The organism is Agrobacterium sp. CMT1 (assembly GCF_037203725.1).
GTDB lineage: Bacteria > Pseudomonadota > Alphaproteobacteria > Rhizobiales > Rhizobiaceae > Agrobacterium > Agrobacterium pusense.
This window is the reverse complement of record NZ_JBBCAR010000002.1, coordinates 1-57,671: the sequence shown is the minus strand read 5'-3', so window position 1 is coordinate 57,671 and position 57,671 is coordinate 1. Positions and strand designations below refer to the sequence as shown.

Genomic DNA, 57,671 nt, shown 5'->3' with positions numbered 1-57,671 from the left:
GTCATTGCTTCAACGCGCACCTAAGCAATTACAAATGCTCCCGGTTATCCGAATTCTGCTCCGCCCGGTCCCGATAAAGCGCGGCCCGCCCCAGCAGCATCAGGGAAACCGGCGTCGTCACCGTCATGAAAATGCCGATGAAGATTTCGTGGAAAGCGAAGCGGCCGCCGGAGACGGAGAAATAGATGATGGAGGCCATGACGATGCCGCCGGTCCCCCAGCTGGTGCCGAGTGTGGGCGCATGCAGGCGTTCATAGAAGCTGTTGAGCTTGGCAAAGCCGATAGTGCCGATCAGCGTCAGGGAGGCGCCGAGGAGGACGAAGAAAGCCACGGCGATGGCGGCCCAGAGCGGAAATTCTGCGGCGTTGCTCATTCTATGACCTCCCCGCGCATCAGGAATTTGGAAAGGGCGACGGTGGACACGAAGCCCAGGATGGCGATCAGCAGCGATGCCTCGAAATAGATATCGTTGCCGGTGCGCAGGCCGAAGGTCAGCAGTAGCAGCATGGCGTTGACATAGAGCGTATCCATGCCGAGCACCCGGTCCTGCGCGCGCGGGCCAATGGCGATGCGATAGACCGAAATCGTCATGGCAATGGCCAGCATCAGCTGCGCCAGCGAAAAGGACCAGAAAAGGATAATCGAACTCATTCGAATATCTCCATCAGCAGTTTTTCATATCGGTTCTTGATGAGGCTTATCCACGCGGCCTCGTCCACGTCGTCGAGGACGTGGAGCAGGAGCGTGCCCTGACTGGAATTATATTCAAGCCAGGCGCTTCCCGGCGTCGAGGTGAGGATTGTCGCCAGAACGGCCAGCGCCATGGGATCGCGTATATCGAGCGGCACGGCCAGAAAACCCGATTTGCGGTCCCTTTCGCGCCTGAACAGAATGATCTTCGCGACCGAGAGATTGGACCTGACGATATCGTAAAGCACGATAAGGATCAGCTGCACCAGCCGATGCCAGTTGCGGATGCGGGGTTTTGCCGGCCTCAGCGACGCCATCGCCCAGGAAGCGATGAGCGCCACCGCAGTTCCGAGCAGCAGATGCCCCGGCGAGAAACTGTTGATCGTCATCCAGAAGAAGATCAGGGAAACGGTCAGTAGCGGGTAGGGCAGGACACGGTTCATCATGGCTCTGCCTCCGGATTGCCGCCCGCCCGTGGCGCGGAAATGACGCCCTGGATATAGCTCGCGGGCAGATCGAGGATGCGCGCTGTTTCCTGCATGTAACGCATCACCGGCCCCGCCTGAACGGTCATGGCGAGTGTCAGGCCGAGAAGCAGCATAATGGGTGCGATTTCGATGACGAGCACGCGCGGCACGGTGCCTTCGATGGAGGCCCAGAAAGTACGGATGCCGGCACGGGTCATCGAGATCAGTGAAGCGAAGCCGGAAAAGACGATCAGGAAGACGATCCACCATGACAGGGTGGAGATGCTGTCATTGGCGCCGAGACCGGACGGATTGAGAATGGCCGATAGCATCGAGAATTTGGCAATGAAGCCGGAAAGCGGCGGCAGGCCGGCGAGCAGGATGCCGCAGGCGGCAAAGCATGCGCCCAGCACGGCCATGGTGGCAGGCATGGTCACGCCGATTTCCTCTTCCTCGTCTTCTTCCTCGCCTTCGCCATAAGCCTCCATGGTTACGGCAAGAACGTTTGCGCCCGCATCCTGCCCGCGCTCGACAAGTTCGATGAGCATGAAGAAGGCACTGATGGTGAGGGTGGAGCTGACAAGGTAATAAAGTGCGCCGGCCGCCACCGTGGGATTGCCGGTACCCATGGCTGCAAGCAGCGTTCCCGATGAAACCAGAACCGAAAAGCCGGCAAGCCGTCCCAGCGCCTGCGACGCCAGAACCCCGATGGCACCGAAGATGATGGTGGCGATGCCGCCGACCAGCAGCGCATCGTGGCCGAAACCGGCCGATTCCCCGGCCGTCTGCCCGAACAGCAGGAAGGAGAGGCGGGCAATGACATAAATGCCGACCTTGCTCATGATCGCGAATAGCCCGCCGACCGGTGCAGATGCCGCACCATAGGCGGAGGGCAGCCAGAAATTCAGCGGCCACATGCCGGCCTTGACCAGAAACGCGATGCCGAGGATGGCCGAGCCGGTTTCCAGCAGCATGCGCTGGTCGGGGGTCAGCCCCTCTATCCGGTGGGCGAGATCACCCATGTTCAGCGTGCCCGTCACGCCATAGATCAGACTGACGCCAATCAGGAAAAACAAGGCGGCAACGAGGTTGATGGCGATATAATGCAGCCCTGCCTTGACGCGTTGCTGGCCGGAGCCATGCAGCAGCAGCCCGTAAGATGCCGCCAGCATCACTTCGAAGAATACGAAAAGGTTGAAGAGGTCGCCGGTCAGGAACGCGCCGTTGACGCCCATCAGCATCATCTGGAACAGCGAATGGAAATGGGCGCCCGCCTTGTGCCATTTCGCCATCGAATAGATGAGCGAGGGAATGGCGAGCAATGCGGTCAACAGGACCATCAGGCCCGACAGGCGGTCGGCGACGAGCACGATGCCGAAGGGTGCCGGCCAGTTGCCGAGGAGATAGACGCCGCTCGAAACCACAGCAGCGATCTCGGTATTAACGGTTGAGTTCACCTCGCGGAACAGCAGAATCGCAACCACCAGCAGCAGCACCGTGGAGGTGAAGCTGATCGCGGCTTTGGCCACACGCTGGCGCTCGTCAAAAAACAGCAGCAGCGCGGCGGTAATGAGCGGCAACAGGATGGGTGCGATGACGATGTGGAAGGGGAACGACATCATTTCGACTCCCTCCCGTCCACATGGTCAGTGCCGGTGAGGCCGCGCGCTGCGAGCAGCACGACGAGGAAAAGCGCTGTCGTGGCAAAGCCGATGACGATGGCGGTCAGCACCAGCGCCTGCGGCACCGGGTCGGCAAGCGTCGAACTGTCGACGCCGTTCACCAGCACCGGGGGTGCGTTGGTCTTGATGCCGCCGACGCCGAAGATGAACAGGTTCACGGCATAGGACAAAAGCGAAAGCCCGACGATGACCTGATAGGTGCGCGGGCGCAGGATGAGCCATACGCCGGAGCCAGTCATGATGCCGATGCCGATTGAAAGAATGAGTTCCATTACACGTCCTCCGCTTTTGCGGCGTCAGGCGTGCGAACGCGGTAGTTGCGCAACGATTGGTGTGCCAGTGCTATCAGGATAAGAACGGTGGAGCCGACGACCAGCGAAAAGACGCCGAGATCGAACAGCAGGGCGGAAGCCGTCGGCATTTTGCCGATATAGGGTATCTCCGTATACTGGAAATAAGAGGTCAAGAACGGGTAGCCGAAGTACCACGAGCCGATACCCGTCGCCGCCGCCATCAAGAGGCCAAAGCCCATCCAGCGCAGCGGCAGGATACGGATGCGGTCCTCGGCCCAGCGCGCCCCGCCGGCGAGATATTGCAGAAGGAAGGCGATCGCCATGGTGATACCGGCCGCAAAACCGCCGCCCGGCATATCGTGGCCGCGCATGAAGAGGAAAATGGAAAAGGTGATGATGACGGGGAACATCCACTGCATCACGATGGATGGCACGTAGAGATAGTCGCGAACGGTATCGCCCTTGCTGCGATCCGGGCGCTCCGCATCGAAGGCGTTCTGCATCTGCTGCTGTTCCGGAAGTCCGATGCTTTCATGGGCGGGACGGAAACGGCGAAGCAGCGCGAAGACGGTGAGCGCCACGATGGCCAGAACCGCGATTTCGCCGAAGGTGTCGAAGCCACGGAAATCGACCAGGATGACGTTGACCACATTGGTGCCGCCGCCTTCGCTGTAAGCGCGTTCGAGGAAATAGGTCGCAATGGCATTCGGCACTGGCAGCGTCATCACGGCATAGGCGATGACGGACATTCCAATGCCGCTGGCGGCGGCCAGCAGGAAATCGCGGGCACGGCGAAGCTGCGCCGGCAACTCATCGCTGCTGTCCACTTTTTCGAAGCGTTTCGGCAACCACCTGAGGCCGAGCAGGATGAGAACGGTGGTGACGATTTCCACCAAAAGCTGGGTAATCGCCAGATCCGGTGCGGAAAGCCAGATGAAGGTGAGGCAGGTGACGAGCCCCGAAACGCCAAGCATGACAAGGGCTGCAAGGCGATGATATTTCGCCTGCCAGGCAGCACCCATGGCCGCAATCATACCGATCAACCACAGAATGGCGAAGATCGGATCGAAGGTTGTTACCCGCGGCAGCGACAGAGCGAATTCCGAAAGGAAGAGCGGCGAGAAACCGGCAAGAAGCGCCACGAGGATAAGAAGCCTCAGCTGCGGCTGCAGGCGCCGGGTGCCGAGCGTGCTTTCCAGCCACCGCGCCCACTTCCAGGACACGGTGACGAGAATGCGCTCGAAGATGCGCTGACCCCGCAAATGCCGGAAGATCGGCGGACCGTCATCGCAGCGCGAGAAATAACCGCCGAGCAAGACGTAGATCGTTACCCCGCCGATCAGCGCCGCGATACTCATGATCAGCGGCAGATTGAAACCGTGCCAGATCGACAGGCTGTACACGGGTGTCTGTGCGCCGAGAACGGAAAGCACGGCCGTATGCAGGAACGGGCCGATGGAAAGGCTCGGAACGATGCCGACGATCAGGCAGGCGAAGACGAGGAATTCGATCGGAAACCGCATCCAACGCGGCGGCTCGTGCGGATTGGGGTTTGGCAGATCGACTGGCTTGGGGCCAAAGAACACCGTGTGAATGAAGCGCAGCGAATAGGCGACGGCAAATGCGCCGGATAATGTTGCCACATAGGGCAGCGCCCGGTCGAGAAGCGAGTCGGCATGGGTTTCGACGGCCTCGGCAAAGAACATTTCCTTGGAGAGGAACCCGTTGAACAGAGGAACCCCGGCCATGGCCGCACTTGCCGCCATGGCGAGTGTCGCCGTTGCCGGCATATAGGTATAGAGCCCGCTCAGCCGCCGCATGTCACGTGTTCCGGTCTCATGGTCGATGATGCCGGCCGCCATGAAGAGCGAGGCCTTGAAGGTGGCATGGTTGACCATGTGAAAGATGGCCGCCACCGCAGCGAGCGGGCTGCCAAGGCTTAACAGCGTGGTGATGAGCCCGAGATGGCTGATGGTGGAATAGGCCAGCAATCCCTTCAGATCCTGCTGGAACATGGCAAAGTAGGCACCGAGCAGCAGAGTTATGACGCCGGCCGCGCCGACCAGCCAGAACCATTCCGGCGTGCCCGCAAGCACCGGCCAGAACCTTGCCAGCAGGAAAACACCCGCTTTCACCATGGTAGCCGAGTGGAGATAGGCGGAAACGGGTGTTGGTGCCGCCATGGCATTGGGCAGCCAGAAGTGAAAGGGAAACTGCGCGCTCTTTGTCAGAGCGCCGCCGAGAATAAGAATGAGCGCAGGCACATAAAGCGGATGCGCGCGAATGGCAGCGCCGGCCTCGATGATCCTGTCGAGATCGTAGCTGCCGGCCATGTGACCGAGGATCAGCAGACCCGCCAGCAAGCTGAAGCCACCAATCCCCGTCACTGTCAGCGCCATGCGAGCGCCGTCGCGGGCGCCGGCATTCTGGTGCCAGTAGCCGATCAGAAGGAATGAGAAGATGCTCGTCATTTCCCAGAAGATGGACAGCAGAATGACGTTGCCGGATAGAACGACGCCGAGCATCGAACCCATGAAGGCGAGAAGAAAGGCGAAGAAGCGCGGTATGGGGTCTTCAGTCGACATGTAGTAGCGGGCGTAAAGCACCACCAGCAGGCCGATGCCGGTAATCAGCATCGAGAAGATCCAGGCAAATCCGTCGAGCCGCAGTGTGAAGTTCAAACCGAGCTGCGGCAGCCATTCCACGTCGTATTTAAGAACGGCGCCCCCGCTGACGCTGGTATAAAGGAAAATACTGCTGACCAGACCGAAAAGGGCAACTGCCCCCGCAACGGAAGCGGGAGCTGCAGCAGCACCCTCGCGCGGCATGAACGCCGTCAGGAGTGCGCCGACGAAGGGCAATGCGACAATAAAAGGAAGAATGGTTGCAAGTGTCATATGCGGCAGCGGTTTTCTCTCTGGAATGGGAGCTTGCGGCGGATTTCCGACGACTCCAATCCCTCAGGATTCCAATGAATCCAATGATGATGACCGCCGGAATGACTAGTACATAAGATGCGGAGGCGCGCGTGGTACCACGCTGGCAAAGTCTCGGGACGCTTGTGGCGCGACGGCAACAGCAACGAGCCGCGCCTTTGCCTCAAGGTCAACACTGACGGCGGTTAAGGAAAACGCGTCGTGACCAATACCCGGGGCCGCATTGCCTGACCGGCAACCGAAATCACCGCCGTTGTCGCAATCCTTGTCGCGAAGCGAAAGGGAGCGGCCAAGATCGACGGTCTGCATGCGTTCGAGGCGGCTGGTCTTGGAAAGCGGCTTGATACCCGAAGGCGCCTGGAAGCCGATCATGAGAAGAAGGCTGGCGACCACGAGACCGATCAGCACTTGCGGATGGCGCCTTGAACTGCGGCCTTTCTCCATCCATTGCAAGTTGGCATCTCCTTGATCGAAAACGTCTCTTTAAAGCATCACCGCTGCGCGAATATCCCGTTGATTTGTTTTAGGGGAAGCCACCCGCGCTTGTCCAGCACAGAGGCCGGAAAAACCGCCCGAAGCGCTCGATTCCTTTTTGTTTTTGCTCATTTGCGGCAAAGTCGGGGCAGGGGCCGTTAAAAGACTTTACAAATTTTACCGTTTGACCCGCAACGCCGCGTTTCTTAACTTTCAAGCAAGGAATTAACCATAAAGATTGGTGGTATTTCCACGGCGGAATGGGGTCTCTCCCCTTCCAGGCATGACGCCGCACTGCCGTACCGGTGCCGATCCGGTATTTCGTTTCTTGGTTCAAGAAGGTCTGGCAAGCGTCGATGCCGCATCGTCCGCGATGGGTGTGTTCGTTCAAAAATCCCCTCAGGGTGCTGGCGTTCTGAACCTTGGCAAATTGGCCGGGTGTCACCGGCCGTCATGTTGTTGGGGACGTCGGTTGGGGCAGGACTTGCCATCAGATCAAGCGCGCAGATCGGCAGGCGGAAGCCTGGCGGGGCGGTTGCGTTTTGCCGGCCTCGATGAGACGCAATCCGACTTCCTGCGCAGCTATCGCGGCATGCTGGAGCCTTACGTCAAGGCCGGCCTGCGCGATGTGATGACCCGTTTCCAGTCCATGCCGGACTGTTCCCCGTCCTTCGACAGCGAAAACCAGCTCGAACGCCTGCACGATCTGCAATCGTCGCACTGGAGCGTTTTGACGGATGCACGTTTCGATGCGCTCTATGCCGAGCGGGTGAAGGTGCTTTCCGACAATGCCAGCCGCATGGGTCTCGATCCGCGCTGGCAAATCGCCAGCCACGCCGTCGTTCTGGAGCACCTCGTTGGTGGACTGGTGGCGGAACACGCACCCCGATCCATCCTGCCGGGTAGCCGCAAGAAGAGCCGTGAGCTCGCCGAAGCGGTAAAGAATGTCGTTCGCCTCGTGATGGTCGATACCGAGATAGCGGTCTCGCTGCGCTTTAATGAACTACGCCTGCGTCATGGCCGCGAACTTCAGGAACAACGCGACAATGACCGGGCTGAAGCGGCAAACCTCTTCGGCGTCGCGTTGAAAGCTTTTGCGGCAGGCGATTTGCACGCACGGATAGACGGTGACGTTCCAGACGCCTATCGGGATGTCGCGACAACATTCAACACGGCCCTTGAAACCATAGGCGCGTCGTTGACGGCGGCCCATAACAGCGTCGGCGAGGCGGAGGCCTTGAGCGGACGTTTTGCCGATATCGGCCGTTCCATTGCCGAGCGTTCACGCCAGCAGGCCGAAGCCCTTGCCGAAACCTCGCATGCGATTCAGGCACTGATCGGGAACGTTGCCGAAAACGGCGCTCGCATTGCGGCGACGGAAAAGGCGGTTTCGAGCGCCCGCGACGCGGCGGTCGAAAGTGGCCGTGCGATCGGCGAGGCGATCGACGCCATGTCGGACATCGAACAATCCGCCGAACAGATCGGCAGGATCATCGGTACGATTGACGAGATCGCTTTTCAGACCAACCTTCTCGCGCTCAATGCCGGCATCGAGGCGGCGCGTGCGGGTGAAAGCGGTCGTGGGTTCGCTGTCGTCGCACAGGAAGTCCGGGCGCTCGCCCAGCGGTCTGCAGATGCCGCAAGGGAGATCAAGAGCCTTGTCGGAACCACGAAGACCCAGGTCGAGGGCGGCGTCCGCATGGTCAACCGCACACAGGACGCAATCGGCGGCGTCGTCCGGCAGGTCTCGGGCATCAACGACATGATCGCTGAAGTCTCGCGGCTTACGGCCGAGCAGGCCGGTGAACTGCAATCTGTTGCCGCCGATATTGGCGGGCAGCAACGGCAGGCGGACCGCAATGCCGTCGATATCAGCGCGAGCGCCTCCGAGGCCGACACGCTTCAAACCGTCATTCTGGAACTCGGCCGCACCGTGCGCGAATTTCGTATTGCCCGCCAGGAACATTTCGCTGCCGCCATCGGTGCGGATCGGCAGCAATCATCATTTATGGCCCGTGAGGATAGCCGCACGGATTACCGCCAGGATTACCAACAATTCAGACGTCAGGGAGTCATGTAATGGCAGCCAGAAAAGCAGCTGAGGCGACGCTGAAACTGTCACCGGTGCTGGACCTCAACGAAGCATCGGCCCTGCACGGCAAGCTGATGACGTTGCGGGGAGCACCGCTGTCGGTGGATGCGTCAGAGGTGGAACGTATCGGCGCCCTTTGTGCGCAGGTCCTCATGGCCGGCGCCAAATCCTGGGAAGAGGACGGCAAACGCTTCGGCTTTGCCAGCGTGTCCGATGCATTCGACAGGACCATGAAACTGATAGGCGTCGATATCGATCATTTGCTCCTGAAGGAGATGCAAAAGTGAAGAAAAAAGTTCTTACCGTGGATGATTCCCGGACGATCAGGAACATGCTCCTGGTCACGCTCAACAATGCCGGTTTCGAAACCATTCAGGCCGAAGACGGCGTCGAGGGCCTCGAAGTGCTCGAGCAGAGCAACCCCGACGTCATCGTGACTGACATCAACATGCCCCGTCTCGACGGTTTCGGTTTCATAGAGGGTGTTCGTCGCAACGAAAAGTACCGTGCGATCCCTATCCTCGTTCTGACGACCGAAAGCGATGCAGAGAAGAAGAACCGCGCCCGCCAGGCCGGTGCGACGGGCTGGATCGTCAAGCCGTTCGACCCTGCCAAACTCATCGATGCCATTGAGCGCGTAACCGCCTGATACGGGACATTTCACGATGGATATGAACGAAATCAAGGAAATCTTTTTCCAGGAATGCGAGGAGCAGCTCGCCGAACTGGAATCGGGGCTTCTTAAATTGAATGACGGCGACCGTGATCCGGAAACCGTCAACGCCGTTTTCCGTGCCGTTCATTCTATCAAGGGCGGAGCAGGTGCCTTCGGTCTCGATGATCTCGTGGCCTTTGCGCACGTCTTTGAAACGACCCTCGACTGCGTGCGTTCCAATAAGCTGGAACCGACGCAGGATGTTCTCAAAGTCATGCTGCGCTCTGCCGACGTGCTGGCAGACCTCACCAATGCCGCAAGAGACGGTGGCAGCGTCGATGAAAGCCGCACCCGTGGCCTCGTGAAGGAACTGGAGGCGCTGGCAAACGGCGAAGCCGTTCCGGCATCCGCGCCCGCTCCCGTCGCAGTAAAGGCGCCGGAACCCGTGAAGGCCAAACCGACGGATGAGAGCGGCTTCGAGCCGATCCCCTTCTCCTTCACGGACTTTGCCGACGAAACCACGCCGCTGATGGAAGCGCCATCCTTCCAGATCACCTTCAAGCCGCATGCATCGCTTTATTCAAAGGGCAACGAGGCGGCACTTCTGCTGCGCGATCTTTCCCGCATTGGGGAGATGAGCATCAATTGCGACATGTCCGAGCTGCCTTCGCTCGACAAACTCGATCCTGAAGCATCCTATCTCTCCTGGACGGTTTCGATCACGACCGACAAGGGTGAAGAAGGTATCCGCAGCGTCTTCGAATTTGCCGAATGGGATTGCGATCTCGAAATCACGCCAGTTCTTTCGGAGGCCGCTGCCGACGAGGAAGAACTCCCGATGATCCCCGTGCCGTTCGACCTTTCGGCGCTTGATAGCGGCGCGGAAGAGCAGCCCGTTGTTGAAGTCGCCACGGCGGAAGCGTCTTATGTTGCGGCAGCTGTCGAAACGGCCGTCGCAACGACGCAGATCGCCCAGAGCGTCAATGCCGCCATCGAAAAGCGTGAAGCTGCGGCAGCACCTGCCGCAGCGCAGGCAAACGCCAATGCCGCTGCCAATGCAAGTGCCGGCCAGACCATTCGCGTCGATCTCGACCGTGTCGATCGCCTGATCAATCTCGTCGGCGAGCTCGTCATCAATCAGGCGATGCTGTCGCAGAGCGTCATCGAAAACGATGCGAGCGGTACGTCAGCCGTCAATATGGGTCTCGACGAGCTGCAGCAGCTGACGCGCGAAATCCAGGACAGCGTCATGGCGATCCGTGCGCAGCCGGTAAAACCGGTGTTCCAGCGCATGTCGCGTATCGTTCGCGAAGTCGCCGACATGATCGGTAAGCAGATCCGTCTTGTCACCGAAGGTGAGAACACCGAAGTCGACAAGACGGTCATCGACAAGCTGGCCGAACCGCTGACGCATATGATCCGCAACGCCGTTGATCATGGCATCGAAACGCCCGAAAAGCGCGAAGCCGCTGGAAAGAACCCGGAAGGCACTATCAAGCTTTCGGCCAAACACCGCTCCGGCCGCATCCTTATCGAGCTTCAGGACGACGGTGCCGGCATCAATCGCGAGCGCGTGCGCCAGAAGGCGATCGACAACGATCTCATCGCTGCCGATGCGAACCTGACGGATGAAGAGATCGACAATCTCATCTTCGCCCCCGGCTTCTCGACCGCCGACAAGATTTCCGACATTTCCGGCCGCGGTGTGGGCATGGACGTGGTCAAGCGCTCCATTCAGGCGCTCGGCGGTCGCATCAACATCTCCTCGCGCCCCGGCCAAGGCTCCACCTTCACCATGAGCCTGCCGCTGACGCTTGCCGTTCTCGACGGCATGGTGGTGACGGTTGCCGGCCAGACACTGGTGGTGCCGTTGACCGCGATCGTGGAAACCCTGCAGCCGGAAGCGAAGAACATTCACTCGTTCGGTGCGAACCAGCGGCTGATCTCCATCCGCAACTCCTTCTGCCCGCTGGTGGATGTCGGCCGCGTGCTGAATTTCCGCCCGACGCAGGCCGATCCGGTCGAAGGCGTCGCTCTTTTGGTGGAATCGGAAGGCGGCGGCCAGCGTGCCCTGATGGTCGATGCGATCCAGGGTCAGCGCCAGGTTGTCATCAAGTCGTTGGAGGCCAACTATACCCATGTTCCGGGCATTGCCGCCGCAACGATTCTCGGCGACGGGCGCGTCGCTCTCATTCTGGATGTCGATGCCATCGTCAGCGCCTCGCGCGGACAGCCCTTGAAGCAGGAAATGTCGCTCGCGGCGGCGGGTTGAAAGCGGATCATTCATGGCAGCACTTAATTTCAACGACCAGCGCCAGTCTCCGGATGACGTTCTTGCCAGCGGTGAATACCCGCTGACGAGACGTGACCTCTCGGAAATCGCGGCGATGATCTATGCCGATGCGGGCATCTATCTCAACGACACCAAGGCGTCGCTGGTTTACTCCCGCCTGTCGAAACACATCCGCAATCTCGGCCTTTCGGGCTTTCGTGAATATTGCGTTCTGGTGTCATCTCCAGATGGCGCGCAGGCGCGGCGCGAAATGCTGTCGCACCTGACCACGAATTTCACCCGCTTCTTCCGCGAAAACCATCATTTCGAACATTTGCGTGATGAGGTACTTCCTGGCCTCGTTGCAAGGGCTAAGAGCGGCGGGCGTGTTCGCATCTGGTCCGCCGCTTGCTCCGACGGACAGGAGCCCTATTCCATAGCGCTCACCGTGCTCGCCATGTTTCCGAATGCAGCCGATTACGACTTCAAAATCCTGGCAACGGATATCGACCCGAAAATATTGGCGCAGGCCCGTGCCGGGGTCTATGACGATAATGCGCTCGAAACCGTGTCTCCCGCCATGCGCAAGCAATGGTTCACGGAAGTGGATGCTGGCGGCCGCCGCAAGTTCCAGATCGACGACAAGGTCAAGCGCCTCATCACCTTCAATGAATTGAACCTGATGACGCAATGGCCCTTCAAGGGCAATTTCGACGTCATCTTCTGCCGCAACGTCGTCATCTATTTCGACGAGCCGACGCAGATGCGCATCTGGTCGCGTTTTGCAGGCCTGCTGCCGGAAGGTGGTCATCTTTATATCGGTCATTCCGAACGTGTCTCCGGTGACGCCAAGAACCTGTTCGATAATACGGGTATCACCACCTATCGCTACATCGGTCACGCTTCGGGGAGGAAGGCATGAGCGCACTCGCACGGGTACTCGTCGTCGATGATAGTCCGACCATGCGCGGCCTGATTTCGGCTGTTCTCAAGGCCGATCCGGAGGTCGAGGTCGTCGGGCAGGCCGGCAACGCCATGGAAGCGCGTGCAGCCATCAAGCAGCTCAATCCCGATGTCGTGACACTCGACATCGAGATGCCGGAAATGAACGGGCTGGAGTTTCTCGAAAAGATCATGCGCCTGCGGCCCATGCCGGTCATCATGGTCTCGTCGCTGACACATCGCGGGGCGGACGCCTCGCTCGCGGCACTCGAAATCGGCGCCTTCGACTGTGTCGGCAAGCCGGCACCAGGCGATGCGCGCCCCTTCGGCGATCTGGCTGACAAGGTGAAGGCTGCCGCGCGCTCCCAACACGCTGCTTACCGCGCGGCGCGGCCGGAAGCCGCAGCCGCGCCGCAGCCGGTTCCGGTCAGCGAATATCGGGCGGGGCGCAAGGTCGTGGCCATCGGTTCGTCCACGGGGGGTGTCGAAGCGTTGATCGCGGTGCTGCAGAAATTCCCCGCCAATTGCCCGCCGACCGTAATTACCCAGCATATGCCGCCCACCTTCACGAAGAGCTTCGCAGAACGGCTGAACCGCATCTGCGCTCCCGTGGTGGAAGAGGCGACGGATGGCGCCCGCCTGCAGACCGGCAAGATCTACCTCGCGCCGGGCGGCGAGCGTCACCTGCAGATCGCCAATCGTTCGGCGCCCTGCTGCCGGCTCGTGGAGCGCGATCCCGTCAACGGCCATCGGCCCTCCGTCGATGTGTTGTTCGACTCTGTAGCCGAACTTGCCGGACGCAACGCCGTCGGCGTCATCCTGACCGGCATGGGGCGCGATGGTGCCGCCGGACTTCTGAAAATGCGCCATGCCGGTGCGCGTACCGTCGGCCAGAACGAAAAAACCTGTGTCGTCTATGGCATGCCCCGTGTGGCCTACGAGTTAGGCGCGGTTGAACAGCAATTGCCGCTGGGCTCCATCGGCGAAGAAATCCTCAAACTAACCACTGCCCGCAAAGAAGGTGCTGACTAATGTCTCTCGCAGAAAAGATCAAAGTTCTGATCGTTGACGATCAGGTGACCAGCCGGCTGCTCCTCAGCGATGCGCTGACACAGCTCGGCTTCAAGCAGATCACCGCCGCAGGTGACGGCGAGCAGGGAATGAAGATCATGGAGCAGCAGCCCCATCATCTCGTCATCTCCGATTTCAACATGCCGAAGATGGATGGCCTCGGTTTCCTGCACGCCGTGCGGGCCAACCCGACCACCAAGAAGGCCGCCTTCATCATTCTCACCGCGCAGGGCGACCGCGCGCTGGTGCAGAAGGCTGCCCAGCTCGGCGCCAACAACGTGCTGGCCAAGCCCTTCACCATCGACAAGATGCGCGCTGCCATCGAAGCGGTTTTCGGATCGCTGAAATGATTGAAGCTGCAGCCAAGCGCGTACATATCATTCAGGGCGAGTATAAGGTCGTCAGCGATCCCGATGTGGTGCTGACGACGATACTCGGTTCGTGCGTGGCTGCCTGTCTGAGAGACCCCGTTTCCGGCGTTGGAGGAATGAACCACTTCCTGCTGCCGGGAACCGGTAGCGTGACCGGCGGAGATGCGACGCGTTATGGCGTGCATCTCATGGAACTTCTGATCAACGGCCTGCTGAAGCAGGGCGCCCGTCGTGACCGGCTGGAGGCCAAGATTTTCGGCGGCGCGAAGACGATCGCCAGCTTCTCCAATGTCGGTGAGCAGAATGCCATATTCGCCATGAAGTTTCTCAAGGATGAAGGCATTCCAGTCATAAGCTCCTCCACGGGCGGGGAACATGGCCGCAAGATCGAATTCTGGCCGGTCTCGGGCCGCGCCCGCCAGCATCCGCTCAGCGGCGCGGAAACACAGAAGACGGTGGCCATGGAAACGCGTCCGGTGCCGGCGCCCAAACCCGTCGCCAACGATATCGAATTTTTCTAGTACGGAGTTTCCAATGCAGCTTGCAGAGCACACCGCCACCACTCCGTTCGAAGAAGCCCTGCCGGATGTTCTGATGCGTGTGGTATCGGAACTGCACGATGTCGCCTATCTCATCGAGCGCATCGAGCCGCAATTGCTTGAAGTGACCAGCGGCCAATTGTCGAGCGAAGGCGTCAAGCTGCTGCAGGGCATCGACCTTGCGGTCCAGAAGACGCGTGGCCTGGCCGAGTTCATAGACACCATCACCGGCTCCATCCCGGGCGACTGGATCGTGGATGTCTCCACCGCGCTCAGCCTCGTCAAGCTTGCTGAAATGCAGAAGGCGCTCGGCGCGGCCTTCCGCCACGGCCATTCCCAGCCGCTCGACAAGGCCTCCGGCGACTTCGACCTCTTCTAGCGCTGTTTCCAGCGGCGCCTGCCTCTTCGCAGAATGCGGAGAAAGGCAACGCTCGCGCAAGCTTCGCACCCTATTGTCATCACGGGGCCAAAAGGTCTCGGACTCTATGAATGACGGTGCGGAACAGAATGAATCTGTTAAATCAAATCCCTCAGGTCTTGAAGAATGTCGCGGCGCTGGGGCAGACGCGGCTGCTGATGTTGGGCGGCGTGGGCGTTGTGTCCATGGCCATTATCCTCGCTGCAGCGCTTTATGTGAACCGTCCCGCTTACGAGACCCTTTATGTGGGGCTTGAAAAGAGCGACCTCAACAAGATCAGCATTGCGCTCGCCGAGTCGGGTCTCGACTTTCAGGTGGGGACCGATGGTTCCAGCCTTCAGGTCCCGGTCGGGCTTACCAGCAAGGCGCGGCTGCTTCTGGCTGAACGTGGCCTGCCCGACAGCGCCAATGCCGGTTATGAACTTTTCGACAATGTCGGTTCTCTAGGCCTGACCTCCTTCATGCAGGAAGTGACGCGCGTTCGCGCCCTTGAGGGTGAGATCGGCCGCTCCATCCAGCAAATCGATGGCATCGCAGCCGCACGCGTGCATATCGTCATGCCTGACGTCGGCAATTTCCGCCGCGGCGAACAGAAGCCCACCGCATCTGTCATGATCCGTGCGAGCGCCTCCGCCGGCCGCAAGGCCTCCGCTTCCATTCGTCACCTCGTTGCCTCGGCCGTTCCCGGCCTTGAAGTCGACGATGTGACCCTGCTCGATTCCACGGGTCAGCTTCTGGCGTCCGGTGACGACGTCACCAATGCCGCCATGAACCGTTCGCTGACGCTGGCGCAGAACGTTCAGCAGGAAATCGAGACCAATATCGACAAGGCGCTGGCGCCCTTCCTCGGCATGGACAATTTCCGCTCGAGCGTGACGGCGCAGCTCAATACCGACAGCCGCCAGATTCAGGAAACCGTCTACGATCCGGAATCGCGTGTCGAACGGTCGGTGCGGACCGTGAAAGAAGACCAGAAGTCGCAGGAAACGCAGCCCGACACGGCCGCGACCGTGGAGCAGAATGTTCCGCAGGCCGCACCTCAGGGCGGCGGCAGCACGCCGCAATCGTCGGACGAATCGGCGAAGAAAGAAGAACAGACCAACTACGAGATCAACTCCAAGACGGTCGCCACGGTGAAGAACGGCTATACGGTCGAAAAGATTTCCGTCGCGGTGGTCGTCAACAAGGGGCGTATCGCAAAGATGGTCGGTGAACCCGCCGATCAGGCCAAGATCGACGCCTACCTCGCCGAAATGCAGAAGATCGTCACCTCCGCCGCCGGCATTTCGTCCGACCGTGGCGATATGGTCACCCTGACTGCAATGGATTTCCTCGAAACCCAATTGCTTGACGAGGCCGCCAGCGGACCGGGTGTCATGGAAGTGCTGAGCCGCAATTCCGCCGGCATCATCAATTCCCTCGCCTTTGTCGCGGTCGCCTTCCTTGTCGTCTGGCTCGGTGTACGCCCGCTGGTCCGCACGGTTACCGGCAATGGCGCGGCCGCAGGCCAACTCAGCCAGGAAGCCGCCGGTCTCGAACTGCCGGACTTCTCTCCGGGCATGGATGCGGGCGCGGGCGGCCTCATGGAAGGGTTCGGGGCGGATTTCGGCTTCGACAGCACCGACGATCTTCTGGCGGGCGGCGATGGCGAAGGCACCTTCAACCGCCGGGTACGCGAAGGGCCCGAACGCAGGCTCTCTCGCATGGTGGAAATCAGCGAGGAAAGAGCCGCCAAGATACTGCGCAAGTGGGCAGTGGAAAAAGCAGCGTAATATCGAAAAGGCCGGAGTTTTACCCGGCCTTTTTTCCGTTTTTGGGCTTTTCGCTATCCTTGGCGGACGCATCGTGGCAATCTCGTTTTAGGACAGTGTTTACAAAAAATTCAGCAACGATACAGTTTGCTGGGAATTGGCTGAGAATGCCGTTTATGGATTGAACAGCTTTTCAGTATGTTTTTTTAGCAATAGACGAACGGTGAAATACGTGGAAAGGCTGGTGTCAGGTAATGGCAAATCCCAGTCCGTTCCATAAAATGAAATGATTCGGTCTCCGGGGGCTTGCCGTCCCATTTTGGTAAGCTTCTCGAATGGAATGATTCCATCCCGAGGTATAATCTCCCACTGGGAGCAAGAGGGCGTAGGCGATTGAAAGTCGATGTTGATATCCGCAGGCTGTCTGCCAAGCCTATGGAGGGCATGGGTAAGCCCCTGCCGCGTGATCAGCTTGCCAAGAACGTCGCAGCCACGGCTGCTGCCGGTAACGTTGCAGGCGCGCTTGATTTGCTCGTGACTTACGCTGGCGCCTCGCACTACCTGCTGGCGCGGGATGACCTTCTCGAAGAAACCGGGCTTAAATTCATCGTCACATCCGATTGGCCTTTCGATCTGGTGCGCCGGTTGGGCGTTGAGCTTGCCAATAGCCAGAACCGTTCGAGCGAAATGGAAAAATGCCTTTCGCTTCTGCAGCCGCGGCTGCTCTTGCTTCCAGAGGACGTTTCGGTTCCCTATGGCATAGACCGGCAGTATTCTGCGCTCTCTTTCTGCGTGGGGCGCATTCGCCTTTCTCTCCTGCTGCTGTTCCCCGAGGAAGCGGTTCCGTCGCCGGAACGCCTGCGTGAAATCGCGCTTCTGACGGGCTATTGCGTCAGTTTCGGCATTGCCAGCGAGGCAAAAGCCGTGCGCGATATCGACCTCACCGAGCGCGAGCTGGAGTGCCTTTTCTGGATCGCGGAAGGCAAGACGAGTGACGAAATTGCGATGATCCTTGGCATTTCACGCAATACGATCAATAATTACATCACAAGCGTGATGCGTAAAACTGCGACAAAAACCCGCTCGGAGGCAATTGCCTACGCCGTGCGCAACAACCTCGTATAATGGTCGGACGGATGGTACAGACGAAAGACAATGAGGGTACTGGTCAAACGGGCATGTTTTACCGCAGCCCTGTCGTGACGAGCCGGTCGGATCTGTTTCCGAAGCTTGTCGCCATGCAGAAGCTGGTCGGCGCGCGCAATTTCGTGGTGACGAAGGCGGCCGCTTCCGGTTTCCCCAACAAGAAGAAGCTGACCTGCGAGCTGGAAAACTGGGGCATGAATGCCGCGGAGCAGAGCACGCAGTTCATTCGCGCTGTCGGCGATATTCTTCTCGATCACATCGAGACGTCGCTTCTGCCGGTCATCTGGCGCAACAAGAATGCCGGCGGTTTTGCCGATCTCCCCGACGTGCCTGCGCTTCTGCGCCGGATCGAGAACGATACGTTGCCCTATGCGGGTCTGGCGCTACCGGTGCGCCTCGGCACCATCGGTAACGGCTATATCGTCTTCTGCGGCACCAATCTCGTTCTCGACAATGAAGTGGTGATCGAACAGCACATCAAGTGCTGCGAGATCATGGTCGATATGCTGGCGCTGGACGAGCGCAAGGCGGCGCCCTCGGAAGCGTTGAGCGAGAGGGAAATCGCCTGCCTGCAACTGGCGGGCGATGGCCGTATCAGCGAAGAAATCGCGGTCAAGCTCGGGCTGTCGGTACACACCGTCAACGCCTATCTTGGTTCGGCGACGATCAAGCTTGATTCCGTCAACCGTATCCAGGCGATCGCGAAAGCCATCCGGCTCGGCTACATCCATTAACGGCGGGCGGGTCTACCGCCCCCTTCGCCGGCACTTCGCGTTTTTTTAACAGTTGCCCATTAGAACTTTTATAAGTTTGGCTTTGGGGAACTGTTTCATGCACAACCGGCTCTTTAAGTCCGTTGCTGGCAAGGTCGTGGCTTTGACGATCGGCCTGATCGCGCTCAGCGTGGCGGCGGTTGGTTTTTCGACTTACATTCGCTTGAAGGACAATATCATCACCACCGCGCTGCGTGATACGCACAGCGCAATGCGCAGCATGGCGATCCTTTACGAACTGAAAGTTGGCGGTGTTGCCCTCGAATTGGTGGATGGCGACCTCAAGAGCGTGGGCCGCGCCAGCATCGGAACGATGCGCGATAATGATCTCGTCGACCGCACCGCAGCCGGAAACGGTGGCATCTCCACTGTTTTTGAAGCCAGAGGCGGCGAATTCATTCGCATGACCACCAATCTGAAGAACGAAAAGGGCGAGAGAGCAGCAGGAACCAAGCTTGCGACCGATCATCCCGCTTTCGAAAAAGTCTCCAAGGGTGAATCCTATTTTGGCACCGCGACGCTGTTCGGCACCAGCTACATGACGGGTTATATGCCCGTTACGAACAAAACCGGCGCAACCGTCGGCATTCTGTTCGTGGGTGTTCCCATGGATGTCTACGATGCGCAGATATACAGCCTGCGCGACATGATGCTGATCTGTGGCGGGCTCGCCATGCTTGGCGTCGGTTTGCTCGCCTATTTCGTCATCAAGCGTACGCTTCAGCCCCTGGGCAAGCTGACCGATGCAGTGAAGTCCCTTTCGGACGGCAATCTCGATACACCGATCCCCTATGCCACCAACACCAATGAGTTTGGCAACATTGCCCGCGCTTTGGTGATTTTCCGCGAAAATGCACTTGAGAAACTGGCGATTGAGGGCAAGAGCGCCGAGGAACGTGCTGCGGCCGAATCCGAACGTTACCGCAATGACGCCGAGAAACGGGAGCTGGACGGCCAGATCGAATTCGCGGTCGACGAGATTGCGTCCGGTCTCGGCAGGCTATCGCGTGGCGATCTCAGCCGTACGATTGATACGCCCTTCTCAGGTCGCCTCGACCGGCTGCGCACGGACTTCAACAGTTCCCTGCTCAACCTGCGGGATGCGCTGGGTCAGATCCGGGAGCGCACGCTCATCATTCAGCACAGCGGTATCGAAATCGAGCAATCTTCGGTCGATCTGTCGAAGCGGACCGAAAACCAAGCCGCCTCGCTGGAGGAGACCGCTGCCGCTGTCGAGGAAATCACCGCCACCGTCAAGTCATCGGCTGAAAGGGCGCGCGAGGCCAATGAGGCCGTTCGCATTACCAAGCAGAGCGCCGACAGCTCCGGTTCGGTCGTCAGCAATGCCGTCGACGCCATGGGCCGCATTGAAGACGCCTCGCGCAAGATCGAACAGATCATCGAGGTCATTGACGACATTGCTTTTCAGACCAACCTTCTGGCGCTCAATGCCGGTATCGAGGCCGCACGTGCTGGTGAGGCCGGCAAGGGCTTCGCCGTCGTGGCGCAGGAAGTGCGCGAGCTTGCACAGCGCTCCGCCGACGCAGCCCGCGAGATCAAGCAGCTCATCAACCAGTCGACGCATGAGGTCAGTTCCGGGTCGAAGCTGGTGCAGGAGGCGGGCACGGTTCTTTCCGCCATCAGCCAGCAGATCGTTACCGTCAGCCAGCATGTCGAAACCATTGCGACGGCAACGCAGGATCAGTCTTCCGCACTTCACAACGTCAACAGTTCCGTCAACCAGATGGACCAGATGACCCAGCAGAACGCAGCGCTTGCCGAACAGTCAAGCGCGGCCAGCATGATACTGTCCGGTGAAGTAAAAGCGCTTCTCGAACTCGTGCAGCGGTTCCAGATGGAGCAGGGTTCGGCGACAGGCCGAGACCGGTACAATCAAGCGGCCTGATACGCCGGTTTTTGAAGATAGATACCGCTCCCGGATCGCAAGGTCCGGGAGTTTTTACTCGGCCGCTGCCCGCACGGTACTGGATATCTGGTTGATATAGGCGCGCAGCGCCGCCGGTTTCACCGGTTTGTGCTGGACGGCAATTCCGTATTTTTCGGCATCGCTGCGCACTTCAGGGCTACGATCTGCCGTTACCAGCAGAGCCGGGATCGTTTTGCCATAAAATGTCCTGATGAGGCGGATGGCGCTGATGCCATCGCCATCATCAAGATGATAATCAGCGACGATGACGTCGGGTGCTGCGGTCAGAGAAAGAAACGGTTCTTCCAGCGCCGCCACGGATCCCGCTGGTAAAACGTCGCAGCCCCATCCCGTCAGCAACAGCGTCATGCCCTCAAGGATTTTCGGCTCGTTGTCGATGCACAGCACCCGCACGCCCTGGAGGCGATCGCTGGCAGCAGGATTGGCGATGGGGCCGCCCGACTTCGCGGGTGCGACACGATCTTCCTCACGCGTGAGGTGAATACGGAAGGTCGTGCCCTTGCCCGGCGTGGAAATCAGTTGAACCGGATGGTGCAGCATGCGCGACAACCGGTCGACGATGGAAAGACCAAGGCCGAGCCCCGAGGCCGTTTTTGCACCTTCGTCCAGCCGGGCGAATTCCTTGAAGACCGTGCGGAATTTGGAGGCGGGTATGCCGATGCCGGAATCCGTCACCTGAATGACCACTTCGCCGCCCCGGCGGCGCGCGCCGACAACCACTTTGCCCTTCAACGTGTATTTGATGGCGTTGGAAACCAGGTTCTGTATCAGACGCCGCAGGAGGTTGGGATCAGACCGTACCGTCAGCGAAGTCGGCATGACCACGAGGTCGAGGTTCTTCTCCTGCGCCATCGGCGCAAAATCGGTCTCGATCCGCTTCAGCAAGTCGTTCAGCGGAACGGATGTCATGCGCGCCTTCATCGAGCCGGTGTCCAGACGGGAAATATCGAGCACCGCGCCAAGGATGGTCTCGACCGATTCCAGCGCTGAGTCGATATTCTGCACGAGTTCGCTTTCTCCCGATTCTCCGAGCCGTTCGACCAGCGAGGATGAATAGAGACGGGCGGCATTCAGTGGCTGGAGAATATCGTGGCCGGCGGCGGCGAAAAACCGCGTCTTGCCGATGTTCGCTTCGTCGGCTGCCGCTCTCGCCTCAGCCAGCGCGCGGTTGACGCGGGTCAGTTCGGCGGTCCGCTCCACCACGCGCTGTTCCAGCGTTTCATTCGCCTGTTTCAGCGCCTGATCGCTTGCCACCCTCTGGGTAATGTCGGTGAAGGTTGCGACAATGCCCTTGTCCGGCATCGTGTTGGAGCGCACCTCGATGATGCGTTCGCCGCCCGCCAGCACCAGAGGGAATGGCAGGTCCATGGTCAGAAAGCTGGTGATCAACTGTTCCGTATCACCGGCCGGCATGTCGCCTCGTTCCTGCAGCATGGAGACGATATCGGTTAGTGGTACGCCCACCTGGCCGAACTGCTCGGGCAGGTCCAGAAGAGTGCGAAAGCGCCGGTTCCAGATCGTCAGCTGCTGGGAGCTATCGAAAACGGCGATACCCTGGTCCATCTGCGCCAGCGCCGTCTGCAACATGTCCTGATTATACTGCAGCGCTTCGCTTGCCTGGTCGAGCAGCCACGCCGTGTCTGCGCTGGTGTCTTCCGCCTTCTGCAGAATGATCGAGAGCACCAGGCGGGCGGAGGAAGAGCCGATGGCGCTGCCGAGTAACTGTTCGGAGAAGTGAATCAGCGCCATGTCCGCCGGCTGGTCGTCATTCAGCTTTCTGCCGGCCGTTTTTTCATAGGTGGCCAATGAACGGAGCATGCGCTCCTCGCCGAGATAGCGGGCGATCGCGCTTTTCAGATCGCCGACGCTGACACGGGTTTTCCAGCCGCGGGTGGCGAATTGCGATTTTGAATGACGCTTGACGAAGATGCCGGACTGAATGCGTTCTACCGGTCTTGGATTGCGCGAAAGCGAGCCGAGCACAAACGCCATGCTGTTGACGAGAAGACTGAGAATGACTGCATTCACGAATGGATCGGCTTCAGGCCCGTTGAACACGGTGCTGCCGGAAAACAGGAAACCGAGAATATTCGCCGCAACCTCGGAATTGTCAGGCCCGCCGAAGCTCGGCAGGAAAAGCAGATAGGCCCAGACGAAGAAGCCGGAACTCAACCCCGCGATTGCGCCGCGCGCATTGGCCCGCCGCCAGAAGAGGCCGCCGAAAAGGGCAGGGGCCATCTGGGCAATTGCAGCGAAGGCCAGCAGGCCGATGGAGGCGAGACCCGTGGCGCTGTCGGCGGCGCGATAATAACCATAACCCAGCAGCATAACGGCAAAGATCGCCGTTCTGCGGATGTTGAGTAGGGTCTTGGCGAAGTTGTCCCGGTGCGGTGAGCGATTCAACAGCTTCTGTCGCAGGAAGATCGGCATGACAAAGTCATTGGAAATCATGATCGACAGCGCGACCGACGCGACGATCACCATCGCGGTCGCGGCCGAAAAACCGCCGATGAAGGTGATCAGGGACACGACCGGCATCTGATGGTTGAGCGGCAGTTGCAGCACGTAGAGATCGGCGTCGCCATTGGCGCCGAGCGTCAGAATGCCGGCAAGAGCGATCGGCAGTACGAAGATGTTGATGGCGATGAGATAGAGCGGTAGCAGGAACCCCGCCATGCGCAACTCTTCCGGCGTCCGGTTTTCCACGACTGTGACATGGAACTGACGCGGCAGCAGGATGATGGCGAAGCCGGAAAGCAGGGTCATGACGATCCAGCGGCTGACGGGCGTGTGATAGGAGATGGCCTGCATCGCCTGTTCATTGGCGGAGGCGAGCTGCCATAGATGCGCGGGACCATCGAAGAGCACGAAGAGCACATAGAAGCCGACCGTGCACATGGCGACGAGCTTGACCAGCGATTCCATCGAGATCGCCAGTATGAGCCCGTCCTGATGTTCGGTTGCATCCGTGTGGCGGGTGCCGAACATGACGGCGAAGCCCGCCATGACAATGGTGACAACAAGCGGCAGATCGAGGAAATAGAGGTTGCCGCTGCCGATGCCGTAATCACCGGGGTCGACCATCGTCGCCACCGAGCTGGAAACCGCTTTTAGCTGCAGCGCGATATAGGGAATGGCGCCGACGAGCGCGATGATGGCGACAATCATCGCCACGGTGGAATTCTTGCCATAACGGGCGGCAATGAAGTCTGCAACCGAGGTCAGTTTTTCCGTTTTGGCAAGCTCAACGATGCGTCGGATGATTGGCATGCCAAGGGTGAAGGCAAGGATAGGCCCGGTATAGATGCCAAGAAATTCCAGTCCCTTGTCGGCTGCAAGCCCAACACCACCGAAATAGGTCCAGGAGGTGCAATAGATCGCAAGGCTGAGCGCATAAACGAACGGACGCCCCTTTTTCGGCGCGTTTCTCTTACGGCTCTTCCTGTCCCCGTAGCTCGCAACAGCAAACAGCAGCAGGATATAGGCGAAAGCCGAACCGAATATGATCCACCCAGGAAGCACGCATCCTCCCATGCAAGAGTTTCCTGATATCAAGCATAGGCGAAATCCGCGCCATTGAGAATGAGCGCGGTCTGATCATAAAGTTCAAGATCAGCGCCAAAAAACCCGATAAATGCAATCTTGACGAATTCCAAAAGTGTAAGGGAATCTGTATGGTTGAAGGTGTAGGGACAGTCACATAGCTTCAGCTCGCAAAGCACGAGAGGGACAATCTGAATGCTTAACGAATTTAAAACCTTCATTGCCCGCGGCAATGTCATGGACCTTGCCGTGGGTGTTATTATCGGTGCCGCTTTCAGCAAGATCGTCGACTCCGTCGTCAACGATCTTATCATGCCTATCGTCGGCGCAATCTTCGGCGGGTTCGACTTCTCGAACTACTTCCTGCCACTGAGCTCTAACGTCAATGCCACCTCGCTCGCCGCAGCCCGCGAGCAGGGCGCCGTTTTCGCTTACGGTAACTTTCTGACCGTTCTCATCAACTTCCTCATCCTCGCCTGGATCATTTTCTTGATGGTGAAGGGCGTCAATAAGCTTCGCGATTCCGTCGAACGCAAGAAGGTCGAGGAAAAGCCGGCAGCTGCCCCGCCGCCGGAGGACGTGAGGCTGCTTACCGAAATTCGCGATCTGCTGAAGACGCGCTGAGCCAGATAAATCTGGTTTAACCGCCGGCCCATGCGGCCGGCGATCTCCTGCCGGGATGATCCATAAAGAAAATCCATGGCCGCCTCACGGATTATCATGCACATGGCGGGTGCGATGCGATAAGAAGGCACCAAACGGAGTGTCTTTAATGTCCATTTTGAACAGTCTGAGTGCACGCTCTCTGGCGGCTCCGGAGAGCGGTATTGTCGAAGTCGTGAATTACGCGCGGGGGCGGGACAACCTCCTGCCGCTGTGGGTTGGCGAAGGCGATCTGCCAAGCCCCGACTTCATCAATCAGGCCGCCATCGATGGTCTGAACAATGGCGAGACCTTCTATACCTGGCAGCGCGGTATTCCAGAACTGCGCCAGGCGCTGAGCCGTTATTACGAACGCCATTTCGCGGCATCGCTGCTGCCGGAGCATTTTTATGCGACCGGTTCAGGTATGCAGGCGATTGTGCTTGCTGTTCAGGCATTGACGTCACCGGGCGACGAGATGGTGTATCTTTCACCCACATGGCCGAATATCGTTGCCGCCATCGGTGTGGCAGGGGCGAAGGCGGTTCCGGTAGGCATCGATTTTCGTGATGGCCGCTGGGATCTCGATATCGACAGGCTGGAAAGCGCGATTACCCGCAAGACGAAGGCGCTTTTCATCAATACGCCTTCCAACCCGACTGGATGGACAGCGACGGCAGACAATCTCCGTGATGTTCTGGCGCTTGCCCGCAAACATGATCTTTGGATCGTCGCCGACGAGATTTATGCGCTTTATCATTATTCCGGCAGCCGCGCGCCGTCCTTCCTCGATGTGATGGAGCCGGACGACAAGATCGTCTTCGCCAATTCCTTCTCGAAGAACTGGTCGATGACCGGCTGGCGGGTCGGCTGGCTTGTCGCCCCGCCAGTCATCGGCCAGGTGATCGAAAACCTTATCCAATACTCCACGTCGGGCGTGGCGCAATTCATGCAGCGCGGCGCGGTCGCGGCCCTCGACAAGGGCGATGGTTTCATTCGCGAGAATTACGAGCGCGCTTTGACCTCACGCGATATTCTCTGTGACGCCTTGATTGCAACGAACCGCGTCGAAACTCTGAAACCGGATGGCGCTCTTTATGCCTTCCTCAAGATCGATGGAGTGACGGACAGCCGCGCAACCGCGATTGATATCGTCGATAAGACCGGCGTCGGCCTTGCGCCCGGAACCGCCTTCGGCCCAGGGGGAGAATTGTTCCTCCGCGCCTGCTTCCTGCGCAACCCCAGGCAGATAGAAGACGCGGCCGACAGGCTGGCCTCTTACATCCTTAGTCGGTAAGCCTCGCTCGCCGGCATCTCTGCCCTTTCGCGGCGCCTACATAGCATCGGCACGCCTCTGTCCGGCTCGCCTTTGGGCATCACGCCGAAGCGCGAAAATTACAACCCCACGGCGTAGCCATCGACGTGCGGGTTTTTTTGTGCTAATGCGCCCTCGTTCCGTCTATGAGAACATTTTCATACAATAAATAAAATGCCTTGCATCGCACTAACCAATCGTAAGCCACCTTTTCACAGAGGCGGAGGATTGGTTGGGTATTCGCTGTGCAAGTAATCAATGATGAAGAATTATTGGCTTTGATGAGCTCAAGAAAAGCAAACAGGGAAGTAGTGTCATGGCTGTTCTGGTCACGGGTGGGGCCGGTTATATAGGAAGCCACATGGTGTGGGCTTTGCTCGATGCCGGGGAAGAAGTCGTCGTTGTCGATCGGCTTTCGACCGGATCGCGCTGGGCCGTCGCGCCAGCGGCGCGTTTTTATCTCGGCGATGCGGCGGATCCCGCGTTGCTCGACCAGATTTTCGAAGAAAATCAGATCGAGACCATTTTCCATTTCGCCGGCTCCGTCAGCGTTCCCGAATCCATCAGCCGGCCGCTCGAATATTACGAAAACAACACCGGCACCACCCGCGCGCTTGTCGCTGCCGCGGTGCGGAATGATATCCGCAATTTCATCTTCTCCTCCACAGCCGCTGTGTATGGAAACCAGCCTTTCGAAGGCCCGGTGCCGGAAACGGCGGTCCTCAGCCCCGAAAATCCCTACGGTCTGTCGAAACTCGCTTCTGAAATCATGCTGCGCGATGTCGTGCGCGCACATGACTTCAACTACGTGGCGTTGCGTTACTTCAACGTGGCCGGAGCCGACCCCCAGGGTCGCGCCGGACCTTCGCCAACAGGCGTCGCTAATCTCATAAAGGTGGCATGCGAAGCTGCAACCGGGCGCCGGGATCACGTGGAGGTTTACGGGACGGATTATCCGACAGCCGATGGCACCGGCGTTCGCGACTATATCCATGTCAGCGACCTCATCGAAGCGCACATGCTGGCCATGGCCCATTTGCGCGCCGGCGGCGGCACAAGAACGCTCAACTGCGGTTATGGCGTCGGTTATTCGGTGCTTGACGTCCTGCATGCCGTGCAGCGGGAATCCGGACATGATTTTCCGGTCATCCACTGTCCGCGCCGGGCCGGCGACATCGCCACCATGGTGGCGGATTCGGGACGGATCCAGTCAGAATTTGGTTGGCGTCCGCGCTTCAACGATCTTTCGACCATCGTCCGCACCGCGTTGCAATGGGAGGCCAAGCGCCAGGCCCAGAAAAACGAGATGATTCCTCCAATACGGCGTAAACTGGCGGCGATAGGATGAACCGGCTGCGCATCACCTTGCCTTGCTTTTCTTGACTGAACGATAGTCAGTCGGGCGGTCTGACGCGCTGGCTGGGCGAAGCCATCGATCACGATCGAAGAAGCTGCGTGTCAGCTTCAGTCCGGCCGAAGTTTCGGTCGCGAGCAAAATCACATTCACGCGGTGCGGCGCGGTGGGTTCCGGCTTCACGGAAGCCGAAATGCCGAAGTGTCGCGCCTGATACTGTTGCATCTTCTGCGCCGGTTCAAGCACCGAGCCAATATCTCTCCAACGGGTCTGCTCGATAATCATGGCAAGTGCTGCCGCAAGCTTCGCGTTGACAGCGCGTCCGGCCGATGTCTGCGGTGCAACTGCCTTCAGCCTGACGGACCGGATTTCCCCGGAAACCTCGCCGCGGATTTCCAGGAAAAGCGATGCCGCGTCAGCCGGGTCCGCCGTCGTTGCCTCGCCCAGATCGGCCATACATTCGAAGCTGCGGTTATTCACCGGGCTAGGGTGCCAGCCTTGCGGGCTGGAGAAGCCTTCGGCCGTGAACCGGTCGCAAAGGTCTTTGCCGGAGATGATGAAATCGCGGGCGAAAGACGCTCTGGCGCCATTGCGCTCGAATTTCAGCAGGTAAGGTGGCAGATAAATGGTTCTCGCGGCAGGCTTCTGCCGTTTGATGGGTTTTGCCCTGGCAGATGGTACGGCGGAAAGAGGAGCGGGCGCCAGATTGAGATAGGTGAGCAGGCTTCTCAGATGCTTTTTGTCATTGGCGAGCAGAACCGTGGCCGATATGGCGGAACAGACGACGAGCACCGCAACAAGCAGCGCGCGGAGACTGACTCTCTTTTGCGGGCCTGCGTCCATCATGGGACCTTGCTGGCTGTCTGTTATAGGCATCAGCCGGTTTGGAGCGAATTATCGGACCATTGGCGGTCCGGCGAATATCAATTGCGAGTAAAAGTTCTAAAATATCTGGTTCCGCCGGAATGTCCGGCGGATGTCCTCAGTCGGAGGAATTCTTGTCACCATCCCGTCCGCCGGCGCTGCTCTCATCATCCGCTACGGGAATGGCGTAGGAACCGTTCAGCCAGCGGGCCAGATCGAGCGAGCGGCAGCGATCCGAGCAGAACGGGTAGTCTTCCCGCGTCGATGGTCGGCCACATTCCGGGCACGGTTGGGATTTGCGGAGCGGCGTTACGTTTCCAGCGCCTTCGGTGGAGGATTTTGCCACAGCCTATCCCTCCAGCCAGCCAGACGTCACCTCGAACCCTTCACCGGCAAGAAGCGACATGGTCTCATAGAGCGGCAGACCGACGACATTGGTGTAAGAGCCCGTCAATTTCTGCACGAACGCACCGGCGATGCCCTGAATGCCATAAGCGCCCGCTTTGCCGCGCCATTGCCCGGAAGCGATATAGGCATCGATCTCACGGGTCGACAGGCGTTTGAAGCGTACCTTGGTCTCCGCCACCTTCTGCCGGATCTTGCCGCCCGGGGTTACGAGGCAGATGCCGGTATAGACCCAATGGCTGCGCCCGGAAAGAAGATGCAGGGCCGCTGAAGCCTCTTCCGTATATTCGGCCTTGCCCACGATACGTCGACCGACAGCAACGACCGTGTCGGACCCCAGAACATAGGCGTCCTTCCAGACCTGCTCGTTTTTCAGCGCCGCCTGTGCCGCTTCCGCTTTCTGCAAGGAAAGACGGCGGCAGAGCGTTCGCGGATGCTCGAGCTTGACAGGCGTCTCGTCAATATCCATCGGCATCAGGCGAGCCGGCTCGATGCCGATCTGATGCAGCAGCTCCAGACGCCGCGGCGATCCAGAAGCCAGAACGAGCTTTTGTTTTGAATTCGTCATTGCGCTGCCGGGCGTAGGATGCGGAAACGGATTACTTGAAGCGATAGGTGATGCGGCCCTTGGTCAGGTCGTAAGGCGTCATTTCGACCAGAACCTTGTCGCCTGCGAGAACGCGGATGCGGTTCTTGCGCATGCGGCCCGCCGTATGGGCGATGATTTCATGGTCGTTCTCAAGCTTCACGCGGAATGTTGCGTTCGGCAGCAATTCGGTTACGATGCCCGGGAATTCAAGGACTTCTTCTTTTGTCATGTAAGGGTTTTCTTCCTGTTGATAGTGCCGGACCGTGTCCTGTCCGGGAAAATTGCGCGGAAACTACACAATCCCGGCACATTTGTGAACCTCTAAAGCATCGGCTTGAAAATCGCGATCGATTTTAACAGGCCGAGGCAGTTTTCAGTCTTTTGAAAGCGTATCCGCCACCGGCTGTTGCCGCTTCGGCAGGCGTTCGGCAATCAGTTTTGCAAGATGGTCCCGCACCTCACGATAGGCGTCGAGTATTTGCTCCCGAGTGCCAGTGACCACCGTCGGATCCATGGTGGGCCAATAGACCACATCGAGAGAGTTCGAGCGCGTCAGTTCCAGTGCGGCGTGATGAGCTTCTGGTGTTAATGTAATGATCAGATCGAAAAAATCATCCTCGATCTCGTCCAGAGTACGCGGTTTGTGCTTGCCGAGCGAAAAACCCTGCTCCTCCAGCACCGCATCCACGAAGGGGTCGCGCTCGCCCGCCCGCACACCTGCCGACTGGATGTAGATGCCGGGCGCGACCAATCGTTTGGCGATCACCTCGGCCATGGGGGAGCGGATGGAATTCATGCCGCACATGAACAGGACCGATTTCGGCGCTCGTCCCTCGTTTGGCGCTGCGGCAGGATCGCTCATCTCTAACCCCGCCAATAAAGCACACAGACAAGGGTGAAGAGCCGGCGCGCCGTGTCGAAATCCACCTTTATCTTGCCGGACAGCCGGTCCATCAGCGTCTGCGACCCGTCATTGTGGATGCCGCGCCGGCCCATGTCGATCGCCTCGATCTGGCTCGGCGTGGAAGAGCGGATCGCCTCGTAATAGCTTTCGCAGATCAGGAAATAATCCTTGATGATGCGACGGAACGGCGTCAGCGACAGGATATGGGTGGACACATCCCTGTCGTCCTCGGTCTTGATGGAGAAAACCAGTTTGGAATCGACGAGCGATATATAAAGCCGGTACGGCCCGCCGTCATGTCCGGCAGGCTCAAAGGTATTTTCTTCGATCAGGTCGAAAATAGCGACGGCGCGTTCATGCTCCACGTCGGGCGTGGACCGGCCGATGCTGTCGTCCAGTACCACGTCGCAGAGCCGGAAGTCGCCTGACGCCATCGTTTAACTTTCCGGGTTGAGGCGGATGGAGACGGAGCGCGCATGCGCGTCCAGCCCCTCGGAACGGGCAAGGGTGATGGCTGCCGGCGCAAGCTGGCGCAGCTGCTCGGGACCAAGCCGCAGGATGGACGTGCGCTTGACGAAGTCCAGCACCGAAAGGCCTGAGGAAAAACGGGCCGAGCGCGCCGTCGGCAGAACATGGTTGGAACCGCCCACATAATCGCCGATCACTTCGGGGGTGTGGCGCCCGACAAAAATCGCCCCGGCATTGCGGATGTGGGCCATTAGCGCATCCGGGTCATCGATGGCAAGTTCCAGGTGTTCGGCGGCGATCCGATTGGCCAACGGAATGGCATCGGTGAGCTTTTCGACCAGAATGATCGCGCCGAAATCCGCCCAGCTCGCCGCTGCTGTTTCGGAACGCGAGAGACGCTTCAGCTGCCGCTCGACGGCTGCTTCCACCGCCTTGCCGAGCTCGGCATCATCGGTGATCAGGATGGATTGTGCACCACGATCATGCTCCGCCTGCGCCAGAAGATCGGCAGCAAGCCAGTCGGGGTCGTTATCCCTGTCGGCGATGACAAGCACTTCGGAAGGGCCGGCGATCATGTCGATGCCGACAGTGCCGAAGACCTGACGCTTGGCGGCCGCCACATAAGCATTGCCCGGGCCGACGATCTTGGCGACCGGCGCGATGGTTTCAGTGCCATAAGCCAGTGCCGCCACGGCCTGCGCGCCACCGATGCGATAGATTTCCTCGACGCCCGCAATACGCGCGGCAGCCAGAACGGCCGGATTGACCGCGCCGTCATTCGCGGGCACGACCATGACGATGCGCTCCACACCGGCAACCTTGGCGGGCACGGCATTCATCAGCACTGAGCTTGGATAGCTGGCCGTGCCGCCTGGCACATAAAGGCCCACGGCCTCGATTGCGGTCCAGCGCGAGCCGAGGCCGACGCCGATATCGTCCTCGTAAATATCGTCCTTCGGCATCTGTCGCGCATGGTGTTTTTCGATGCGCCGGGCTGCGAGTTCAAGCGCTTCGATCACGCTCGTGTCGACGGTGGCAATCGCCGCATCGATTTCATCAGTCGTTACCCGCATCGGCACCGCGGCAAAATCGATGCCGTCGAATTTCCGGGAATAATGGGCAAGGGCCGCATCGCCGCGATGTCGGACATCATTGATGATGTCGCGAACGGTCGCATTGACGTCTTCGGAAACTTCTCTCTTGGTTGTCAGGAAGGCAGCGAATTTCTGTTCGAAATCAGCCGATGCCTGCTCCAGCCAGATTGCCACGCCATTACCCTTTCATTGTCCCCACGGGGTGCACGCTTACCGCAGAACGATTGCGGCTCTGGTATGTGGCATAAATCGAAACGGGACGGAAAGGCAACCGTCCCGACAGTCCGGAAAGCTTATTCGCTGTCGGGATGATGCGGTTTGGTGGCGGTTTCCCACGCACCGCTCACATCAGTCAACTGCGCCTCGATGCATTCGACATCAAGCGCGATGGTACCGCCGCCGGAAAGGGCCAGTTCCACAAGGCCATCCGGGCCTTCGCCATTCGGTGTGAAACGTATCGCCAGAAGCGAAAGAACCTGCTCCCTGTCGGCGAGGTTGATGGACTGCGAACGAACAGCGGAGACACGCTTCAGGAAAACAACTGTGCGGCAGCGTTCCGGCGGCAGGTGCTTTTTATCGGCGCTTTCCCAGACGAAACGGTTGGCGGAAAAGGTGAACTGGCCGTGTTTCGGCTCGAAGGCAACATCCTTCAGCTTGAAGACACTGTCCTGCATATGGGTCGAGATGACGGAGAGATCTTCAGTATCCAGCGCGAGCAATTTCAAGCCGCTCATCTTTTTCTTCCTTCTTGTGCGGTGAGGACCGCTATTTCCATGACTTACAATGGAAATAGGCAGTCCCGGCCCGCTGTGCAACGGGTAGAAAACGGATGAGCGGCGATGAATGGATCAATCGCTGACGCGCTCGACCAACGCGCCGCAGCGGGTGAGCTTTTCCTCGAGGCGTTCGAAGCCGCGGTCTAGATGATAGACGCGCGACACCATGGTCTCGCCCTCGGCCACGAGGCCGGCAATGACCAGCGACACGGAAGCGCGCAGATCGGTCGCCATCACAGGCGCACCCTTGAGGCGGGAAACGCCTTCGATGCGAGCCATCTGACCGGAAAGCGAAATCTTCGCACCGAGCCGGGCAAGCTCCTGCACATGCATGAAGCGGTTTTCGAAGATCGTTTCGGTAATGTGGGAAACGCCCTGGGAACGGGTCATCAGCGCCATGAACTGCGCCTGCAGGTCTGTCGGGAAGCCGGGGAACGGTTCAGTGACGACATCGACCGGCTGAATGCCATTGCCGTTGCGCACCACGCGCAGGCCGGTTTCCGTCTCGCTGATCGTGGCGCCCGCGAGCCTGAGCGTATCGAGTGCATTGTCGAGCAGCGATGCGCGCGTGCCTTCCAGCACCACATCACCGCCGGTCATCGCCACTGCCATGGCGTAGGTGCCGGTTTCAATACGGTCGGGCAAAACCCGGTGGCGCGCGCCGGAAAGCGAGGTGACGCCTTCGATGGTGATGGTGGAGGTGCCGGCGCCTTCGATCTTCGCGCCCATTGCGATCAGGCAGTGCGCCAGATCGACAACCTCGGGCTCGCGGGCGGCGTTGTGGATGACGGTTGTGCCACGGGCAAGGCTTGCAGCCATCAGCATCACATGCGTCGCGCCAACCGAAACTTTGGGGAAGGTATAGACCGCGCCGATGAGGCCGCCCTTGGGGGCCGAGGCATTGATGTAGCCGCCATCGATCTCCATCGTCGCGCCGAGCGCCTGCAGGCCCTCGATGAACAGGTCAACGGGACGCGTGCCGATGGCGCAGCCGCCCGGCAGGGAGACGCGGGCGCGGCCCTCACGCGCCAGAAGCGGGCCGATGACCCAGAAGCTTGCACGCATCTTGGAGACCAGCTCGTACGGAGCGGTGGTATCGACAATGGTGCGGCAGGTGAAATGCACGGTACGGGAATAAGCTTCGCCCTGGCTTTCCCGGCGGCCATTCACGGAAATATCCACGCCATGATTGCCGAGGATACGGATCAGCTGCTCCACGTCAGCCAGATGCGGCACGTTTTCGAGCGTCAGCGTATCGCTGGTCAGCAGCGATGCGATCATCAGCGGCAAGGCGGCGTTTTTGGCGCCGGAGATGGGGATGATGCCGTTGAGCTTGTTGCCACCCGTAATTCTGATGCGATCCATGCGTCCCTACGGGCCTGTGCCCGCCTTTCTTTATCGTGCCTTGCGGAAAGGCGCGTCCTTAGACGAATTTCCGCGGCGTTTCAATTTTATGCTGTGAATTCTCTATGAGGATGATTCGTCCGTTTTTGCGGCAGGCAGGCCAATGGTGTCGTCTGCGTCGCCAGCACGGCGCGCGCGAACCTGTTGTTTGCGCTTCAAAAGATTTTCGCGAAGTTTCTTCGCGGCACGCGCCTTCCGTTCCGCTTCGCGCTGGCGCGCCTTTTCGCCGGGCCCCGCCTGCGGCTTGCCGCTGGCCGCCGTGTCGGATGCGCCCGTGGAAAAGTCCCCGCAGAACGCTGTCTTCACCTGTTTGTCGTGATGTTCGGTCATAGATTCAGCAATATCTGAAAAATGCTGTTTTCAACAGGGGGGGCGCTTTTTTGCGCCGCTTGATGAAGAATATCGTTTTGCGACTTGCGCTCGTCAAAAACCTGTGGCAATAGGCCGCCACGCTTGATGCTGAAGCGATCGCTTCGGCACCGGATGCTGCTATAGCTCAGGGGTAGAGCACTCCCTTGGTAAGGGAGAGGCCGAGAGTTCAAATCTCTCTAGCAGCACCATCAAAATTGCTTGTTTTCAAAAAAGTTGGCTGTTATCAGGGTTTTGAAATCCTCTCGGTGGTACACAAAGGTGGCCACTTTGGTTCTTCAGATGCCGCGCCCATTCAAACACCCCAAGACCAACGTCTACTACTTTCGCGTCCGCGTTCCTGCTGATTTGGTTGACGCGGTTGGTCGCAAAGAAATCAAGATTTCCCTTGGCACTAAAGACCCCGCAACGGCGAAGGAGCTTTTTGCTGAGAAGGAGCAGCAGGTGGCCAAGCAGTGGAAGGCGCTAAGGTCTTCGCCTGAACCCATGCCACACAAGCAGATTGTCGCCCTTTCTGGAAAGCTCTATCTGCAAATGATGAGTGCGCTCGAGAACGAGCCCGGAGACCCTGCTATTTGGACTCATACCCTCCGCCTCGCGGAAGAAGCCGAGCAAGCTGGAAAGCTGGAGCAGTGGTGCGGCCGACAAGCAGACGCTCTGTTACGTGACGAGGGCGTGAGCGCGGACGTGACAAGCCGCGCGCGCTTGCTGGTCGAGACAAACCGAGCATTCAAGCAGTTCGCTGAACAACAGGCCAAACGCTCTATTGGTGATTACAGCCCTGATCCTAACGCCGGGCGGTTTCCCTCAATCGGGAAAACCAAGCTCGAACTGGGTGGCCCAAGTCTGCAAGACCTGTTTGATCTTTGGAAGCGTGACCATCTGGCTGAGGGCAAAGCGCCACGGACGATTGAGGATTTTAGGCAGAAGATTGATGATTTGTCAGCTTTCCTTGGACATCAGCAAGCAGACGCAATCACGCCGGAGGACATTGCGCGGTACGTCGAACACCTTCAACATGGGCGAGGACTATCCTCAAAAACCGTCCACTCAAAATATCTCGCCGCGATACGAACAGTTTATCGAACCGCACTGTCAAAGATTAGGATAAAGGTTGACCCCACACACGCCGTTAAAGTTCGTGTTCCGAAAGGAGTGAGGGTGCGTTCGCCGGGGTTCACGGACGACGAAGCGAGAGCCATTTTGTCTTGTGCGATGAGTGAACCGTCGCTGTTTGGCAAAATGGCTGATTTGAATAAGGTTGCCTGTAAATGGGTGCCGTGGCTTTGTGCATACACTGGAGCTAGGGCTGGGGAAATAACTCAATTACGGAAAGAGGACGTAATCAATGAAGATGGTATCGATGCTATTCGCATTACGCCGGAAGCTGGAAGCGTAAAAACTCGCCAATACCGCATCGTCCCACTTCATCCCCACCTGATCGAACTCGGCTTTTTAGACTTCATTAAGTCACGACCAGCAGGTCCGCTTTTCTATGCGCCATCTGACCGCAACCGAAAGCCCGGCCACACGCAGGCAGCGAGCGTGCGAGGAAAAGTAGGTGATTGGGTTCGTGACTTCGCGAAGGTTGTAGATCCACGAGTGCAGCCAAACCATGCGTGGCGGCACCGATTTAAGACTATAGCTCGTGATGTAGATATCGCACCGCGCTACATGGACGCCATTCAAGGCCACGAGGACGGTAGTGCGAGTTCGGGTTATGGGGAATATTCTTTGAAAGCTCTGTACCGGGAAATCATGAAGATACCACGTTACGAGGTGAAGCCGCCGTGTAATTCACAGGAAGAGACATCACAGAGGCTTGGATAATTCCGCCGAATGCGTCAAAAGGGAATATTAATAATACAGAGCGAGCAGCACCTTTGGCGAGACCTGAGAAATTTGAGGCACTCAAACAGGCATGGATCGAGGACCGCTATGCGTGGCACCAAAGGTTTATGCGCTGGCTAAAGGGATTTTACTATAACCGTTTTCCGAAACGCTTTCGTGTTTATGGAGTTTTACATTGGGTTGCCAAAACTGCGATGGCTTCTTCTGCCCCTGTAGTTGCTTGGATATATGGTTCGATAACGGGTATACTCGCCGGAGTGGTGGCCGGTTCTATTTTCATCGGCCATAGTGCTGTTTCGTTCCTAGATAATCTGTCTAAGGAAAAGGCGAGTCAATCCGGAGATAACCAAACAGATATTGTGGTCCGTTTTGGCGACCTACTAGCTGCTCACCGAGTCCGGAAAACACTGGACGAGATTGAGCGTGACGACGCTATACGGGCCTGCTTGGGTGTCTTGGAAGTTTTCTCCCGTCAGATAACGAAGTCGCAGTCCGGCGATTTGTCTGTGTCACTTCTTCTGTATATCGGCAACAGTCGAAGTCGCATGAAAATTCGCCATAGAAATCCCGGAAATACGAGGCCTGTGAACCGCGAGGTAGACGCGGACCGAATGTTGGGGCACACTGCATGCGTGAATGGTGCTTTGCCTCGCGTCGTGCATGACGTTCGAGAATTTGGGAAGAGTTCGGTATCAAGTCCTACGCAATCGAAGGCCGATTATAGATCAATCTTCTTCTTTCCACTCGCCGCAGATGAGGGCGAGCAAAAGGTAGTTAGGGGATTTGTCTCCATCGATTGTAAACAACCATACGCATTCTACGGGAACAGATCGAATTCGATTATTGTTACGTGTGAACCCATACTGAACCATATTGGTGAACTTATTCAGGAGGCTAAAAATGGGCGTGGCCGTCAAAGAACAGCATCCGAGTAGCGCGAGAGGTTCTAAGCACTCTTACCGTTTGAAAGAACTAAGAGATGAAGCCGCTAAAATTCGTCAACAGCACGAGCGGGGCGAGATCACACCTCAGGAAGCTAGTAAACGTCTTTCCGAATTGAAGACTCGCTATAGAAGCTTCTTTGATCGATTTCTGTAGTCACGCTTCTATTCGATCTTGCGACCGGCAAAAAAACCGACACGCCAGCAGCCTAAACTGGTGACATGTCGGTGAAGTATTGCAGAATGTTAGGCGCGCCGATAACGTGCGGGAGTTCGGATTGCCGAACACCGCCCCTTCGCTAGAGGCTTAAGAATGAGGGTCACGGTGAGGCGCACCGTGGCCTTCTCTTAATCAGCGACTGTCCTTCTCAGGAAGCCCCCTTATAGCTGTATTAGCGAACCAGAGCATGGGCAGTGTGTTCTGGAAGGGAAGCGTCCCGAACATCGCCCTAGCATCAGGTTGAGAGAACGGGTTGCCCTGCACCGCACCGGCGATACCTCGCGCGGAGTTCATAGCGTTGTCGATCATCCCCAGTGCTGGGAAGGCAGTCAGCCCCTGTGAGGGTTGTCCGGTGACGCGACTGTCAAAGAGAGGATCAAACCCGGCGACATAGGCCATGTTGTCGGCTACAGCAGGGAAGATGGAGTAGAACCCCGCTCTTTGGAAGGCTGCTGCGGCCACCTTCTGCGGTGACAGGCGTTTTTCTAGCCAGTCTTCGCGGTCGCTTCTGCCGATTGCCTGAAGGTGTGTTTGCCCCACGTAAGCAAGGCTACCAAAGGTCATCGTTGCAAGGATCATGGACATGCTCTCCCAGTCCCGCATGTGGACGTTATGGAGGGTATTCTTCGTCCAAGCCCCAAGCATGAAACCGCGGAATTGGAAGAACAGTTTACCGAGCGTGTGGCCCAGCATCGTGTTCGTCTGCCCTAAGTCGTTCTCTTGGATAATCTTGCGGGTCCACCTGAAGATGGCGTGTTCGAATGCGCCGCGTACTTCGGGGTTCCACTTCTCCAGATTAAGGCGCTTCAGCTTTGAGCCTTCACGCTCGCCTGCGGTCTCACCCATGTTCTTCCGGACTTCGGCAAAGATGCGGTCCTGCATCTCATCGCTGAGACCAAGCACGCGCATACGCTTCCGGTTTACCCGTGCGCCTTCCTCGCTCATGTCGATGAACTTCTGAAGGACGCCCTTTGCAGCCCAACGCTGGAGGTAGGCGTTGATGGGGGCCATACCGCTTGCAAAGGTCATAGCCCTAGCGCCACGGCTCATCGCCCCTTCAGCGCGCAGCATCAAAGACGATTTACCGGCGTTCGTTATCGGCGCGCCAAAGTCATCCGTCACGATATGGCTCATACCACGCAGCGTGTCGGTGCCAGCCGTGCTGATCCACTCCAGAGCTTCGGCGTCAACGTCAGCCAGCTTCCCGGTCTTGGCGTCACGCATGAATGTGCGCAGGGAGGGAATAGAGCGGATGGCAGTCTTCAGTCCCAGAGAGCCGGTAATCATTCCGATTTCGGCCACCTGAGCAAAACCCACCTGACCCATGACACGGAGGAAGTTGTAGTCACGGATCATGCGAACGGCCGAAGCCATGTTGGACTGGTCGAACTTCGACGGCGTGCCGGTGATACCATCGAACAAGAACTGAAGGCGGTCCACGTCAGCGTCAACGCTTTCACGCATACCCTTAGTGGCTCCTTCACTCGACGCGATAGCGCGCACCTGTTTGATGACCTTCTCCCAGTCAGCGCGGCTGTGCACGCCATCCACCAGATAGCGCGGATGAAGGTCTTCTTCACCGGGCCTCCAGTTGGGGTTCTCAACGCGCAAACGGGACATCGCAATGGCCCCTGACATCTGGCGATTGTAGCTCTCAAAGAGGAACTGAGCATCGTCGTGAAAGAGTTCGGCTACGCGCACTTCACGTGGCCCGTTCTTGGTCTGGAGGGTCATGCTGAAGTTCTCGTCAAGCAACTGCCTGCGCTTCCCTCTAGCCTGACCAGCCTTGCCAGCATCACGGCCAGCCATGCCGCCCACGACCATCTCAATGTCTTCCGGGTCGAGACCGACATTCTCAAGGTTCATCCGCATCTCGTCCATATCGAGAGACGAGAAAATTCGAGCGGCAGAGAGTTCCTGACCGGCCTCAACCTGCTCCAAGCGCTTCACGTACCCGGCAGCAATCTTGTCGGCCTTCACCTTCTCGATGTCAGCATTGCGGCCTTGGATTGCCTGAGAGATGAGGCGCGCCATCCCGTTCGAACCGAGCTCATCCTGAAGTTCGCGGAACCGTTGCCAGTGCACCAAACGGGGAACGTAGGTGTCACTTTCACTCAAGCCTTCCCAGCCCTTCATCGGGGCGCGTTGGGTGCCATCTAGCGCCAAGTGATCGCCCTGAGTGAGCTTCACATATGCGGCGCTAATCTTGTTCCATTCCTGCTTCATCCGCATCACGGCAGGGTCGAACTCAGCAAGCGGGTCGGTCGAGCGAATGGCTGCTGTGATCTGTTGACGGAACGCGGTTTCCTCACCGTTCATTCCCGCAGCCCATCCGAGATTGTTCCGCTCCTTGAAGTCGGACCATGCAGAACGATAGGCGCGGCTCCAAGAGATGTCGAAGCGGCGCTGTATCATGATCTGGTCTTCGGTGATTGCGCGGGACGTAGCGCCACCCTTCTTCTGACCTACCGTCTCTTCAGGCATGAGATTACCAAGTGCGCGAACAAGGGGGTTCTCAGATGCCTTCAAGCGCCCTGTTAAGTCCCAGCGATGCCAGCCGTTAAGGGCCGAGTTATCCTGAGCATCCGCGAAGTTCTTGTTGAGGTATTCCGAGATATCGGTGCGGATGGGGTTCCGCGATGCCGGGTTCTGGGCTGCACCTACTGAGCGACCCATTTCGACGCTCGACATAAGCTCCCTTGAATGTTTAACGAGTGTGTTGGCTTCTTCAGCATTCGCGGCGTTACGCCCCATTGAGCCGAAGGCTGCACCGAAAGCGAGACCACCGGCACCGGCATAAATCAGGTTCTCAGTCTCCCATGTAGGTTTGAGTTGAGACATCACACCTTCGAGTGCCAGGTTGGCTGTAGCGCCCTCAGCGGCTCCTGCTAGGATGCGAGCCACACGGCCTCCTTTGATCGCACCACCGATGGGAGATGCGGCCACGGTTGCCAGCCATCCAGCAGGATCAACAATAGACGCACCGAGCCGCAAGCCGATGCCTGTTGCTCCCATTGCCGCAAGCTTCTGCTCGACTTCGATATCCTTCCGGAGACGGTTCAGTCGCTGGTCGAAGTCGGCAGACGAGTGACTGTCGCTGAGATATCCGAGATACTGTGTCGGCACGTCTGCGGCACGCTCCTTCAGAAGCTCTTGCGAGACAGTGAAGTTCACGTCCGGTGCGGGCCTGCCTGCCTGTTCGAATGCCCAGCCAATCGCAGACTCCTGCTTCATGGCCTCCCAAGCGCCGCGCCCGAAGCCGAAGGACTCTTCGTCACGTCGCTTTTCCATTTGGGCACGTTCGATGTCGTTGTAGGGGTCTGGCGATTTCAGGATGCCGAAACCGCGTCCCATGTCTGGAACTGGAGGATATTCAGGGGTGTCACGAATGGTGCCGTCCAGCCCTTCGCCGCTCATCTTCTTTTCGGCCCATGCCCGCATGTCATCGACAGACTGAACGGCCTTGAACACGTCCGGGTTAGCACCAATCGAGTCTGGCGAAATGATGCCGTTAACGGCTACACCAGAGGGCGCATTGAGAACCTTAGCGGCGTCATGGGGGCCAAGGAACCATGCAAGATATTGCTCACCCGCAGTCGGCACACGCCCAATCCGCTTATGAACAATGTCGGTGTATTCCTTCAAAATCCAAGGCGCGGCTTTGGCCTGCTGCTCAGGGTCTAGCCGGTTCGTTAGGTTCAAGTCTGGGCGCGATTTAGCGACACCGTTCCAAGTGCCCTCAATAATTTGAAAAGGGCCGTGAGCACTTGATGTGCCACCTGCATTGGGGACATTTCTGAACATGCTTTCCGCGCCACCAATCCGGTAAAGAACATCACTGTCCACGCCTGCGGTTGCTGCCTGCTGCTCCAGAGAATTCCACCACAAAGGTAGGGCACGAGATTTGGCACTTATGCTGATCGCGGGTGCCGTGGGCGTAACAGAGGGAGATTGCGCCATGAGCTTCGACAAGCTCTCACGTGCCCATTCTTCTGCTTGGCTGACATCAGCACTTTTGTACGCCCCTGCGGGGTGCCATCCCCAGACAGTCGGGGTGTCCCGAACGTCGAGATGAAGGCTGTTCCCCGATGGGTAGATGCCAACTCCCTTAGCGCCCAGACCAATAGCCGCATCAAGAATACTGCGCTTCTGGTTGTCGTCGTACCCGGAGATATCGAGGTCGATAGCGTTGCGGTGAATGTGCTGGCTATTGTTCGCGCCGCCAGCCTTCTGGTTCCGGTTTGGGTCTCTGAAGCCCGACCTTACGCGGATATCAGGGAGGCCGCTATGGGCGGCTAAGCCGTCCAGCATAGACTTCGCATTGGGCGAGAGACCGTCGATGTCACCGCCCAGATTAATGAGGTTTGCCATTGATTTCCTTAGCTGCCCTTTATGGGCGCACGACGCGGCTATCCTCCGGCGCTGAGGGGCACCGAAGGTTGCTGCTTGGATTAACGTTGTGATGGATCCTAAGACTCTGGGGCTACCAGAAGCGGACCTGTGGCGAATGCGCTAGTGGGTGGTCCAATTTGCGCAGGGCGTCCATCAAGGCATCCGTGCGGAGCTTTTCACCGGGACGTTCGCCGGGACTATTCCTATGATAAGCCAGCATCTTCCGGTACTCTCGCCACAGTGCACGTCCGCCGTTCGTCTCATTGTCTCTAGCAAGAGTGATGATGAAATCGGCGTTCATGATCTTTTCCGGTTTGCCGTCAATGACAACATCAATCATTTTCGGGTCTAGGTCATCGACCATGCTAATGTCAGTGATGGCGCGCGCAGCGGTGTTAGTGTTCATCCTTGGTCCTGTTTATACGTGTTGCACGTGGGAGCGATGGGGCAAGGGCCGCAGACGTTACCAGCCGCCGCTGCCTCTCTGCGGAGCGGTCAGCGCTTTCTGACCTTCCTCACGGATGCGTTTGACTTCATCCTTGCTGTAGCCGGATAGCTTGGGCTTGCCGATGGTGATACCCAAGCTGGGCAGCGTCACCATAGGTTCATAACGTTCCTGACTTTCAACCTCGATACGCCGCTCTTCACGCTCGCGTTTGACCTGTTTCATTTGGTACAGGTCAGCGGTCGTTAAGATGGTGTCCGCGCCTAGGTCGATGGGAAGGCCGTCAGCCTGAACAATTCGCCAGTTCGTTGCGGAGTTTGTCAGCGGCAGTATTGATAGGTCGTCTGGGTCAATCCCTAACCGCTCGGCATTATCTTTCGCCCAGTTGTGGATGAAGTCGGTTGCCAGTTCTGAGAAGTCCGGTGGAATTGTCCTGTCTCCGGTGCGGACGGCCCAGCCGTTGATATTAGTGTAGTTTCGACGCGCTGCCTCACTGGCCCTTTCAAGGGCGCGGTCTGCCGGAAGCCCAGCCGCCTTAACATACACATCAGCAAGCTTCTGAATGTCAGTGGAGACAACTTCAGGGTTTTTCATTTCCCCGAAGCCGGAAATCCACCCGCCTTCAAAATCGGAAAGAGACTTCCGGATTTCCTCTGAACGTAGGGACGCCGTGGGACTATTGAACTTGCTGGGGTCGCGGCTATATTCCGCTGCTGTCACCAGTGCACGGTCTTCTGAGAGGGTGCCACTTTCTACCAAGGTTTTGGCAACATCATACTGAGTCCGCGCTGCCTCATCCGACATTGAGAACGCAAGCTGGGGCGCGCGCTCAACAAGGCGGCGATATAGCTCAAATCCTTTCTTTGCGTTTTCGGGGATTTCACCGCCCGCCATGACCGTGTTCATCGCCACGGCACCAGCGTTGATGGTCGCTTCCCATTGGGGATGCTTTGCGCCGTTCGTAGAAAGCCATGCAACCGTCCGATTAAATGACTCGTCGGCGGCAGCTTCAGATGAGCCTTTGCGCTGAAGTTCACGCTGCTCCCTGTCGAGGAACTGTTGAACGGCGGCTTCACGCTGCTGTTCCACGGTGACGATTTTTTCCTCACCGTTCTCGTCAACGTACTTCTGAGGGGTGAGCCATGGTAGCCCCTGTTTGTCACCGGCAAGAAGGGCACCATCTAGGATGACTTTCTTCGCCTGCTGTGCCTGCGCTTTCGCGCCTGCTTTCAACAATGCGTTGCTCTTGGCCTGCTTTGCGCTGAAGTCCTGCTGCTCAAGGCCTCGCCGTTCAGCTTCAGTAATGGCACCCTTGTTATCGGGGTTATCCCAGAACTCTTGCAGCCTATCTTTGTCGAGATTTCCGTTCTCAGCCTGCATCCAAAAGTCTTGCTTGGCGTAGGTCGTTTCACGGTCGCGGATTTTTCCATACTGGTCATCAGCGGCGGCTAGAAGTTTCGCGACATCGGGGCCAAGTGCCGCACTGTCAAGCAGCGTTCCAATCTTTGTGCCGTCCGACCCCGTTCGGTCCTGCGTGGCAATTTCCTTGATGACTTCCAGATAGCGCTTTGCGTTTCCGGGTTCGCGCTCCATGCCCATTGTGAGGGACTGCATGACGCCGACCATCGCCTTGTCTTGGTCCTTGTAGTCCACAAAGAGAAGGTCTTTGTTTGCATCATAGGACTGGCGCAGGGCGGTAGCGATAGCAGATGGATCATTGCCAGCGGCGATGCCTGCCTTCACGGTGCCCAGCCAAGAACCGTGAACAGTTTCCTGAACTCGGTCTTCAGTGGCCTTGGTCTTGTAGCTTAGCTGCTGCTCTTTCAGTTTCCCTGCGATGGGGCCGAATACTGTACCGAACTCCTGCGCAAAGAAGGGGTTGTTCGGATTTGCCTCGATGGCCTTGCGCTGAGCTTCGTTCAAGAAGGCGTCAATGTCGCCGTTCTCCTTGTCGAAACCGTTCTCATACTGAGAGATAACGTTCTGCGCCACCTGCTCAGCAACCGAGCGGCCAGCATGAGATGCGATGAGGCGCTGGCCCATAGTGGACTTCATGTCCGGGTCGTTCTTCATCATCTCAATCTGCTCTTCAGCGGAGCGACCGCTATACCGCTGGGCAAGGCGCGCCGGGAGAAGTTCATCATCCTGTTGCTTCTCAGCCTGAGCGTATCGCTGAAGGGCCGGATTAAGGGAGCCAAGGGCGTCCGCTAGGTCGGCCAAGCGGTTATCGATTGGTGCACGCTCAGGGCGCGCATACATGTCCACCGGGGCCGCGACTGGGCGCAAGCCGGGAGTTCTGGGCGGCTGGTAATTTGTCACCACGCGGCCTGTGTTCGCCGTTGCTCCAGCACGTGCTAGAATATCATCATTACCGGACAGGCCGGGTAGTTTGGTTGCCATCGTGTTTCCTTCAGGCGTCTAGTTCGATTTCAGATGATTTAACCAAGGACCATTCACGACCTTTCGCACCGCTGCGGCGGTCGGCCACGTAGATGTTTTTCCGGCGCAGGTTCAGCGCGCAGCCATCAAGATATCGGACGGTGAGGCCGCGGAAGGGCACCGGACGGATAAGTCGGGCAATGGTCACGAGATTGCCAGTCCAGCCATTGGCGGCGGGCATATGGGCGCGCACATAGGGAAACTGACCAGCACCATCCAAATTGAGAAACCAGTTCGGAGAAACCCCAAGGACTATGAGGCGATGGAAATCGTCAGCGTTCAGGATAGCAGAGTGGCCACAACGAAGGCCGACACGAACAACTTCCGTGCCCTCATCATCGGTGAAGAGAACAATGGGGCGCTTGGCGGATGGATACTTTTCGTTCAGAGAGGTGTGCATAGAATGCCCATAGATTGACCGCTCACGGCCCCGCTTAGGGCCGCGTTAGATGGCGGTTGAGGTTTTGATTGAGGGTGAAGGCAGGCCGTTTTTCGAACGCCTACTTTTCTATGGGTGGCGGCTAATGATGCCTCACTCAGGTCAATCCCCTGACTCTATTCAGGAAACGGTCTTTTCTATCTTCCGCTGCCAAGCTGCATCGTCCAATGCCTTAAGGGACGGATATTCGCTAATGCGCTGCTGAAGAATTTCCACGAAACACCACGTCAGTTCGAACGGGTACGCATTCGGCCACACAGCGGGAATGTCAGGCATGGGCCGCAAAGGTTGCCCACCCTGCGCAAAGTAGCGCATGCCGTTGTCGAGGGCATACAGCATACCTTCTGCCCGTTCTCTTGGATTGCCTTCGAGGGTCTTGAGACCTAATCCACCGCGATACGCAATCAGCATCTGGAACGTTACCCACGAAGTCCAGCGGAGGACAGTCGCTAGTTCCTTCCGGCTCATGTCTACCTGCGGTCTGAAAACTGGGTTCGCAGGGCGGCTGCAATACTGGTGTGCTGTTGCCGGAAATGGCATTGACCTAGACATGCGCGATACCTGCGAATAATTTGCGCAGTGCGCGGATGCCATGAAACTCCAGTACAAGGTGAACGTGCCCGCACCAAAGCGCGACACCATCATGTAGGAACTCGGCATCCATGAGATAGCCGGGACGCGATGAGCTAGCATCATTCGTGCAAAACCAGAAATCACACAGGTAGGGGATATTTCGGGAAAGGGTAAGAAGGGGCGTTTTATCGGTCGTTGACATGGGAAGACTCTGTTGAAGGGGCGCTATTGCCTGTCTTAACAACGCTCTATCGCAACAAAAAATGGAAGTAAATATAATAAAAACAATCACTTATGGGTTATTACCGCATGTGATTAGACCGTCTAGGTTAGTGTTGTTTCTATTGGAAAATTTCTCCGGTGCTTGCTGGAAATAAAATCGGCCATCCCGAACGTTATCGCAGTCCATAAAACGGGATAGAGGGTTGCGTGAAGCGGACGGTAAAAAGGATTGATCCATCCGGACCGACGCGGACACAAAAAATAAGCACGCCTTCCGCTCCACCTATAAACATCTTAAAGGAGACAATAAGGGGAAGTTTATCTGTCAGTGTGAGGGAGAGTCCATAAGATCATCATGATAGAAATATCTTCAGATTTTCATCCTGAAATTCACCTATCATACGTCTTATCTACACTCTAAATGGTCTATTCCTATAGTGGCGGGTAATTGACGGCTATCTAGTGGCGGGTAATCATCCCGCGCTTTCACTTGCTAACGCACGATAGACCGATGCCTTACTAAGACCCGTGGCCTTCATGATCTGGGGAACAGTCATGGTCTCTCTCATGGTCTTGATTCGGGTTGTTGTGTCTGGTGTGGTCTTGGAAGGTCTACCGAATCGGGTTCCATCCGCTTTTGCTTTCGCAATGCCGTCAGCCTGCCGCTCCGCTCGAATAGATGTTTCGAACTCGGCGAAGACAGCTAACATCTGTAGCAGTGCTTTGCCTGCCGCTGTGCTGGAATCTATGGACTGGTCGAGAACCTTCAGCGCAACGCCATCTTTCTCAAGCTCCTGAACGATGCTGAGAAGGTCCACTGCTGAACGCGCCAATCGGTCAATACGTGTGATGACAAGTGTGTCACCTGTGCGGAGAGCGCGGAGGCAAGCTTTCAACTCTGGCCTGCCTGTGGTCAATCCTGATCGCTTCTCTTCAAAAACATTCTTGGCCGCGACACCCGCCGCAATTACCTTATCCCGCTGTACATCAAGCGACTGACCCACGGATGACACGCGGATATATGCTAGCTCTACCATTCCCACTGCTCCCACGAAACGTCTAGAGGTTTTGAGACGTGAGTTATGAGACATGTTTTGAGGCGCGTCAATGGGGCGTTTCAAATAGTATGCATTTTGAGATAACTCGGCATTCCGGTAAGATGCAGCTTCTCCCGCAGGATATCGAAACTAGTGGGGCTGAGGGGGGAGTTTGCTGGCCGACATTTTATCGATTGCTCTTCGATTTTCGGCAAAAATATAAACCTCATCTGACACGGTATCGTGTAATTTCAAGATTGGCCTCAAACATAATTCAGTAGCGCTGCGCAAAATTCGCCCCCCTGCCGCGATGGACAGGGTTTCTTATGATGGGATTCGGACTTATAAATGAGAATATCTAGATGCTAGCCCCGCTGGCCCGGAACAACACTTTATCGTTATCGAAATTTTCTGTAGACGAGGCCTGAGCCATTTTATTCCGGAGAACACGCCGCCTCGATTCGATGAGTTACTTCGGAAGCAATACATAATTATCGTTGCCGCGCGGCAGCATCGGAACTCGGTATCGACGGGTGCGCTATCCTCAGCCGTCGTCCGGCTTAACCAGTTTTATACTTAATGCTAGCGCTGCCTTCACCAGAATCCGACTCCGAAAGCTTAGCTCAAAATGTGTTCCGTTCGCATGTGCACCAGAAGCAAAGTACGCATTGAGTTGCAGATCATGCGTCTGCGAGCCCCACAAAAAACCGAGATGGAAGAGACCAAGTGTCTAAAGCTCTTACAAAAATTGGACGAGCTTCCAGACGAAACGTGTAACAGGCGAGTGAGTTTGCGCGAACCATAGCTTCAATCGCCTATCTAAGCGCAGGAGTCACAATGCCCCCCAGTTTCCCCACACATGCTCACGAAAAAATCGCGACGATCACCAGTCCAATCTTCCGAGATAACAGGCAGAGGAAGCCGATATAAAACGACATCGTCAAAATGCTGCATAAAGCCTTGCGACCACCAACTGTTCAACCCTCGGGCTGGGACAACGATGTCCCATTCTAGCAAACTTGCCTTGCTAGGTTCGTCAACCAAACCCTCCCGAGCAATACCAGAACGAGTCTGCAAGTGCTTCATATGTTGCGCGCCGCCAAGAGTTCGCGTGAGCTTGAGCGCGACTCAATGCGGCTTCGCGAAGATGGGTCGATATTTCCTCCGCTGAACTATGTTTAGCCATTTGTTGCAAACCATACCGGATGTCATTCAGCTCTACCGCAGCATGAGAGGCATATAATTCTGCAAGTTTGTAAGTGGCGAAGTGGGATTTAATTCTATTGCGCTTTGTTTCGTTCCAAGTGTCTGAAGGAGCAGCGATGAAGGTGAGGGCTGCAGGACTTTGCTCAATCACGCTGGCGTAAAGCCAACGTGCATCATCAGCATCTTCGAAATAAGGATGAAAAGTCTGGTTTGCTGCCTCATCGGCTTCTTGAGCTAGTTTCGTTTTGTTGCACTCTGCACAAGCGGGGACAAGGTTGATAGGTGTCACAGTCAGCGCTGGATGCGCTGATTGCGGCAAATGATGATCGAGCTGTGATACAGTACGCTGAGAGCATAGCGGACAAATGTCGTTTTCAGGAGCAGCTTTTAGACTCGCGTAGAGCTCACGTGTTCTAGCGCTGCGGACAAAAGTTTGTTTGTAAACGCGCTCCATTTCTTCGGTAGTTACAATTCCGCCAATTCCGTCAGTGCTTGCAATGGTAAATAACTGTGCCGCCTCGCCACGGGAAATGTAAGTTGTCTCTGCCACAATTATGCTCGGTAGCGTTTTCGAGAGACGGTCGGTAAATTGAGCGTCTCTAATACTTTGGATGCATGAACGCATCACATCTGCTGCTGCAGCCGTCGGTCTCGGTAGACGTCTCATTAGGCTTTGTCTCTTTCTGCAAGCAAGCCCTTAATGATGGCACGCGCTTCCATTCCCAACTGATCCTTGAAAAATGAAACCGCTTCTGCGTAGTTTAAACTCTGGTTGACGGATTCTTGCAGCAATTGGTGAAATCCGGAGCGCGTTACTTCCAGCCCAAAAACTTCCCGAGTCAGAAGACCAATATTTTCACCGAAGGTCTCGACAGTGGGGCGTTCAACAACAGACGTGTCCCGACTTCTGCGGAGTTTCCAAGCGCAGGATTTAGGGACTTCTTGAAGGACAACAGGGGAATGCGTCGCGATGATTGCTACACCGTTTCGCCGCACAAGAAGTGTGGAAAGGCATCGAATAAAGGCGGATAAAAGTGGTGGGTGTAGGTGGCCCTCTGGTTCATCGAGAAGCACTAGAGTTTTCTCGTCAACTAGCTCTACAAGCCGTGTAATCGTCAAGAGAATGATCGCATGACCAGAACTCAGTCGTTTGAACAAGGCTTCCGCTGCCCGGTTCCATTCATCCCCTGAGGGACGCTCAAGCAAACTTATAACGTCAGCTTCCGCAAACAAATCATCGGTTTCCAGTGTTCGAACCGCGTCGATCCACCTTTGCGCCTTGAGGCCTTCCCTACAGCGATTTAAGCTACTTCGGAAGTCGACTGCCAACTCCGAGGGCGACTTTATGCCTCCCCGGTCTCCTGTTTGGTCGTCTGGTCTGCGACGAAGACCTACTTGTATGGCGCTTATTGCGTCGCTTTCACGAGGCGCTAGATCGAAATCATCGAACGCACTGAAGGAGACTAGTACAAGTCCCGCGAAGTTCCATTCCTCAAACTCATCTTGACGGATTGTGACCGTTCCCGCGCTAGTCCCTTCGGTAGGTGGTCGGCCAAGCAGTGCTTCAGTCAATCCTCTCATGCATCTCGATTTTCCGACCCCATTCCGTCCGATTAAGACGTGGACATTTGTCGGCGGTATCGCAAGCGGGGTCACATTGAACGACATTTCTGGAGGCTCCGAGCCAGCAGGCGAAGGGAGCGCGTAGCTAAACTGAAACTTGGTTAGGGCTGCATCACCCCTAGTTATTCGGTTTAGCCGGTTGCGAACGTTGGTGGCCCGGACATCTCTCAGCAGAGATTCCGACATCACCAATTCACCATAGTTATCTTCAAAAATTGAAAGATTAAATGCAACGTCTCTAAGCGAGATCAATATATACTCGCGAAGATCGTCCGGGAGGGCGTTTAAAGAAACGTAATAGTCTTCTCCCTGTCCCAACGAGAAAAATTCCGGACTAAGGGTGTCGAAACTCTCGCCAATTAACGGCGTGCGTTGACCGGGGCGGAAGTCGCGCTCCGAAGCTGGCTGTAGTCCAATCTGACCAATTTTAACTGACCCGATTGAATGCTTTATACCCTCACCATCAAACACGGTAAGATAGAATTGCGTCCGGAATTTACCCCAATCATCCCACCGATCGGTCGTTAAGAAAGCTTGGCTTTTACCATGTGATGGGGAGTTTGAAACGACTGTGAAAAACATTTGCGGCTAAACTCCCTTGGTCGAATCTAAGTTGCATCGGTGTATATTCTCAATTTATGAATGTTAGGTCACCGCATGAAGATGCAACTAAGTGATTTCGACTAGCCCGGCCCGGCCTCAAATGCCAAGTTCGGATAACAGCAGGAGGGCAGAGCGAGATTTGATTGTTGTCTTTCAGCACTCGAAGGAACATATAAGGAACATGAGGGTGGAGAGTGGGCCGAAATGGATCTGATTACCTCCCAATTTTTGGCGCTGGAGTGCTCTCTGGCGTGATATTGACCGTTAGCTATTGTTTCCAGGTAAAGTTATCCCCACAACAACTGAGTGATTTATCCATGAGCTACAGTGATTTAGTTGCCATTTTGCTGACGGCCACTTCGACTATAATCACAATTTTGGGCGTCTTTGTCGCCGTTCTCGCGATTTGGGGTTATTCACAATTTGAAAAAATGACTAAGGAGGCGTCGAGCAGACATCTTGAGCTAATGTTACAGTCTGGAAAGTTCAGAGATGAAGTCGACCAAACAATAATGAGGCATGTGAGTGCAGAACTTGCCAAGGAGACCAGCCCCCTTCGTGATCTCTTGAGGGAGCAGATCGATACAATAATTTATACGGACGCTGCTAAGCGCCAGATGGGTGCCGAGTCGCCAAGTGCAGAAGCTCCATTCGAAGGATAATATGAACGAGGTTTAACATGACAAGTCGCGAGTGGGATTTGCTCGACCAAGAGGTTAAATCGGCTATTGTTCCGAGTATGCAGCAACCTCCGATCAAATTATCGCAGTTGGCCAGCAATGTCGGGGGAGTCCGGATTATTGCCGCGCCGCTTCCGAAAGGAATCTCTGGAGAAATACGCCCTGATCCCGATAATGTCGGCAACTACCTCATCAAAGTAAATAGAAACGACTCAGCCAGAAGGCAGCGATTTACCGTTGCACACGAGTTGGCTCATTATTTTTTGCACCGCGATCAGATTGGTGGCGGTATTGAGGACGATGTTCTTTATCGTTCCAAGTTGTCGGACGCACGAGAAGCGCAGGCTAATCGACTGGCGGCGGATATATTGATGCCGGAGAAGCTCGTGGACGAGTGGATCGACAAGGCGCGCGCACTAAAGGTAGAAGACGTTCTTGGATTTCTCGCGGATAAGTTTAATGTGTCCGAAGCAGCTATGAAGATTCGGCTAGGGATAAAATAAGGTCGGCGCTATGAGTTTCTTGAACTTTGAATATATACCGATGCTCAACGTCAGACAGGCTGAGATGAGGGCCCTTGAGGAACTCCCATCGCAAACAAAAGATGCTATGCTGCCCTACATAGTTCTTCAGCCGTGGGCTTCGGCGAAAGAACTAGCTAGTGCTGTCGCAAGAGTGAATGCGGCTGTTGGACTTAGGACTATTATAGTCGACATAGGTGAAGAACAGCCGTTCAAAGGGGAGCGGCGGCCTGTTCATGATGCTTTTGACAGTTTACGTGTATCGGCTAATGGCTACAAAAATTATGTAGATTTTCTTGTACTCAATGGAAATTTCTTGCCTTCGTTGCAATTGGCGGACCTAACCCAACTCGACGCTCAAATCAGGCGGCTCGCGGAACTAAATCGGGATATTACCGTCAGGTTGAGGGAGCCAATGTTCCAGTACGCGCGCGACATCGCTGCGCGATTTCAAGGGAGAATTCCTGCTGGCAGCCTGCACTTTATATTAGATTTTGAGAAGCAGAATCGAGAAATTTTGGTTAAGTCGGCAATTGCGGTACAGACTATCCGCAACATAAGAAGCACACTACCGGAGTGCTCTGTCTCGGTAAGCGCCTCTACTTTTCCCGAAAGTTTCGTCGGGTTGGCTCACCAAGATATTTTCGAAAGAGAATTTCATGCCGTCGTCCGCGATGCTATTCAAAATGAAAGACTAATTTATTGCGACCGTGGAAGTGTTCGTGCTGAGGCACTGGGCGGAGGTGGGGGCCTCCCCGCGCCCAGAATTGACATTGCGAGTATTTCTCGATGGCACTTTTTCAGAGTGGATGACGCTGCTGATAAACACTCAGGTTTCAGGCGTGCTGCAAACGACGCGATGGAAGACGATTGTTGGACAGATCTTGGAATATGGGGAACTGAGTATATTAAACGTACCGGTAAAGATGGTGAAACCGACACAATCGATAGTGCGGCAAAGTGTACTGCGGCGCGGATTAATATACATCTTCACACGCAAGCCACCGGTGGTAAAATTGACGGCGGAGATGAAGTCGGGTGGGCAGACTAACTAGCCGAAAACGGCTTGAGCCTGCACTTCCCACTGCATCCAAAAGGCCGCTCTGTTTGCCTGATTACGTTTGATTTCATCACGTTCCACGGCGTAACGGCTTAGATACCGCAGGTGATCTGGCCTTATACGCCTACCACTAGTTTCGCGTAAAAAAGCCCTTGTGGTGACTTCATAAGTTGTCTTGAACGAGGCGGTAAAAAGTGAGTTAACATCAATCGCTGGGTTTTCGACGACCTGCTTCTCAAGCTGGGTTCGTGAATAGGAAGCGCTACTGGCGGTAACACCCAATGAAGACTGTAATACTCTCACACTGACGGCGCGCGCCAGCTCCAGTCGGTCCCTTGAAGAATTATGTACCGGTGGCCTGTGGATATGTACTTCTCCATCTCGCCACACATAAATTCCGACAACCAAAGGGCAAAGCGTCTCGGCTTTGCTAAGATGTATTTCATCGCACAGCAAGATCACATTATCAAAGAATTTTAGGTACGCCGTTATTTGGTCCGGAAGACGCACGAGTGAATCGCGCGCGCTCTTAATTTCGACTCCGATGAACGCGCCATTCCATATAGCAAGGTCACTTCGACAGCCGGTTTGCCCTAATACGAATTCAGAAGCGATAACTGAAGTTGGCTTTAGAGCGCGCTGGCGGCGATACCAAGCCAACATGCGGCACTTCAGGCTTTCCTCGTCAAGATTCATCATGCTTCTTCCACGGCCATGCGGCAACTTATCCCTTTGGTAATTAAAGTTCTGTGAACGCAGAAATTGCTAGCTGACGATACGCATCTGTCAACCGTTTCTTTCTTGAAAGGGCGTTGACCACGTTGGTGGTACACACGTCTTGACCGAGCGAGGCTGAAACGCCTATCCTGTGGTGGTATTAGTACACTTCCGCCGAGTTCAAATCTCTCTAGCAGCACCATTTTACCTCGACAATTCAAGAAGTTGCGCGCTTACTCAAGCCCTACACCCTGCATGTTGCTCACCGCATTCCGGAGTGTTGCCGCTTCGTAAAAGCTTGGCAAACGGGAAAACCGCGCCCCTTGCGAAGCGCGGTTTCCACATCCGAATATTCTGTTGCTGCCAGAGCGGGACGAAACCGCCCGTAGCCAACGGGCGCCGCTTACTGACGGAATAGCGACAGGATATTTTCGGAACTGGTATTGGCGATGGAGAGCGACTGGATCGCCAGCTGCTGCTGCGTCTGGAGAGCCTTGAGCTTGGTGGATTCCTCGTTCATGTCCGCATCGACGAGGCGGCCGATGCCCTTGTCGATGGAGTCTGTCAGCTTGGAAACGAAGTCTTCCTGCAGATCGAGGCGCATCTTGATCGAGCCGAGATCGGCGCTTGCGCTGATGAGCGATTCCAGCTGGGTGTTGACGAACTGGATCATGTTATCGAGACCTTCGTTTTCGGTCAGCGGCTGTCCCTTTGAATTGGTCAGGCCGGCCAGGTCCTTCGTGATGTCGAGGTCGATCAGCGAGTAGTCGAGCTTCTGCGCCATCTGCGAATCCGCTGCGGCGGTTTCCAGATAGATATTGTTGCCGGACGTTCCGCCGGTGCCGATCGCGGTTACCGTGGTGCCGGCAGGTGTCGGCGCCGTGTTGTTGGCCTTCACGTAAAGCGCTTCGCCGGCGGCGTTTTCACCGATCTTGAAGTAGGTGCCGTTGTTTCGTGCAGTGGTGGCGGCAGCGACTGTAACGAGGCCGGTTACCGGGTCTGCGGCGGAAACCGTGGTTGTCGTGCCCGAGGGGAAACCGAGAAGCTGCGCTTCGGTAAACACCTTTGCGGTATAGGGTGTTGTTGTGGGGACACCTGCGGGCGTCGTTGTCGTGATCTCGAAATCGCGAAGAGCGCCGGTATCGGAGTAATAGGCGGCGCTGTCGAGAATGCCGTTTTTCGTCGCGCCGGTGGTCGTATCGAAAAGCGCGGTCTTGTTATCGACCTGGATGTTGATGGTCTTGACGGCGACATTGCCTGCACCGTCACGGATGAAGGAGCCGACGACCTGCTTGGTGATGGGCGTCAGATTGCCGGAGGCGTCGCTGATCTTGCCCTTCAGCCAGTTTTCACCGGAGAAGGAGGCGGATTCGCCAATGCTCTTCAACTGGTCCTGAAGCTGGCGGATTTCTTCCTGGATCTTGGCCTTGTCAACGCCTGCTTCGCGGGCGGCAACCAGCTTCTTGCTGATTTCCTTGACGACATCGACGGTGGTTTCCATGGCGGAATAGGCGGTATCAACCTTTGCGGCGCCGAGGCCGAGAGCGTCCTGTACGGCGGAGAGGGCGCCATTATCAGAACGCATGGTGGTCGCGATCGACCAGTAGGCGGCATTGTCGGATGCGGTCTTGACGCGCATGCCGGAGGAAACGCGCGACTGGGTTTCTTCCATGTTGCTGCCGATGGCGCGAAGAGTCTGGAGGGCGGCCATGGCCGCAACGTTGGTCAAAATGCTGGTCATAATGATTTGCCCCTTGATTGGCTGAAATGAAAAGGGACATTCCGGATTGCCGCCGGGAACGATCGAGCGGCTTGATGCCTGTTAACCTCTTTTTCGTCTTGGTTAACCAATCGTTTCGATGACCAGTTTTTAGGGCGCGAATGGTTAACAAAGCCTAAACCTGTATTAATAAAATTAGGAAATAATAATTTCTATTAACGATAACGAAAAACCGCGCCGTTTCGGGCGCGGTTTGCATTTGGCGATCGGTGTCGGAATTAACGGAAGAGCGAGAGAATGCTCTGGGAGTCGTTGTTGGCGATCGACAGGGCCTGCACAGCAAGCTGCTGCTGGGTCTGAAGGGCCTTCAGCTTGGTGGATTCTTCGTTCATTTCCGCGTCGACGAGGCGGCCGATGCCCTTGTCGAGCGAGTCAGTCAGCTTGTTGACGAAGTTTTCCTGCAATTCGATGCGCATCTTGACCGAGCCGAGGTCGGCGGCGGCGGATGTCATGCTCTGGAGTTGCTTGTCGACGAAGGAAACCATGGCGTCGAGCGCCTGCTCGGGCGTCAGGGTCACGGTGGCGGGGCCGACGAGATCCTTGGTGATGTCCAGCGAGGTCAGGGAGTAGGACAGTGACTTTGCGAGCTGATTGTTGGCGCCGGTTTGAAGGTAGACGTTTTGGCCATCTTTCGTGGTGCCGATTGCGGAGGTGCCGAGCGCTTTCTGAGCTGTGTCGATGGCGCCGGTGCCTGTCGAGGCAGTCGCTGCGGTGCCGTCGCCCATGACCTTGACATACTGATCGTCACCGATTTTCAGGTATGCGCCGTTCTCTGCGGCCGAAGCGTTGGCGACAACGACCAAGCCGGTAGTCGAATCCGCAACCGCAGTGACCGGGGTTGCAGCCGCGGCAGGGGTCAGGCCCTTAAGCTGTGCTTCGGTGAAGACCACCGCTGCCTTAACCGTGGTGGCCTTTGCGGCGCCGACGCCTGTCGTGATTTCGAAGTTCTTGTATGAACCCGTCGAGGAATAGACGGCGTAGGCATCGAGAATACCCTGCTTGTCTTTTGCCGCGCCGGACGAGGTGTCGAACAGAACCGTCTCGTTGCTCAATGCGACATTGATGGTCTTGACGGAAACGTTGCCGCTGTTATCGCGGATGAAGGAGCCGACGACCGCCTTGGTGATGTCGGAGAGGTTGCCCGTGCCATCGCTGATCTTGGCCTGCAGCCAGTTCTCACCGGAGAAGGAGGAGGAGCTGGAGATGGACTTCAGCTGGTCCTGCAGCTGGGAGATCTCTTCCTGGATCTTGGTCCGGTCGACGCCTGCTTCGCGGGCGGCCACCAGCTTGTTCTTGATCTGCTTGACGACCTCGATCGAGGATTCCATGCCGGCATAGGCGGTGTCGACCTTGGCGGCGCCGAGGCCGAGGGCGTCCTGGACGGCGGAAAGGGCGCCATTATCCGAACGCATCGTGGTCGCGATGGACCAGTAAGCGGCATTGTCGGAAGCTTCCCGGACGCGCTGGCCGGAGGACACGCGGTCCTGCGTGGCTTCCATGTTCTGGCCGATGGAGCGCAGGGTCTGGAGCGCAGTCATCGCTGCGATGTTTGTCAAAATGCTCGTCATAATAAATTGCCCCTGTAATGGCTGATTAGAAAAGGGACATTCCGGCTCACCGGGAGCGGCGTACAGCATCATGCCTGCTGACCGGCTACTTTCTTGAAGGTCAGCCCGCCGCTTCGATGGCTTCAGCTAAACGCTGTCGAATTAAAAAATACTTAAAGTAGAAAATAGTTGAGAATAAAATTTATACGTGCATACCATCTAAAAAACTGAAACGTAATATTTGCCATCCGCGTCGGACGGGCTGCCTTGAACGGTCTTCACGATCATCGCTTTGAAACGCGGGCGATAAAACGAAAAAAACCGCGCCCTTTCGGGCGCGGTTCGCATTTGACGATCGGTGTCGGAATTAACGGAAGAGCGAGAGAATGCTCTGGGAGTCGTTGTTGGCGATCGACAGGGCCTGAACAGCGAGCTGCTGCTGGGTCTGAAGGGCCTTCAGCTTGGTGGATTCTTCGTTCATTTCCGCGTCGACGAGGCGGCCGATGCCCTTGTCGAGCGAGTCAGTCAGCTTGTTGACGAAGTTTTCCTGCAATTCGATGCGCATCTTGACCGAGCCGAGGTCGGCGGCGGCGGATGTCATGCTCTGGAGCTGCTTGTCGACGAAGGAAACCATGGCGTCGAGCGCCTGCTCGGGCGTCAGGGTCACGGTGGCGGGGCCGACGAGATCCTTGGTGATGTCCAGCGAGGTCAGGGAGTAGGACAGTGACTTTGCGAGCTGACCGTTGGCATCCGTTCTCAGGTAGACGTTTTGGCCATCTTTCGTGGTGCCGATTGCGGAGGTGCCGAGCGCTTTCTGAGCGGTGTCGATGGCGGCGGTACCCGTCGAGGCAGTCGCTGCGGTGCCGTCGCCCATGACCTTGACATACTGATCGTCACCGATTTTCAGGTATGCGCCGTTTTCCGGTGTGCCAGCGCCCAATGCGACAACATAGAGGCCGGTGGTCGCGTCAGGGGTAACAGTGACCGGGGTTCCTGCCGTTGCAGGGGTCAGGCCCTTAAGCTGTGCTTCGGTGAAGACCACCGCTGCCTTAACCGTGGTGGCCTTTGCGGCGCCGACGCCTGTCGTGATTTCGAAGTTCTTGTATGAACCCGTCGAGGAATAGACGG

The 57,671-nt window shown here is 57.0% G+C and carries 52 protein-coding genes and 1 tRNA gene (1 of these 53 running past the window's edge); 22 read left to right on the top strand and 31 right to left on the bottom strand.

Going from position 1 to position 57,671, the window contains the following annotated elements; genetic code table 11:
- Positions 1-24: the end of an alpha-ketoglutarate-dependent dioxygenase AlkB gene (locus WA845_RS02925; protein WP_112555890.1), read on the top strand. It extends 567 nt beyond the left edge of the window; only the last 24 of its 591 coding nucleotides appear in the window; its start codon lies off the left edge, out of view; it ends in the stop codon at positions 22-24.
- A 4-nt stretch (positions 25-28) separates the two neighbouring features.
- Here the strand turns inward: WA845_RS02925 and mnhG are convergent, their stop codons facing one another.
- The 8 genes from mnhG to WA845_RS02885 all read right to left on the bottom strand — a co-directional run bounded on the left by mnhG (position 29) and on the right by WA845_RS02885 (position 6,933).
- A complete protein-coding gene (mnhG, locus tag WA845_RS02920) occupies positions 29-373 on the bottom strand; it encodes a monovalent cation/H(+) antiporter subunit G (protein WP_004439848.1) in 345 nt (114 codons plus the stop codon).
- Positions 370-651, bottom strand: a complete 282-nt coding sequence (locus WA845_RS02915) for a K+/H+ antiporter subunit F (RefSeq protein WP_004439850.1) — start codon at positions 649-651, stop codon at positions 370-372. The genes mnhG and WA845_RS02915 overlap by 4 nt, the downstream gene beginning before the upstream one ends.
- Entirely contained in the window at positions 648-1,136 is a 489-nt protein-coding gene (locus WA845_RS02910) for a Na+/H+ antiporter subunit E (protein ID WP_004439853.1), read from the bottom strand. Before WA845_RS02910 ends, WA845_RS02915 begins: the two co-directional genes overlap by 4 nt.
- Entirely contained in the window at positions 1,133-2,779 is a 1,647-nt protein-coding gene (locus WA845_RS02905; RefSeq protein WP_162719252.1) for a monovalent cation/H+ antiporter subunit D, read from the bottom strand. Before WA845_RS02905 ends, WA845_RS02910 begins: the two co-directional genes overlap by 4 nt.
- A complete protein-coding gene (locus tag WA845_RS02900; RefSeq protein ID WP_003514993.1) occupies positions 2,776-3,111 on the bottom strand; it encodes a Na+/H+ antiporter subunit C in 336 nt (111 codons plus the stop codon). Before WA845_RS02900 ends, WA845_RS02905 begins: the two co-directional genes overlap by 4 nt.
- Complete coding sequence (locus tag WA845_RS02895; protein WP_072493963.1) at positions 3,111-6,029, bottom strand: monovalent cation/H+ antiporter subunit A; 2,919 nt, start codon at positions 6,027-6,029, stop codon at positions 3,111-3,113. The genes WA845_RS02900 and WA845_RS02895 overlap by 1 nt, the downstream gene beginning before the upstream one ends.
- 105 nt (positions 6,030-6,134) lie before the next feature.
- Positions 6,135-6,512 carry a hypothetical protein gene (locus WA845_RS02890; protein ID WP_112555888.1) on the bottom strand — a complete coding sequence of 126 codons (378 nt, stop codon included), beginning with the start codon at positions 6,510-6,512 and terminating at the stop codon, positions 6,135-6,137.
- A 79-nt stretch (positions 6,513-6,591) separates the two neighbouring features.
- Positions 6,592-6,933 carry a hypothetical protein gene (locus tag WA845_RS02885; RefSeq protein WP_162749555.1) on the bottom strand — a complete coding sequence of 114 codons (342 nt, stop codon included), beginning with the start codon at positions 6,931-6,933 and terminating at the stop codon, positions 6,592-6,594.
- A 93-nt stretch (positions 6,934-7,026) separates the two neighbouring features.
- Here WA845_RS02885 and WA845_RS02880 point away from each other — a divergent pair, with 93 nt between their 5' ends.
- The 13 genes from WA845_RS02880 to WA845_RS02820 all read left to right on the top strand — a co-directional run bounded on the left by WA845_RS02880 (position 7,027) and on the right by WA845_RS02820 (position 20,478).
- The gene (locus WA845_RS02880) at positions 7,027-8,622 is read left to right on the top strand and encodes a globin-coupled sensor protein (RefSeq protein WP_286079949.1); all 1,596 of its coding nucleotides are present in this window, start codon (positions 7,027-7,029) and stop codon (positions 8,620-8,622) included.
- Positions 8,622-8,921 carry an STAS domain-containing protein gene (locus tag WA845_RS02875; protein WP_113380923.1) on the top strand — a complete coding sequence of 100 codons (300 nt, stop codon included), beginning with the start codon at positions 8,622-8,624 and terminating at the stop codon, positions 8,919-8,921. Before WA845_RS02880 ends, WA845_RS02875 begins: the two co-directional genes overlap by 1 nt.
- Positions 8,918-9,283 (top strand): chemotaxis response regulator CheY1, encoded by a 366-nt coding sequence (cheY1, locus tag WA845_RS02870; protein ID WP_004439870.1) that lies wholly within the window; start codon positions 8,918-8,920, stop codon positions 9,281-9,283. Before WA845_RS02875 ends, cheY1 begins: the two co-directional genes overlap by 4 nt.
- A 16-nt stretch (positions 9,284-9,299) precedes the next feature.
- Complete coding sequence (locus tag WA845_RS02865) at positions 9,300-11,561, top strand: chemotaxis protein CheA (RefSeq protein WP_035206775.1); 2,262 nt, start codon at positions 9,300-9,302, stop codon at positions 11,559-11,561.
- A 13-nt stretch (positions 11,562-11,574) separates the two neighbouring features.
- Positions 11,575-12,483 carry a protein-glutamate O-methyltransferase CheR gene (gene cheR, locus WA845_RS02860; RefSeq protein ID WP_045532841.1) on the top strand — a complete coding sequence of 303 codons (909 nt, stop codon included), beginning with the start codon at positions 11,575-11,577 and terminating at the stop codon, positions 12,481-12,483.
- Positions 12,480-13,535 (top strand): protein-glutamate O-methylesterase CheB, encoded by a 1,056-nt coding sequence (gene cheB / locus WA845_RS02855; protein ID WP_004439876.1) that lies wholly within the window; start codon positions 12,480-12,482, stop codon positions 13,533-13,535. The genes cheR and cheB overlap by 4 nt, the downstream gene beginning before the upstream one ends.
- Complete coding sequence (gene cheY2 / locus WA845_RS02850; protein ID WP_003503467.1) at positions 13,535-13,924, top strand: chemotaxis response regulator CheY2; 390 nt, start codon at positions 13,535-13,537, stop codon at positions 13,922-13,924. The genes cheB and cheY2 overlap by 1 nt, the downstream gene beginning before the upstream one ends.
- Positions 13,921-14,466, top strand: coding sequence for a chemoreceptor glutamine deamidase CheD (gene cheD, locus WA845_RS02845; protein WP_004439878.1), 546 nt, complete (start codon positions 13,921-13,923; stop codon positions 14,464-14,466). Before cheY2 ends, cheD begins: the two co-directional genes overlap by 4 nt.
- A gap of 13 nt (positions 14,467-14,479) precedes the next feature.
- Positions 14,480-14,863: a chemotaxis protein CheT gene (gene cheT / locus WA845_RS02840; protein WP_004439880.1), complete on the top strand. Its 384-nt coding sequence runs from the start codon at positions 14,480-14,482 to the stop codon at positions 14,861-14,863.
- Between the two features lie 128 nt (positions 14,864-14,991).
- Positions 14,992-16,674, top strand: a complete 1,683-nt coding sequence (fliF, locus tag WA845_RS02835) for a flagellar basal-body MS-ring/collar protein FliF (protein WP_004439882.1) — start codon at positions 14,992-14,994, stop codon at positions 16,672-16,674.
- 372 nt (positions 16,675-17,046) lie between these two features.
- Entirely contained in the window at positions 17,047-17,778 is a 732-nt protein-coding gene (gene visN, locus WA845_RS02830; protein WP_004439885.1) for a transcriptional regulator VisN, read from the top strand.
- A gap of 53 nt (positions 17,779-17,831) precedes the next feature.
- Entirely contained in the window at positions 17,832-18,533 is a 702-nt protein-coding gene (gene visR / locus WA845_RS02825; RefSeq protein WP_034496317.1) for a transcriptional regulator VisR, read from the top strand.
- Between the two features lie 97 nt (positions 18,534-18,630).
- Entirely contained in the window at positions 18,631-20,478 is a 1,848-nt protein-coding gene (locus WA845_RS02820; RefSeq protein WP_006697661.1) for a methyl-accepting chemotaxis protein, read from the top strand.
- A gap of 54 nt (positions 20,479-20,532) precedes the next feature.
- Here the strand turns inward: WA845_RS02820 and WA845_RS02815 are convergent, their stop codons facing one another.
- Positions 20,533-24,042, bottom strand: a complete 3,510-nt coding sequence (locus tag WA845_RS02815; protein ID WP_112556132.1) for a PAS-domain containing protein — start codon at positions 24,040-24,042, stop codon at positions 20,533-20,535.
- Between the two features lie 216 nt (positions 24,043-24,258).
- On the opposite strand from WA845_RS02815, the gene mscL reads away from it, so the two are divergent.
- From mscL to galE, 3 genes are all read left to right on the top strand, one after another.
- A complete protein-coding gene (gene mscL, locus WA845_RS02810) occupies positions 24,259-24,687 on the top strand; it encodes a large conductance mechanosensitive channel protein MscL (RefSeq protein WP_004439896.1) in 429 nt (142 codons plus the stop codon).
- A 148-nt stretch (positions 24,688-24,835) separates the two neighbouring features.
- Positions 24,836-26,002, top strand: a complete 1,167-nt coding sequence (locus WA845_RS02805; RefSeq protein WP_112555882.1) for a pyridoxal phosphate-dependent aminotransferase — start codon at positions 24,836-24,838, stop codon at positions 26,000-26,002.
- 334 nt (positions 26,003-26,336) lie between these two features.
- Positions 26,337-27,368, top strand: a complete 1,032-nt coding sequence (galE, locus tag WA845_RS02800) for a UDP-glucose 4-epimerase GalE (protein ID WP_004439901.1) — start codon at positions 26,337-26,339, stop codon at positions 27,366-27,368.
- 12 nt (positions 27,369-27,380) lie between these two features.
- Here galE and WA845_RS02795 read toward each other — a convergent pair whose 3' ends face one another.
- The 10 genes from WA845_RS02795 to WA845_RS02750 form a co-directional block, all read right to left on the bottom strand.
- Positions 27,381-28,217, bottom strand: coding sequence for a DUF6030 family protein (locus tag WA845_RS02795; protein WP_112556130.1), 837 nt, complete (start codon positions 28,215-28,217; stop codon positions 27,381-27,383).
- 139 nt (positions 28,218-28,356) lie between these two features.
- Positions 28,357-28,584, bottom strand: coding sequence for a DNA gyrase inhibitor YacG (yacG, locus tag WA845_RS02790; protein ID WP_004439907.1), 228 nt, complete (start codon positions 28,582-28,584; stop codon positions 28,357-28,359).
- A gap of 3 nt (positions 28,585-28,587) precedes the next feature.
- Positions 28,588-29,211 carry a Maf-like protein gene (locus WA845_RS02785; protein ID WP_112555880.1) on the bottom strand — a complete coding sequence of 208 codons (624 nt, stop codon included), beginning with the start codon at positions 29,209-29,211 and terminating at the stop codon, positions 28,588-28,590.
- 31 nt (positions 29,212-29,242) lie between these two features.
- Positions 29,243-29,461 carry a translation initiation factor IF-1 gene (gene infA / locus WA845_RS02780; protein ID WP_003503453.1) on the bottom strand — a complete coding sequence of 73 codons (219 nt, stop codon included), beginning with the start codon at positions 29,459-29,461 and terminating at the stop codon, positions 29,243-29,245.
- A gap of 144 nt (positions 29,462-29,605) precedes the next feature.
- A complete protein-coding gene (locus tag WA845_RS02775; protein WP_022555605.1) occupies positions 29,606-30,094 on the bottom strand; it encodes an arsenate-mycothiol transferase ArsC in 489 nt (162 codons plus the stop codon).
- A gap of 2 nt (positions 30,095-30,096) precedes the next feature.
- A complete protein-coding gene (locus WA845_RS02770) occupies positions 30,097-30,570 on the bottom strand; it encodes a UPF0262 family protein (protein ID WP_004439916.1) in 474 nt (157 codons plus the stop codon).
- A gap of 3 nt (positions 30,571-30,573) precedes the next feature.
- Complete coding sequence (hisD, locus tag WA845_RS02765) at positions 30,574-31,872, bottom strand: histidinol dehydrogenase (RefSeq protein ID WP_112555879.1); 1,299 nt, start codon at positions 31,870-31,872, stop codon at positions 30,574-30,576.
- A 119-nt stretch (positions 31,873-31,991) separates the two neighbouring features.
- Complete coding sequence (locus WA845_RS02760) at positions 31,992-32,432, bottom strand: DUF2948 family protein (protein ID WP_004439923.1); 441 nt, start codon at positions 32,430-32,432, stop codon at positions 31,992-31,994.
- A 114-nt stretch (positions 32,433-32,546) separates the two neighbouring features.
- Complete coding sequence (gene murA / locus WA845_RS02755) at positions 32,547-33,839, bottom strand: UDP-N-acetylglucosamine 1-carboxyvinyltransferase (protein WP_004439925.1); 1,293 nt, start codon at positions 33,837-33,839, stop codon at positions 32,547-32,549.
- A 102-nt stretch (positions 33,840-33,941) separates the two neighbouring features.
- Positions 33,942-34,208 carry a hypothetical protein gene (locus WA845_RS02750; protein WP_112555877.1) on the bottom strand — a complete coding sequence of 89 codons (267 nt, stop codon included), beginning with the start codon at positions 34,206-34,208 and terminating at the stop codon, positions 33,942-33,944.
- Positions 34,209-34,363: 155 nt separating this feature from the next.
- Here WA845_RS02750 and WA845_RS02745 point away from each other — a divergent pair.
- Both WA845_RS02745 and WA845_RS02740 read left to right on the top strand, forming a co-directional pair.
- Positions 34,364-34,438: transfer RNA gene (locus WA845_RS02745), tRNA-Thr, on the top strand.
- Positions 34,439-34,508: 70 nt separating this feature from the next.
- Entirely contained in the window at positions 34,509-36,077 is a 1,569-nt protein-coding gene (locus tag WA845_RS02740) for a site-specific integrase (RefSeq protein ID WP_337322170.1), read from the top strand.
- Positions 36,078-37,391: 1,314 nt separating this feature from the next.
- Here WA845_RS02740 and WA845_RS02735 read toward each other — a convergent pair.
- From WA845_RS02735 to WA845_RS02700, 8 genes are all read right to left on the bottom strand, one after another.
- Positions 37,392-41,630, bottom strand: a complete 4,239-nt coding sequence (locus WA845_RS02735; RefSeq protein ID WP_337322169.1) for a D-Ala-D-Ala carboxypeptidase family metallohydrolase — start codon at positions 41,628-41,630, stop codon at positions 37,392-37,394.
- A gap of 112 nt (positions 41,631-41,742) precedes the next feature.
- The gene (locus WA845_RS02730) at positions 41,743-42,057 is read right to left on the bottom strand and encodes a hypothetical protein (RefSeq protein WP_112555869.1); all 315 of its coding nucleotides are present in this window, start codon (positions 42,055-42,057) and stop codon (positions 41,743-41,745) included.
- Between the two features lie 57 nt (positions 42,058-42,114).
- Positions 42,115-44,496 carry a hypothetical protein gene (locus WA845_RS02725; protein WP_112555867.1) on the bottom strand — a complete coding sequence of 794 codons (2,382 nt, stop codon included), beginning with the start codon at positions 44,494-44,496 and terminating at the stop codon, positions 42,115-42,117.
- Positions 44,497-44,506: 10 nt separating this feature from the next.
- Positions 44,507-44,935 carry a hypothetical protein gene (locus tag WA845_RS02720; RefSeq protein ID WP_162719250.1) on the bottom strand — a complete coding sequence of 143 codons (429 nt, stop codon included), beginning with the start codon at positions 44,933-44,935 and terminating at the stop codon, positions 44,507-44,509.
- A 159-nt stretch (positions 44,936-45,094) separates the two neighbouring features.
- On the bottom strand, positions 45,095-45,442 hold the full coding sequence (locus WA845_RS02715) for a hypothetical protein (RefSeq protein ID WP_112555862.1): 348 nt from the start codon (positions 45,440-45,442) through the stop codon (positions 45,095-45,097).
- Positions 45,443-46,242: 800 nt separating this feature from the next.
- Positions 46,243-46,806, bottom strand: a complete 564-nt coding sequence (locus WA845_RS02710) for a recombinase family protein (protein ID WP_112555860.1) — start codon at positions 46,804-46,806, stop codon at positions 46,243-46,245.
- Between the two features lie 1,036 nt (positions 46,807-47,842).
- Positions 47,843-48,679, bottom strand: coding sequence for a hypothetical protein (locus WA845_RS02705; RefSeq protein WP_112555858.1), 837 nt, complete (start codon positions 48,677-48,679; stop codon positions 47,843-47,845).
- Complete coding sequence (locus WA845_RS02700) at positions 48,679-50,217, bottom strand: AAA family ATPase (RefSeq protein WP_337322168.1); 1,539 nt, start codon at positions 50,215-50,217, stop codon at positions 48,679-48,681. Before WA845_RS02700 ends, WA845_RS02705 begins: the two co-directional genes overlap by 1 nt.
- Positions 50,218-50,555: 338 nt before the next feature.
- On the opposite strand from WA845_RS02700, the gene WA845_RS02695 reads away from it, so the two are divergent.
- The 3 genes from WA845_RS02695 to WA845_RS02685 are packed head-to-tail and all read left to right on the top strand — an operon-like array spanning position 50,556 to position 52,490.
- Entirely contained in the window at positions 50,556-50,900 is a 345-nt protein-coding gene (locus WA845_RS02695) for a hypothetical protein (protein ID WP_112555854.1), read from the top strand.
- Between the two features lie 17 nt (positions 50,901-50,917).
- Positions 50,918-51,421: an ImmA/IrrE family metallo-endopeptidase gene (locus WA845_RS02690; RefSeq protein ID WP_112555852.1), complete on the top strand. Its 504-nt coding sequence runs from the start codon at positions 50,918-50,920 to the stop codon at positions 51,419-51,421.
- A 10-nt stretch (positions 51,422-51,431) separates the two neighbouring features.
- Complete coding sequence (locus WA845_RS02685) at positions 51,432-52,490, top strand: beta family protein (RefSeq protein ID WP_112555850.1); 1,059 nt, start codon at positions 51,432-51,434, stop codon at positions 52,488-52,490.
- Here WA845_RS02685 and WA845_RS02680 read toward each other — a convergent pair whose 3' ends face one another.
- From WA845_RS02680 to WA845_RS02665, 4 genes are all read right to left on the bottom strand, one after another.
- The gene (locus WA845_RS02680; protein WP_112555848.1) at positions 52,491-53,198 is read right to left on the bottom strand and encodes a sce7726 family protein; all 708 of its coding nucleotides are present in this window, start codon (positions 53,196-53,198) and stop codon (positions 52,491-52,493) included.
- A gap of 421 nt (positions 53,199-53,619) precedes the next feature.
- Positions 53,620-54,957 (bottom strand): flagellin N-terminal helical domain-containing protein, encoded by a 1,338-nt coding sequence (locus tag WA845_RS02675; protein ID WP_004439930.1) that lies wholly within the window; start codon positions 54,955-54,957, stop codon positions 53,620-53,622.
- Between the two features lie 257 nt (positions 54,958-55,214).
- Complete coding sequence (locus WA845_RS02670) at positions 55,215-56,564, bottom strand: flagellin N-terminal helical domain-containing protein (protein ID WP_337322167.1); 1,350 nt, start codon at positions 56,562-56,564, stop codon at positions 55,215-55,217.
- Between the two features lie 346 nt (positions 56,565-56,910).
- Positions 56,911-57,671 (bottom strand): flagellin (locus WA845_RS02665; RefSeq protein ID WP_337322166.1); only part of this gene is annotated, 761 nt, incomplete at its 5' end.

Coding starts and splice junctions, on each gene's coding strand:
- mnhG (WP_004439848.1), bottom strand. CDS start 373: ATGAGCAACGCCGCAGAATTTCCGCTCTGGGCCGCCATCGCCGTGGCT.
- WA845_RS02915 (WP_004439850.1), bottom strand. CDS start 651: ATGAGTTCGATTATCCTTTTCTGGTCCTTTTCGCTGGCGCAGCTGATG.
- WA845_RS02910 (WP_004439853.1), bottom strand. CDS start 1,136: ATGATGAACCGTGTCCTGCCCTACCCGCTACTGACCGTTTCCCTGATC.
- WA845_RS02905 (WP_162719252.1), bottom strand. CDS start 2,779: ATGATGTCGTTCCCCTTCCACATCGTCATCGCACCCATCCTGTTGCCG.
- WA845_RS02900 (WP_003514993.1), bottom strand. CDS start 3,111: ATGGAACTCATTCTTTCAATCGGCATCGGCATCATGACTGGCTCCGGC.
- WA845_RS02895 (WP_072493963.1), bottom strand. CDS start 6,029: ATGACACTTGCAACCATTCTTCCTTTTATTGTCGCATTGCCCTTCGTC.
- WA845_RS02890 (WP_112555888.1), bottom strand. CDS start 6,512: ATGGAGAAAGGCCGCAGTTCAAGGCGCCATCCGCAAGTGCTGATCGGT.
- WA845_RS02875 (WP_113380923.1), top strand. CDS start 8,622: ATGGCAGCCAGAAAAGCAGCTGAGGCGACGCTGAAACTGTCACCGGTG.
- WA845_RS02865 (WP_035206775.1), top strand. CDS start 9,300: ATGGATATGAACGAAATCAAGGAAATCTTTTTCCAGGAATGCGAGGAG.
- cheR (WP_045532841.1), top strand. CDS start 11,575: ATGGCAGCACTTAATTTCAACGACCAGCGCCAGTCTCCGGATGACGTT.
- cheB (WP_004439876.1), top strand. CDS start 12,480: ATGAGCGCACTCGCACGGGTACTCGTCGTCGATGATAGTCCGACCATG.
- cheY2 (WP_003503467.1), top strand. CDS start 13,535: ATGTCTCTCGCAGAAAAGATCAAAGTTCTGATCGTTGACGATCAGGTG.
- cheD (WP_004439878.1), top strand. CDS start 13,921: ATGATTGAAGCTGCAGCCAAGCGCGTACATATCATTCAGGGCGAGTAT.
- cheT (WP_004439880.1), top strand. CDS start 14,480: ATGCAGCTTGCAGAGCACACCGCCACCACTCCGTTCGAAGAAGCCCTG.
- fliF (WP_004439882.1), top strand. CDS start 14,992: ATGAATCTGTTAAATCAAATCCCTCAGGTCTTGAAGAATGTCGCGGCG.
- visR (WP_034496317.1), top strand. CDS start 17,832: ATGTTTTACCGCAGCCCTGTCGTGACGAGCCGGTCGGATCTGTTTCCG.
- WA845_RS02820 (WP_006697661.1), top strand. CDS start 18,631: ATGCACAACCGGCTCTTTAAGTCCGTTGCTGGCAAGGTCGTGGCTTTG.
- mscL (WP_004439896.1), top strand. CDS start 24,259: ATGCTTAACGAATTTAAAACCTTCATTGCCCGCGGCAATGTCATGGAC.
- WA845_RS02805 (WP_112555882.1), top strand. CDS start 24,836: ATGTCCATTTTGAACAGTCTGAGTGCACGCTCTCTGGCGGCTCCGGAG.
- galE (WP_004439901.1), top strand. CDS start 26,337: ATGGCTGTTCTGGTCACGGGTGGGGCCGGTTATATAGGAAGCCACATG.
- WA845_RS02795 (WP_112556130.1), bottom strand. CDS start 28,217: ATGGACGCAGGCCCGCAAAAGAGAGTCAGTCTCCGCGCGCTGCTTGTT.
- WA845_RS02785 (WP_112555880.1), bottom strand. CDS start 29,211: ATGACGAATTCAAAACAAAAGCTCGTTCTGGCTTCTGGATCGCCGCGG.
- infA (WP_003503453.1), bottom strand. CDS start 29,461: ATGACAAAAGAAGAAGTCCTTGAATTCCCGGGCATCGTAACCGAATTG.
- WA845_RS02775 (WP_022555605.1), bottom strand. CDS start 30,094: ATGAGCGATCCTGCCGCAGCGCCAAACGAGGGACGAGCGCCGAAATCG.
- WA845_RS02770 (WP_004439916.1), bottom strand. CDS start 30,570: ATGGCGTCAGGCGACTTCCGGCTCTGCGACGTGGTACTGGACGACAGC.
- WA845_RS02760 (WP_004439923.1), bottom strand. CDS start 32,432: ATGAGCGGCTTGAAATTGCTCGCGCTGGATACTGAAGATCTCTCCGTC.
- murA (WP_004439925.1), bottom strand. CDS start 33,839: ATGGATCGCATCAGAATTACGGGTGGCAACAAGCTCAACGGCATCATC.
- WA845_RS02750 (WP_112555877.1), bottom strand. CDS start 34,208: ATGACCGAACATCACGACAAACAGGTGAAGACAGCGTTCTGCGGGGAC.
- WA845_RS02735 (WP_337322169.1), bottom strand. CDS start 41,630: ATGGCAAACCTCATTAATCTGGGCGGTGACATCGACGGTCTCTCGCCC.
- WA845_RS02730 (WP_112555869.1), bottom strand. CDS start 42,057: ATGAACACTAACACCGCTGCGCGCGCCATCACTGACATTAGCATGGTC.
- WA845_RS02725 (WP_112555867.1), bottom strand. CDS start 44,496: ATGGCAACCAAACTACCCGGCCTGTCCGGTAATGATGATATTCTAGCA.
- WA845_RS02720 (WP_162719250.1), bottom strand. CDS start 44,935: ATGCACACCTCTCTGAACGAAAAGTATCCATCCGCCAAGCGCCCCATT.
- WA845_RS02715 (WP_112555862.1), bottom strand. CDS start 45,442: ATGAGCCGGAAGGAACTAGCGACTGTCCTCCGCTGGACTTCGTGGGTA.
- WA845_RS02710 (WP_112555860.1), bottom strand. CDS start 46,806: ATGGTAGAGCTAGCATATATCCGCGTGTCATCCGTGGGTCAGTCGCTT.
- WA845_RS02705 (WP_112555858.1), bottom strand. CDS start 48,679: ATGAGACGTCTACCGAGACCGACGGCTGCAGCAGCAGATGTGATGCGT.
- WA845_RS02700 (WP_337322168.1), bottom strand. CDS start 50,217: ATGTTTTTCACAGTCGTTTCAAACTCCCCATCACATGGTAAAAGCCAA.
- WA845_RS02695 (WP_112555854.1), top strand. CDS start 50,556: ATGAGCTACAGTGATTTAGTTGCCATTTTGCTGACGGCCACTTCGACT.
- WA845_RS02690 (WP_112555852.1), top strand. CDS start 50,918: ATGACAAGTCGCGAGTGGGATTTGCTCGACCAAGAGGTTAAATCGGCT.
- WA845_RS02685 (WP_112555850.1), top strand. CDS start 51,432: ATGAGTTTCTTGAACTTTGAATATATACCGATGCTCAACGTCAGACAG.
- WA845_RS02680 (WP_112555848.1), bottom strand. CDS start 53,198: ATGATGAATCTTGACGAGGAAAGCCTGAAGTGCCGCATGTTGGCTTGG.
- WA845_RS02675 (WP_004439930.1), bottom strand. CDS start 54,957: ATGACCAGCATTTTGACCAACGTTGCGGCCATGGCCGCCCTCCAGACT.
- WA845_RS02670 (WP_337322167.1), bottom strand. CDS start 56,564: ATGACGAGCATTTTGACAAACATCGCAGCGATGACTGCGCTCCAGACC.